Genomic DNA, 56,879 nt, shown 5'->3' with positions numbered 1-56,879 from the left:
GTTGGCTTCCGCGGCGATGTGGCTGACGGTGCACATGACCTATTCCCGGCGGGTGCGCTGGGATGGCGAGGCGCTGCAGCCGAGCGAGTACAAGGAAGTCCCCGAGGGGCACACGGGCGGCTCGCTCAACATGGTTCCGGCCTACGTCGGCTACCTCGCTGCCAACTCGCTGACCGGGCACACCCGGGGCTGGATCATGGGGCAGGGCCACAGCGTCGCGGGAATCGAGGCGGTGAACTTGCTGGCAGGCAACACTCTTCCCGTCCAGGCGAGCCGCTACGAGCTCAGCGACGATGGTTTGAGCCGCTTCGTCTCCGACTTCTATTCGTATGCCATCGGGCCGGACGGCCGCCCGGCATCGCCTCTCGGCAGCCACGTCAATGCCAATACGGCCGGGGGTATTTCCGAGGGCGGCTATCTCGGCTTCGCGGAGCTCCAGTACGTGCATATGCCGTTGCCTGGCGAGCGGCTCGTGGCGTTCCTGAGCGACGGTGCCTTCGAGGAGCAGCGCGGCAGCGACTGGGCGCCGCGCTGGTGGCGCGCGGAGGATAGCGGCCATGTGGCGCCGATCATGATCCTCAACGGCCGGCGCATCGAGCAGCGCAGCACCATGCAACAGCAGGGGGGCGTGCGCTGGCTCAAGGAGCACCTGCGCCTGAACGGCTTCGACCCGATGGGGATCGACGGGACGGACCCCGCGGCTTTCGCCTGGGCCATTTTCACCATGGAAGACCGGCTCGACGCGTGCGCTGAAGCCCTGCGCCAGGGGCAGGGCTCCTATCCAGTTCCACTGCACTACACGATTGCCGAGGCTCCGAAGGGCTACGGCTTCCCAGGGGCAGGTTCCAACGATGCACACAACCTTCCGCTGGGTGGCAACCCGCGCACTGACATGCGCGCGCGGGGCCTCTTCGAAGCGGGCGCGCAAGCCCTGTGGGTCCCTCGCCATCAGGTCGATGCGGCCGCTGCTCTCCTGAACCGTCATGCTGATCAGGGTCGTCCGCGCGAACGAGACCATCCGTTCGCCAGTCGGAGTGTTCCATCGCCCGCCCTGCCTGCGCTCTCCGGGCTCCCTCAGGGCGAAGGCCCGGCGTCTCCCATGGAAGGCATCGACCAGGCGTTCACCTCGGTGGTCGCTGCCAATCCGCAACTGCGAGTGCGCGTGGGCAATCCGGACGAGCTGCGCAGCAACAGGATGGGCCGGACGCTGGATCTGCTGAAGCATCGTGTCGTGAGCCCCGAGCAGGGTGTGGCGGAGTCCACCGCCGGGGCAGTCGTGACCGCCCTGAACGAGGAGGCGGTCGTCAGTGCCGCGCTGGCGAACAAGGGTGGCCTCAACCTTGTGGTTTCCTACGAGGCCTTCGCGGCCAAGATGCTGGGGGCCCTGCGACAAGAGATCCTCTTCGCCCGCCATCTGGCGGACGCAGGTCGTCCACCCGCCTGGATCTCCGTCGCGACGGTCGCCACCTCCCATACGTGGGAGAACGGGAAGAACGAACAGTCGCACCAGGACCCCACGTTCGGCGAGACATTGTTGGGCGAGATGAGCGACGTCTCCCGGGTGCTCTTTCCGGCCGACTGGAACAGTGCCCAGGCTGCGCTGCATGCGGCCTACGGAACGCACGGGCAGTTCTGGAGCCTGGTGGTCCCCAAGCGGGCTCTGCCGGTTCGCTTCAGCGCGGACGATGCAGCGCGGCTCACCCGCGACGGCGCGGTCGTCGTGCGGGCCGCGCCGCAGGCACGCGTGCTCTTCATCGCCATCGGTGCCTATCAGCTGGAGGAGGCACTGAAGGCCGCCGACCGTCTGGTGCAGCGCGGCGTCCCGGCAGCAGTCAACTACATCGTCGAGCCCGGGCGCTTCCGGGTTGCGCGGGACGATCGCGAGGACGCGCACATGAGCCCGGTGCTAGGCGAGCTCTTCCCGGCCACCCAGGAGATTCGCATCGTGCTCACGCACACCCGTCCGGAACCGATGGCAGGTCTGCTGCGTCGACTGGATACCGGCCCTCGGACGACACGTGTCCTTGGCTTCCTGAGCCGCGGCGGAACGCTGGATGTCGGCGGGATGCTCTTTGCGAACCGCACGACCTGGGCGCACGCGGTGGCTGCGGCGGCCGACGCCGGCGGTCTGGACCTCGATCGGCTGCTCGATCCGCCGGAACTCCAGGCGGTGCGGGGCAGTGGCGACCCTCATGCGGTTATGAGCCAGTACTAGAAGGAGAAAGAGAATGCGCCTTACTTTTTGCGGTGCTGCGGGCACCGTGACGGGGTCGAAGTACCTCCTGGAGCACGACGGCAAGCGCGTGCTGGTGGATTGCGGTCTGTTCCAGGGGCTGAAGCAGCTGCGCCTGCGCAACTGGGAGCCCTTCCCGCTGCACGCGGACAAGATCGACGCCGTCGTCCTGACCCATGCCCACATCGATCACAGCGGCTACCTGCCCGCTCTGGCCCGACAGGGATTCTGCGGTCCCGTCTTCTGCACGGAGGCGACGCGCGACTTGTGTGGGTTGATGCTCCCGGACTCTGGACATCTGCAGGAGGAGGATGCGTTCTACGCGAACCGCCACGGGTTTTCCAAGCACCAGCCGGCACTGCCGCTCTACACCGAGCAGGATGCGCGCAAGACGCTGAAGCTGTTCCGGCCGCAGGCTCTCAACGAAGAGTTCGAGCCGGTTCCGGGGGTGCACGTTCGATTCTCCCTTGCAGGGCACATCCTGGGCGCGGCCAGCGTCCACGTGCGCTGGGACGGCGGTTCGCTGCTGTTCTCGGGCGATCTCGGTCGAAACGAGGACATCCTGATGCGCCCGCCGGAGGCACCCGCGGCAGCCGACTACGTCGTCATGGAGTCGACCTACGGAGATCGACTCCATGAACAGGAGGATCCCGCCACAGCGTTCGCGGAGGTGATCAATCGAACGGCAGCGCGCGGCGGAGTCGTCGTGGTGCCCGCATTTGCCGTCGGCCGCGCACAGTCGCTGATGTACGTCATTGCCACCCTCAAGCAGCAGGGACGCATTCCCGACCTCCCGGTCTTCCTGAACAGCCCCATGGCGGCGGACACCACCGAGATCTATCACAAGCACCGTGCACAGCACCGGCTGACTCCAGATCAGTGCCGCATGATGTGCACCTCGGCAAAGGTGATTAACTCGGTGGAGGAGTCCCGCAAGCTGAATGAGCTTCGTTTCCCCGCCGTGATCATCTCCGCCAGCGGCATGGCCACGGGCGGCCGGGTGGTGCACCATCTCAAGGCTATGGCGCCTGACCATCGCAACACCATCGTGCTGGCCGGCTACCAAGCTGCCGGAACGCGCGGCGCGGCGCTCGCGGGCGCGGCCAAGCAGATCAAGATCCATGGAGAGTACGTGCCCGTCCGCGCCCAGGTCGTGAGCCTCGGGTCCCTGTCCGCCCATGCAGACCGAGAGGAGTTGTTGTCGTGGATCGGCCAGTTGCCCAAGGCACCCAAGCAGGTGTTTCTCACCCACGGTGAGCCAGTGGCGGCCGACAGCCTGCGCCTGGCCATCGAGGAGCGGCACCGGTGGCCCTGCGCGGTGCCCGAGCAGATGCAGGCCGTGGAGCTCGGATGAACGCACTCGCAGCCATGTTCCAAGGCGCCGCCGGACTCATTGCACGACGCGCGGGAATTCACACGTACCAGGCGCCGGTGGTCTATATGCGGTCCGACTGCGAGGTGTGCCGCTCCGAAGGGTTCGAGGCCCAGGCGCGGGTGGAAATCAGCTGCAACGGCCGGACCGTGATTGCCACCCTGCATCACGTTCTGGCGGACTGGCTGGGTGATGGGGAAGCGGCGCTGTCCGAGGCGGCTTGGCTCGCTCTAGCGCTAAAGGGCGGCGAGATGCTCGCCATTCGTCATCCTCCCGTGCTCGAATCCGAGCGCCACATCCGCAGCAAGGTCTACGGTACGCCGCTGGATTACGGAAAGCTGCGAACCATCATGCAGGACGTCGCAAGTGCGCGCCTGTCCGACCTCCACCTTGCGTCCTTCGTGACAGCTTGCGCCGGGGGCAGGATGTCGGGGGAAGAAACCGTCGCATTGACTCGGTCGATGATCGACGTCGGAGAGCGGCTCTCCTGGCCGTTCTCGCCCATCGTGGACAAGCACTGCGTCGGAGGTTTGCCCGGCAACCGAACCACCCCGTTGGTGGTCTCCATCGTCACCGCGTGTGGACTGTCAATGCCGAAGACCTCCTCGCGGGCGATCACCTCGCCGGCGGGCACGGCCGACACCATGGAAACCCTGGCGCCGGTGAATCTCGACCTGCAGACCATGCGTCGCGTGGTCGAGAAGGTCGGAGGGTGCATCGTCTGGGGAGGCGCCGTGCAGCTCAGCCCGGCGGACGATGTGCTGATCCGAGTCCAGCGTCCTCTCGATCTGGACGGCACCTCGCAGTTGGTCGCGTCCGTCCTGTCCAAGAAGGCGGCGGCGGGGTCCGCAAGGGTGCTGATCGACATTCCGGTGGGGCCCACGGCGAAGGTCCGGTCTCGGGAGGCGGCTGAAGAACTCGGGGCCTTGCTGCAGCATGTGGGCGGGGCGATCGGTTTGCAGTTGCGCATCCTGCAGACGGACGGCAGTCAGCCGGTCGGGCGCGGGATCGGCCCCGCACTCGAGGCGCGCGACGTGGTAGCCGTGTTGCAGCGCGACGCTCGCGCCCCCGTGGACCTGCGCGAGCGCGGGCTGTTGCTGGCGGGGCACCTGCTCGAACTGGGTGGCAAGGCGGCGGAGGGCGCGGGGTATGCCCTGGCGCAGCAGGCACTGGACAGTGGGCGCGCCTGGTCGCAGTTCGTGGCGATCTGCGAAGCGCAAGGCGGCATGCGCGAGCCGCCAGCCGCGCCCCACGTCTTGGCGTTGGTCGCAGACGCAACAGGTACCGTCACGGACTTGGACAACCGCAAGTTGGCGATGGTCGCCAAGTTGTGTGGTGCGCCCGCCTCGCCAGCGGCGGGCATCACGGTGGAGGTGAAGCTTGGACAGCGGGTCGAGCGCGGGCAGCCGCTGCTGCACATGCATGCCGCAACCATGGGCGAGATGGAATACGCGCGGACGTATGCCGTGGACCAGCCGCTGTTCACGATCGGAGAGACCCCATGAGCATCCTGCTGGTGCCGGCGCCTGGAGCCGAACAGGCCGCGGCCGATCTCGCTGCGCACCTGGCCGCGCCGATCGGGCGTGTCGAGGCGCGCCGCTTCCCGGATGGCGAGTCGTACCTGCGCCTGCATGATGATCTGGCGGGTCGGGACGTAGTCGTCGTCGCATCGCTGCGTGATCCCGATCCGCAGGCGCTTCGCCTGTGGTACCTGGCGCAGACCGCCCGGGATCTTGGCGCCCGGCAGGTCGGACTGGTCGCTCCCTATCTTCCGTACATGCGGCAGGACAAGCGCTTCCAGCCCGGCGAGGCGGTGACTTCGGGCACGTTCGCGCGGTTCCTGTCGCAGGCGTTCGACTGGCTCGTGACGGTGGATCCTCACCTGCATCGCCTGGCTTCGCTTTCGGAGGTCTACGCGATTCCGGCCGAGAACGTCGCCAGCGCGCCGGCCATCGCGCGCTGGGTGGCAACCAACGTGCCGGAGCCTGTCATCGTCGGACCGGACTCGGAAAGCGAGCAATGGGCGAGCGACGTTGCCGGGAGGGTGGGCTGTCCTTTCATCGTTCTGAGCAAGCGCAGGCTCGGAGATCGCAGCGTAGAGATCAGCGTGCCCGAAGCCCGGGCGTACTCGGGCCGGGCGCCCGTGCTGATCGACGACATCATCTCCAGTGCGCGCACGATGGCAGTGGCGGTGCGGAACGTGCGGTCCGTGTTCGGGCGCGCGCCTGTCTGCATCGGCGTGCACGCGGTCTTTGCGCCGGATGCCATGCGGGCACTGCGTGAGGCCGGTGCCGCCGCGGTGGTCACCTGCAACACGTTGCCGCACGAAAGCAATGGCATCGACGTGATGGGCGAAGTTGCCGAGGCTGTCCGGGCACGGGTAGTCAGCGCGCTTGGATAGCCGCGGCCGCCAGTCCGGCCGCGGAGATGAAAAGAAACCCCCCGGCCACGCGAACGCCGACCCCGCGGCCGGCGATGCTCCACGCGATGGCCGCCTTGGAGACCATGTTGGCCGACGCCGCGAGCAGGATGGCCACGGCGGTCGTCCAGGCCGACAGCTCGCCTTGCGCAAGCATCTGTACGCTGGACACGAGAATCGCATCCACGTCCGCCAGTCCCGAAACGAACGCCACCCCGTAGATGCCGGCCGTCCCGAGGGCATCGCGTGCCGCGCGGACCAGCACGGCGACCACCGCCAGGACCAGTCCGAAGCCGAGCGCCACCGGAAGGTCGAACAGGCGATCCCTCGCCGGCACGCTGGCGGTGCCGGCGGCGGGCCGCCGGCGCCATTGCCAGGCAGCGAAGAGGAACCCGGCGGCGGCGAGCAGCACCAGGAACACCCCCATCCCGCCTGCCAGGGATGGCTGGAGGACCGTAGCCACGATTGCCATTCGCAGGAACATGACCCCACAGGCCGCGACGATCGCCGCCGCAGCGGCGGCCCGCAAGTCTGGTTGTGCACGCGCCGTCCTGGCCAGTGCGAGGGTCGCCGCGGTGGACGACGCGAGGCCGCCGAGCAGCCCGGTCCAGAGGAGCCCCTGTTGCTCCCCCTTGAGGCGCGCTGCCACATGTCCAAGCAACGACAGGCCGGCGATCAGGATCACCGCCATCCAGAGCTTGAACGGGTTGAGCGCCCGGTAAGGGCCGTAGCCGGCGTCCGGCAGCAGCGGCAACACCACTGCGGTGAGGACACCCAGTTGCAGGAGCGCGTTCAGCTCCGCGGGCTGGATCAGGCGCAGCCACCGGTGCAAGAGTGGCTTGAGGTCCAGCAGCAGCGCGACGATGACGGCGGTGCCCACCGCCAGGATCGCGTGGCCGGTTGCTGCCAGGGCTCCGAGCCCATAGGTGGCCAGGCCGGCAACGGCGCTCGTGATGCTGAGGGTCCCCGTGGCTTGCGATGCGCGGCGGAATGCAACGGCGAAGAGCAGGACCACGCCCAGGGCGCCTGCGGCCAGCAGCAGCCCGGAGGGCGCGGGAACGAGTGCGAGCAATCCTCCTGCGAGGCCGATGAGCGCAAAGGTTCGCAGGCCCGCAACGCGTCCGCCCTCCGGCAGTTCCCGGTCCCGCCACCCCCGTTCGAGCCCCACGAGCAGGCCGACGGCCAGCGCACTGCCCAGCGCCTGGGCCCCTTGCGCGAGGTTCATGCCGTCCACGTCCACCCTTCCCTTGCGAAAAGGGCAATTCTCGCTTTGCGGACGCGCAGTGCGCTTGAGTTGCCGCAAGTGGGAGACCGCGGCCCGGCCTAGCATCATCACGCCATGCACATCTGGTCACGCCTGCTGAAGATCAACCTGGCGCTCTGGGGCCACTTGGCGTGGCTGCTGCTGGTCCGCCTGGGGCTGCTCAAGCCGCAGGTCCCTGCGCCGCAGCGGCTCGCGCGCTTGCTGGAGGGCCTCGGTACCACCTTCGTCAAGCTGGGCCAGGGCTTGAGCCTGCACCGGGAACTCCTGTCGGATGCGTATGCCCTGCAGCTGGAGCGGCTGCAGGACCATGTGGAGCCTTTCGACCCAGCCTTGTCGCGGCAGGAGGTGGAGCGGTCCTTCGGCGCGCTCCTGGAACAGGTTTTTGCTGCCTTCGAATCGGAGCCTTTTGCCGCCGGGTCGATGGCGCAGGTGCATCGGGCGCGCATGCCCGACGGCCGACCTGTGATCGTGAAAGTCCGCCGACCCGGAATCCGGCGGATGGTGGAGGAGGACATCCGCGTGCTGCGCTGGTTCCTGCACTCCATGCTCTGGCTGTTGCCCAAGGCCCGTCGGCTCCGGCCGTTCGAACTGGTCGACGAACTCTCGCGCAACCTGCATAAGGAGATCGACTTCCGCGAGGAAGCCCTGAACATCGAGCGCTTCGGCGAGATCTTCCGCGATTCGGAAGCGATCTACGTGCCCGCAGTAGTCGATGGCATGTACACCGACTGGGTGATCGTGCAGGAGATGAGCATGGGGCGCCGCATCGACGATGCGCAGTTCCGCGCAGACGGGCCGCGGCTCGCCACCTGCCTGGTGGAGGCCTACCTCAAGCAGTTTTTCGAAGTGGGTGTCTTCCATGGCGACCCGCACCCCGGCAACCTGTTCGTGCTGCCGGACGGGCGCATCTGCCTGCACGACTTTGGGCTCATCGGCTTCCTGGACCGTGGCACGCGTCTGAACCTGGTGGCCTTCATGCTTGCCTTCGCACAACAGGACGCGGACTGGCTGCTCGATGCCTTCCTGGACCTCGGAATGATGGCCGGCGAGATCGATCGCGGCGAACTGCGCCTCGGCCTGTCGGACGTGATCCAGGATTACGCGCGCAGGCCGCTGCGCGATTGGTCGTTCGGGGAAGCCTTCCTGCGCGTCAGCCGGCTCGGGCACGGGCGCAACATCCGTGTGCCCCACCACCTGCTGGTGCTCATGCGCGCGGTGTTTCTGATGGAGAGCACCGTGCGCAAGCTGGATCCCGAGTTCAACCTGCTGGAAGGCCTCTTTGCCCGGGCAGGGGCGGTGCTGCAGCAGGCCGAGCAGGGCTCGGCCGTGCCGGAGCTCGATCGCTTGCGTTTCGAAGGACTCCTGTTCGCCAGGCAGGCGCCGCGCAGCCTGGGGCGGCTGGTGCACGAAGCCCGTGCCGCGCTCCAGACCTGGGAATTCCGGGGCTCGCAGCCACCGGCTCGCCACGGCCTGGAAACGCTCGCCCGCCGGCTCGGCAGCGCCATCATCGCCGTCGGCCTGTTTGCCGCCTCCACGTGGCTGCTGATCGCGCGCGTGGGGCCTGAAGCCTTCGGAGTCCCCCTTCTTCCCGCTGCCGGCTTCGCCCTGGGAGCATGGATGGTCCATCTCTGCCTGGCAAAGGAGCGTGCATGACAACCGATGACGACATCGTCGTGCGGCTCGAGAAGGTCAGTCGCGTCTACCGCCATGGCGGCATCGAGGTGCATGCCCTGGACCAGGTGGACCTGGAAATCCGCAGGGGCGAGTTCGCCGCGCTGGTGGGACCCTCCGGATCGGGCAAGACCACGCTCCTGAACATCATTGGCGGGCTCGACCGGCCGACCAGCGGCCGCGTGTGGATCGGCGACGTCGAGCTCACCGGGTTGTCCGCTGCCAAGTTGGCCGACGTGCGCCTGCGCCGCATCGGATTCGTCTTCCAGGAATACAACCTCATTCCCGTGCTGTCGGCGCTGGAGAACGTCGAATACGTGATGCTGCTGCAGGGCGTCCCGCAAGACGAGCGTCAACGCCGCGCGTTGGCGCTCCTGCGTGACCTGGGCCTCGAGGGCATGGAGCACCGTCGACCGGCCGAGCTCTCCGGCGGCCAGCAGCAGCGCGTAGCGGTGGCCCGGGCCATCGTCTCGGAGCCCCTGATCGTGCTGCCCGACGAGCCGACCGCCAACCTCGATTCGGCGGCGGGCGGCGCGCTGCTGGACCTGATGCGAACGCTCAACGAGCGGAAGGGGATCACTTTCGTCTTCTCGACGCACGATCCCATGGTCATGCAGCGGGCCCGACGGATCATCCGCATGCGGGACGGCCGCATCGTCGCGCAGGAAACGCCGTGACCTTCCTGCGGCTGGCCGCCCGCAACATCCTGCGCAATGCCCGGCGCAGTGCGATCACCGTAGCCGCCATTGCCGTGGGTATGGCGGCCCTCCTTTTCCTCTGGTCGTTCATTGACGGTGTGAACGAGCAGATGATCGACAATTCCACGCGGCTGCTGTCAGGCCACCTGCAGGTGCATCGCAGTGGCTATCACGACGAGCAGACGCTGGACCTGGTGCTGTCCGAGCCGTCCAGGGTGGGCGACGCGCTGCGCGCATCGTCCGAGGTCGCGGCGGTCAGCACGAGGCTCGAAGGCGGTGCGCTGGCAAGCGTGGGCGACAAGTCGCGTGCCGTGCTCGTGATCGGCATCGACGCGCAGGCTGAGCGCGCTGTGACGACGCTGTCCGAGACGGTGGCGCAGGGGGCATTCCTCGGTTCGGCGGATGACGGGGCTGTTGTCCTCGGAGCCCGCATCGCGGAGGCGCTTGGGGCCACTGTAGGATCCGAGGTCGTTCTGGTGACGCAGGCTGCGGACGGCTCAGTTGGGGCGGGGCGCTATCGCGTGAAGGGAATCTTCCGCACGCGCATGGACATGCTGGACGGCGCTTACGTGCTGCTCTCCCTGCCGGCTGCCCAGGAGCTCTACGCGACGGGAGACGGCGTCACCACGATCGTCGCCCGCCTGCGCGAGCGGGGGCAGGTGGATGCCCTCCAGGCGCGCCAGCAAGCCAGCCTGGGAGCGGAATACGAAGTGCTTGGATGGGCCAGGCTGCTGCCCGCGGTCGTGCAGTCGGTCGCCTTCCACGAGGTCATGGGCTACATCCTGCTGCTGGTCCTCTTCACCGTGGTTGCCGTTGGCATCACGAACACGGTGCTCATGGCCGTGCTGGAGCGTACCCGCGAGTTTGGCGTGATGATGGCGCTGGGCACCACCCGCGCGCAGGTCACGCGGTTGGTGTTCTACGAGGCACTGATCCTGGGGCTGGTCGGGCTGGCGGTGGGCGCGCTTGTCGGCGGCGCGATCGTCCTCTACTACGCCCGCACCGGCATGAACTTCGGGCGCTATGTGCAGGCGATGCAAACCATGCAGGGGCTGACTTCCTTGATCTACCCGCTGCCGCGGCTGGATCGGGCGCTGCTGGTGTCCCTGCTCGTGCTCCTGATCGCCGTCGTTGCCTCGGTGTACCCCGCATGGCGCGCGGCCCGGCTGGCTCCCGTGGCGGCCATTCGAGGCCTGCCGCCGGAACGCAGCGGGCGCCGCCGGCAAGTGCGCGCGGCCAGCCGGTGGAGCAGCCGGCTGCCGCTGCTGGCGCGGATCGCGGGGCGGGGTTTGGGACGCAATCCGCATCGCACGGCCTTGACGGTCGCGGCCAGCGCGATCGGCGTGGCCGCTTTCGTTTTCGTCACCGGCATCGCGGACGGCTACCTGAGGCAGATGGTGGAGAACTCCACCGGCTACGTCACCGGACATCTGCAGCTACAGCATCCCCGCTTTCGCGTCGAGATGGACGTGGCGAACTCCCTATCCGGCACGAACGCGTTGCTCTCCACGCTGCGCAATGCTCCGGAAGTGCTCGCGGCGGCGCCGCGCGTGCAGACGATGGCGCTTGCGACCAGTGCCGGCCAGTCTCAGAACTTCACGCTTGTGGGCATCGACCCGGCCGCCGAGCGCGAGGTGACCTTCATGCACCGCGCCATCAAGACCGGAAGCATGCTGCGATCCGACCGGGAAATCGTCCTCGGCTACCGGCTGGCAGAAAAGCTCGGCCTGCGCCTGGGCGACAAGGTCGTGATCATGGCGCAGGCGGCGGATGGTTCCGTGGGGTCCGCCGCGTACCGGCTGGCCGGTCTGTTCGACACGGGAAGCGACTCCTTCGATGCGCTGCTTGGCTATGTGTCGCTGCCTGCCGCGCAGTCCTTGTTGGGCATGCCCGCAAGGCTGTCAACGATCGCGGTGCGACTTCGCGATCCGGACGACCTGGCTGCGGCCCAGGCGCGTCTCGCGTCACTGCTGCCACCCGGCCCTGTACTCGTGAGCTGGCGGGAACTGCTCCCCGAAGTGGACCAAATGATCGCCTACCTGCGCGTGGTGCTGCGGCTGATCACCGGGATCGTCCTCGGCGTGGTGGCCATTGGCGTGATGAACACCATGCTCATGTCGGTCATGGAGCGCACGCGCGAGCTGGGCATCATGATGGCCTTAGGCACCCGGCCGCGCGCCATCGTCGCGCTTGTCATGTGCGAAGCGCTGGTGCTGGCGCTGGCCGGCATCCTGGCGGGGTGGACCATCGGCATTCCGGTCGTGCAGTACCTGGCGATCGCGGGACTGGACGTCTCCTTCTACGCGAAAGGGCTGCAAAGCATTCCCGGGTTGACCGGCGTGATCTATCCCGCCTTCGTTCCCCTGAACCTGATCAGCCCTTCGCTCGTGCTGCTGGGGCTCAGCGTGGCCGCTGCCCTGTACCCCGCCTGGCGCGCAGCGCGGCTGCAGCCCACCGCGGCGATTCGCCATGCTTGATCGGATCGCCCTTTGGCTGTGCCTGGCAGGCGGCGCTGCGGCATGGGCGCAAGGCGCGGACGCCCCTGCAACACAGGGGCAACAAGGGGCGGTAGAGTTTTCCGGCTCCTTGCGCAACATGCTGACTTCCTCGGAAACCAGCGTCGGCCCGGTCCGTGACTACACGCTGGATGCGAGCCGCCTGCGGCTGGAGTGGAGAGGGCAGGTGAACCGCGCGCTGCGAGTCGACTTCCAGTACGACAACGAGGTGCTTGCCGGCGATTACCTGAGCACGCCGCAGTACCGGCTCGAAGAGGCCCTGCCACGCCGGACCTATTGGCATCTGGAGGACGTGTATGCGTCGGGAGGAAACTATGTCGCGCAACACCGGATCCGGCGCGCGAACCTGACCTTCTCGCGCGGGGAGACGGACCTGCGCGCCGGCCGGCAGCGTATCGCCTGGGGAAACGGCCGCTTCTGGAGTCCCCTGGATGTGCTGAACCCGTTTTCGCCCGTGACCCTGGATCCCGGCGAGCGCGAGGGAGTGGATGCGCTTCTCCTGGAGCAGAAGCGCTCCGCGGTCTCGCGCTGGTCGCTGGCATATGCCCCGACACGCACAAGCTCGGCCCACGTGCTCGCCCAATGGCACGGCAACGCGAGCGGGGCCGACTACTCACTGGTCGGCGGCCGTTTTGACGGCGGCGGCCTGCTCGGCGCCGACATCTCCACGGAAGTCCGTGGAGCGGGTGTTCGCGCGGAATGGGCGATGGGGCGCCCGCAGGGAAGCGCCACGCATCAGCGGCTCATGCTGGGTTGGGACTATGCCTTCGCGAACACGCTGACCCTGACGGCTGAGTTCTACTACGACGGTTCGGGCAGCCGCTCCGCAGCCACCTACGATGTTGCCGGCTTGGCCGCGGGCCGCCGGCAGACGCTGGCGACGCGCTACCTTGGGCTGTACGCCGGTTACGAGTTGACCCCGCTCTGGAAGTCAGCGAACTGGCTCGTGTTGAACGTCGACGACAGCAGCATCTACCTGTCGCCTCGCCTGACCTACTCCTTGCGCGAGAACCTGGACTTGGCGATTGGCGCTCAGCTGCATGCCGGCGGGGCGCGCTCCGAGTTCGGCAGCCGCAAGCACCTATGGTTCGCCTATGCGCAATGGTTTTTCTGATCGCGTGATTTCTGGCGATTGGATGACAAATCTGTTATCCGAGGAGCCGGGGTAGTGGCGAGTTGACATGGATCATTCGAGGAGAAGGTTGGCGTCCTAGTCTTTGCCCGACACGGGAGGACGCGATGACTGCATCTAGCACTCGATCTTTCGGCAGGATGGTCCGGTACGGGCTCGTCTTTGCGGCGCTTGCTGTTGCGGCTGTTGCCGCGGGTGCGCAGGAACGCATGGAACGCGAGGGGGTCGTGCTTTATTGGGGACTGGTTCCGTCCGCGCTGGTGTCACAACCGCACGCGCAAGAGGATCTCCACGGCGGCCGCCCGCCGGGTGGCGGAAGGTTGAACCACCTCGTGATCGCCCTGTTCGATGCGCGGTCCGGTGCGCGCATCGACAATGCGGTGGTGCGCGCCCAGCTGAGCGAGCCGGGGATCGTCGACGCGCCGGCCAAGTACCTTGTGCCCATGCCGGTGAACGGGCAAGCCTCCTTCGGCCAGGTCTTCGGGACGGTCTATGGCGGTCCCTACCGGTTCCGCGTCTACGTGCAACTTCAACAGCGGCCGCAGGAAATCCAATTCGACTTCCAGGCGCAGTCGCAGCTCGTCCCAGCAGGGCCGGCGCGATGAGCGCCTTCATGCATCCCGGCCACCGGGCGAAAGATCCGCATGCCGAGTCTGCCTTGCGGATCATGGCGCGGCTGCTGCGGGGCATGGAGCGCACGCCGGCAGTACGACTGTGGAACGATGCGGTCCACAGCGCGCACCCTGAACCCCCGTTCGTGCTCGTCGTGCGGGACCCCGCTCTGTTGCGTCGCCTGGTGATGGACCGCAACCCGCTGCAGTTGGCAGACGCCTACTTCCGTGGTTTGCTGGATGTGGAAGGAGACCTGTATCGCGCGTTGGCGCTGAGGAATCATCTCGAGTCGATCTCCCTCACATGGCGTGACAAGCTTGCCTTGCTACGGGAAGCGCTGCGCCTGCCGGCAGGTTCCCGGCACGTGAAGCCGAGCACTTCGGTGGCTTCCCGCATCGCCCGGCGCTTTTCGCACCGGCACTCGAAAGAAAGTGACCGGGACGCCATCTCCTTCCACTACGACGTCTCGAACGATTTCTATGGCCTGTGGCTGGACGAAGAGCGCGTCTACTCCTGCGCCTACTTCAAACGCGGGAACGACAGCCTTGATACGGCGCAGCGCAACAAGCTCGATCACATCTGCCGGAAGCTGCGCCTGCGTCCGGGCGAGCGGTTCCTCGACATCGGCTGCGGCTGGGGCGCGCTGGTTTGTTGGGCAGCGCGCGAATACGGGGTGCGGGCGCACGGGATCACGCTAAGTGCACGCCAGCTGGAATACGCCAGGGAACGCATTCGCGCGGAGGGTCTGCAGGGGCAGGTGACCGTGGAACTGCTGGACTATCGGGACCTGCCGGGTCACGCCACCTTCGACAAGGTGGCGAGCGTCGGGATGTTCGAGCACGTGGGGCTGAAGAACCTGCCGGCGTACTACGAAACCGTTCGCCGCGTCCTCGTTCCGAGCGGCCTGTTCCTCAACCACGGGATCACGCACGATGAGGAAGGTTGGAGCAAGACCGTCGCCACCGAGTTCATCAACCGCTATGTCTTTCCGGATGGCGAGCTGGACTTGGTGAGCAACATCCAACGGGGCATGGAGCGGGGCGGCTTCGAGATCCATGACGTGGAGGGGCTGCGTCCGCACTACGCACTCACCCTGCGTCACTGGGTCCAGCGGCTGGAGCAACGCAGTGACGAGGCGATCGCAATGGTCGGAGAGGCAACCTTCCGCGTTTGGAGGCTCTACATGGCCGCATGTGCCGTAGAGTTCGAGGCAGGAGGGACGGGCATCTACCAGATACTCGCATCAAAGCGCGAGGGTGGGGCCTGGCCCGTCCCGTTGACGCGTGCAGACATCTACCGGTCGCGCGCCTGGAACCAAAGGGGCTAGATACATGTGCTTTTCGGCGACTGCGAGCTTCACGGCTGGCGGTCTTCTCCTCGTTGCCGGGGTCGCGGCCCAGAAGCTGGCCCGCGCTCCCGCCGAAAGGTTCTACGCGGCGATTCCCTTGTTGTTCGCCATCCAGCAACTCACCGAAGGCGTCGTCTGGATTTCGTTCGGTGAAGCCACCTCGGGGATCAATGGCTGGGCCACGCAGCTCTACTCGTTCTTCTCGCACGTGCTTTGGCCGGTGTACGTTCCGGTAGCGGCGTGGCTGCTCGAGACGGATCCCCCGCGCAGGCGCCTGCTTGCGGCCGTTTGCGCCGCGGGGCTGGCGATCGGCGCCTACCTCCTGTACAGCATGGTCGCCTATCCCATCGTGGCGCGGCCGACCGGAGGGCACGTTGAATACGACTCGCCTCACTTCTACGTCGCGCTTTCGATGACGCTGTACCTGCTTGCAACGACTGTGAGCCTGCTGCTGTCCACGCACCCGCGGGTGCGCTTTTTCGGGGCCTTGGCGCTCGGCTCGGCTGTCGTGGCGTACGCCTTGTTCGCGCGCTGGTTCATCTCGGTGTGGTGCTTCTTCGCCGCGGTCCTGAGCATTTCTGTCCTGCTGCAATTGATGCCGCGCCGTTCCGCAGCGGGGGTCTTCCGTGTGCCATGAGCCGGCCGCCGGCGACCACGCGAAGTACCGCCCCGCGCTGAGGGTATTTTCGACAACGGCGGCCCCCTTTCTTTAATGGAGAGCACCATGTACAAGCGGATCCTCGTTCCCTTCGACGGCAGCGACACCTCCCGGAAAGCCCTGGATAGCGCGATCCAGCTCGCGCGAGAGTCGGGCGGGCGGCTACGAATCATCCATTCGCTGGATGAACTCCGCTTCGTGACGCCCTACGACTACACGGTGGAAGTCCTGGAGACTGCGCGCGCCGGTGCCAACGCAGACCTGGCCCGGGCACTGGAACTCGCCAGGGCTGCGGATGTGCCCGCCGAAACGGCCCTGCTGGAAGGCCTGGACCTGCGCCTGGGCGATGTTGTTGCCGACGATGCGCGGGCCTGGTCCGCCGACCTGGTGGTCGTTGGAACCCACGGACGCCGAGGCGTGGGCCGTGTGCTCCTGGGCAGTGGCGCCGAACAGATAATCCGGCTGGCGCCGGTGCCGGTCCTCGCGGTGCGCTCGACCCCGATGCAGCCTGCGACCTGATCAGCGCCCGCATCCAGGCGCACGGATGCATCGGCGAGCGCTGCATGATGGCCGAGGCGGTCGCCCGCGTCAGGGGACACCTTATTGGAAGCTCGTGCCGTCCCAGTGGAAGACGCGGGGTTGCGGCTCACCGGGCCGCGAGATGCGCAGCTCGATGGGGCCTCGCTGCGCACCGGGCACGCTGAACGAAAGTTCCCCTTCGCGATGGTGGCCGCCCGATGGCGCGGTCCACTGGACTGGCCGGAGTTCGGTGCCGTCCACGACGAGCACCGCAGCCTCGCGCAGATCATCCTGCAGGTCGCCAGTATGGGTGTCCATCACGACGGTGAAGGTCCAGTTGGTCCCCGCTGGCACGCGCGGCGTGACGGTGATCTTTACCCCTGCGGCTTCCGAGGTCTGCGCTTGGGGCGCAGCTTGCGCGACGGCTCCTTGTACCCAGGTCGCCGCGGCGACAACGATAGCTGCTGCGGCGATGGCGCGACAGAGATGCACTGTACGAGGGAAGGCTCGGTCTTGGCACTTGGTCCTGACGGAAACTTGATCCAGGCCAGCATAGAACGCTGCACGGATGCCCGCTTGCGTCAGATCAAGCGGGGCGCGATGGCCTTCCTGGTGGGGGCTGGCAGCCGCCCCCACCCGATCCACCTAGAGTTCCATAGCCTCGAGCACGAGGCCAACGCAATGATGGGGCAGTATGCGGCGACCTGAGGCGCCGCGGCCGCGTCTCACCTGAGTCCGTCGATGCGTGCGCGCTTGAGCAGCAATGCGTTTGCCGCCACGATCAGCGAGCTGCCCGACATGGCCAAGGCTGCCATCTCCGGGCTGATGGTGACCGGATAGAACACGCCCGCGGCAAACGGAAAAGCGACCACGTTGTAGCCCACCGCCCACCACAGGTTCTGGTGCATCTTTCGGAGGGTGGAGCGCGACAGACCCACGGCCGCCACGACCCCGAACGGATCGCTTCTCATCAGCACGACGTCGGCGCTTTCCATCGCGACATCGGTGCCGGCACCGATGGCGAAGCCCACGTCGGCCTGGGTCAGCGCGGGCGCATCGTTGATGCCGTCGCCCACCATGCCGACCTTCTTGCCTTGGGCCTGCAGCGCCTTGACCTGCTCCGCCTTCTGCCCCGGGAGGACTTCAGCCAGGATGGTGGTGACGCCCAGCTCGCCACCGATGCGCTCGGCGGTGGCGCGGTTGTCGCCGGTGAGCATTGCCACTTCCACGCCGCGCTCGCGCAGTGCCTTGACCGCTGCCGCCGACGTCGGCCGCGGCGCATCGGCGATGGCGATCAGCCCCCACAGCCTGCCGCCGCGTGCCACGTGCACCACGGTGCGACCGCCCCCGGCAAGCCGCTCGGCCTCGCCCTCCAGGCCAGCCAGGTTGACGCCTTCAGAGTCCATCAGCCGGCGGTTGCCGATCAGGGCTCGCACGCCGGCGGAAGTCGCGCGCGCTCCCATGCCGTCGATGTTGGTGAAGGCTTCGGCCGGCATGGCCGTGAGCTGTCCCTGCTTGGCCTTCTCGAGGATGGCGTGGGCGAGCGGGTGCTCCGAGTGCTGTTCCATGCCCGCAGCCAATGCGACCACTTCATCCTCGCCGTGCCCGGGCGCGGCGATCACCTCGATCACCTCGGGTTTGCCGAGCGTCAACGTGCCGGTCTTGTCGAAGATCACCACATCGAGCCGCGTCGCGTTCTCCAGGGCCGAGGCGTTCTTGATGAGGATGCCGTTGTTCGCGCCGCGCCCGGTTCCGATCATGATGGCCATCGGAGTCGCGAGCCCGAGTGCATCCGGGCAGGCAATCACGAACACAGTGATCGTCAATGTGACCGCCAGGAGCAGCGTCTGGCCGATCACCCAATACCAGGCGACGAAGGTGGCGACACCGATGGCGATGGCCACCAGCACCAGCCACTGCGAGGCCCGGTCGGCGAGCAGTTGCGCCGGCGCCTTGGAGTTCTGGGCCTCCTGCACCAGCTTGACGATCTGGGCCAGCGCGGTATCGGCGCCGACCTTGGTGGCGTTAAAACGGAACGCACCGCTCTTGTTGATGGTGGCGCCAGCCACTAGGGAGCCGGGAGCCTTCTTCACGGGCATGGACTCGCCGGTGAGCATCGACTCGTCGACTTGCGTCTCTCCCTCCGTCACCACCCCGTCGACGGGGATGCGGTCGCCGGGCCGCACGATGACGACTTCTCCCGCGCGAACCTCGGCCGTCGGAATCTGCACCTCCTGACCATCGCGCAGTACGCGCGCCATCGGCGGTGCGAGGTCCAGTAGCGCGCGGATCGCATCGTTCGCGCCCGCGCGGGCACGCATTTCGAGCCAGTGACCCAGGAGGATGAAGACGAGCAGCACCGACACGGCCTCGTAGAACTGCACCGTCCCGCCGAAGAAGAATGTCGAGGCCACGCTGAAGGCATAGCCGGTGCCGACGGAAAGCACCACCAGCACGGCCATGTTGAGGATGCCGTTCCTCAATGCCCGCCAGGCCGCGACGAAGAACGGCCACGAGGGCCACACCACGGCCCCGCTGGCCAGGATGAACAACCATTGATCCATCCGCAGCCCGAAAGGCACGGGTGGGGTGGGCAGCGGCAGGCCCATGGGCATCCACAGGAACAGCGGGATCGTGAACGCAAGGCAGACGATGAACCGGTTGCGCATGTCGCGCACCATGCCCGCCATGTCCATGCCGGCGCCATGCCCCATGTCGTGCGCCATCTCGTCCATCGCCCCCGGCTGCGCCGCGTGCTTCGCATGCGCTGCGTGCGGATCGGGTTGAGCAACCGGGCACAGATGGTCAGGCTGCATCTCACCGCGACAGTGGTAGCCGCAATCGCGGACCGCGTCACGCAGCATAGACTCTGTGATCGCGCCGGCGTCGTAGTGCACCGTCACGCTGGCGGAGGCGGGGTTGGCGTGCGCATGGTGCACTCCCGGCAGTGCACCTACGCGCTTCTCGACTCCCAGGTGGTCGAGCTCCTCGAAGAGGCCCTTGACCTCGAACGTAGCGCTCTTCATCTCGCTCTTCATCTCAACTCCCGAAGCGACGTGCCAGCACGTTGTAGACGGGCGCGTAGACCAGTCCAATGAGCCCTCCGTAGAGGAAGCTCTTGACCAGCCCTACCAAGAGCCCCTGAGGAGTAAGCCACTCGAAACCGGGAAGCGTGATCGCAAGGAACTCTCGCATGTGCCCGCTGGACGGGTTCGTGAGCCCGTAGGCGATGCAAAGGAGGTAGAGCAGGGCGGTCGTCAATGCGAGCGACCAGGTGACGGTCTTGATGTTCATGCACAAATCCTTCAGCTTTAGTGGCGGTGGCCATTGCGGGATTCTGCTTCGTCACGCCGACTCTTGCGTTCGTTGCCAGGATCCCGAGGGGGCCTGCCGCCGTGTCCGCCGTGTCCGCCGTGTCCCCCGTGTCCGAAGAGGTGCATCGCCGCCATGGCGATCACCACGAGTAGAAACACCCAGTTTTCTGAAAGCCAGTCCATCGTCGTTCTCCTTTTGAAGAATTCGCGTATTCGTTCTCAGCCGGCTGCAAGCGCCATGGCGATGGCGCCGGCCGCCAAGCAGTAGCAAATCATCGGCGCCAGCGTATGGCGGACGATCGCTCCCTCCTGCCGCAGCAGGCCCACCACGGCCGCGGCCGCGACGACGTTGAGCACCGAGATCATGTTGCCTGCGTTGGCGCCCAGCATCTGCGCGGCCAGCACCGGCACCTCGGGCAGGCCCGCCCGCTGCGCCGCGCTCGCCTGCAGCTCGGCGAACATCATGTTGCTGAAGGTTGCGCTGCCCGCGAGGAAGGCGCCGAAGGCGCCGACGAAGGGAGCCACCAGCGGCCAGCCCGGGCCCACCGCATCGGCCGCCGCCCGCGCGAGCGTCAGCGGCATGCTGGCAAGCTCCGCCTCGTTCACGCCGCTGTGGATGAAGATGCGCACCATCGGCACTGCGGCACCAAGCGCGAGCGCACTGCCAGCCACCACGGGCGCCGAGGCGCGCAACGCTGCGCCGGCGCGCGCGAGGCTCACCCGCTGCAGCGGCAGGGTGAACAGCGCAACCAGGAGAAACAGCGTTCCGGAAAGGTACAGCGGCGCCACCGCAAAGCCGATGCCCGTGCCCAGGATGTCCGGCCAGCGGATCGTCGGCGACTGCAGCCATGCCTTCCAGGGAAAAGCGTCGACGCGCGTGAAGACCAGCATTGCAGCGAGCAGGAGGTACGGTGTCCAGGCACGCGCCAGCGACAGGGAAGCGGCACTGCCGGGCGGGCTGCCGGGCGGGGCGCCGGCGACGGCAAGCGTCCGGGTCGGCAACAGCCTGCGCCTGCGTGCCAATGGAACGACGACTGCGAGTCCAGCCAGGGCCCCCAGCAGGGAAGGAAACTCCGGGCCCAGGAGTGCCGCGACGGCGAGTGCTGGCAAGGTGAAACTCAGCCCGGCGACGAGCGCGAAGCGCCACAGCGCCATGCCGGCACGCCAGCTGCGCGCCGGGTGGAAGAACCGGGTCAGCAGGAGCACCATGGCCAGGGGGACCGACGTGCCTACCAGCACATCGATCGCGACTGCCTGCACCGCGATGGCCTGCAGGAAATCGGCGGAAGCGCGCGTCGCGCCGAGGCCCTGCGCCAGCCCGACCAGCACCGGCGTGCCGACGGCCCCGAATGACACCGGACTGCTGCCGGCAATCAGCGCCAGGACCACGGCGCCCATGGGCGCTACGCCGAGTGTGACGAGCAGGGGCGCGGTGATGGCCGCCGGCGTGCCGAAGCCAGCCGCCCCCTCCAGGAAAGCCCCGAAGAGCCATGCGATGAGGATGACCTGAACGCGCAGGTCGGGCGAGATACGCACGAAGCCCTGACGCATCGTGGCCAAGGCGCCGCTTTCGGTCAGCACCTTGAGCAGGACGATCGCGCCGGCCACGATCCAGAGGATGGACAACGCGATGCCGATCCCCTCGAGGGCGGCGGCGAGCACGTGGCGCGGCGGCACGCGCCAGACGAACAGGCTGACTGCCGCCGTCATGACCAGGCTGAGCGCCATTGCCTGGGCGGCCGGCAGGCGCAGTACCACCAGCAAGACGAGCGCCGCAGCGAGGGGCGCAAGCGCAGCGAGGAGCAGACCGCTCATCTGGCGCCTGGCCTCAAGCTCATGGCGCCAGCCCCAGGGATGTACGTTGCCTTCGCCAGCAAGTGGTGCACGAACATCAAACCGCTGACCGGCCGGGCAAGCTGGAAGCAATCCGCTGCTCGGTTTGCGCCACATGGCCGACGGCGGTCACGAAGCTGTCCGGATTGAGGGAAATGGAGTCGATACCCTGCTCAACCAGAAAGCCCGCGAACTCGGGGTAGTTGCTCGGCGCCTGGCCGCAGATGCCGACCTTGATACCGGCGCCCTGCGCCCTGGCGATGGCCTCGGCGACAAAGCGCTTGACGGCTTCGTTCCTCTCGTCGAAGAGCTTGGCGAGATCCGCCGAATCGCGGTCCGCGCCGAGCACGAGTTGCGTGAGGTCGTTGGAGCCGATCGAAAAGCCATCGAAGCGTCTGGCGAACTCCTCGGCCAGGATGACGTTCGAAGGCACCTCGCACATCACGTAGACCTGCAAGCCATCGGCGCCGCGCGTGAGGCCGTTGTCGGCCATGACGGCCAGCACGCGATCGGCCTCGTCCGGCGTGCGGCAGAAGGGCACCATCACGAGCAAGTTGGAAAAGCCCATCTCCTTGCGAACCTTGGCCAGCGCGCGGCACTCCAGGGCGAAGCCCGGCTTGTAGCGCTCGTCGTAATAGCGCGAAGCGCCGCGCCAGCCGAGCATCGGGTTCTCCTCCCGCGGCTCGAAGGCCGCGCCGCCCAGGAGCCCCGCGTACTCGTTGGTCTTGAAGTCCGACAGCCGCACGATCACCGGATGCGGATGGAATGGCGCGGCGAGCTTGGCAACGCCCAGCGCCAGCGTGTCCACGAAGTAGTCCGCCGGGTTGGCGTAGCCGCGCGTGAGTTCCTCGATCTGGCGGCGCTGGCCGGCATCTTGCACGCGCTCTGGCTGCAGCAGCGCCATGGGATGCACGCGCACGAAGTTGCTGACGATGAACTCCAGCCGCGCCAGGCCCACGCCCTTGGCCGGCAGCCGCCACCAGCGAAAGGCGGAGGCCGGGCTGGCGATGTTCACCATCATGGCGGTGCGCGTCGGCGGGATGGCGGCGAGGTCGAGCTCCTGCGCCTCGAACGGCAACAGACCCTCGTACACGACACCCTGCTCGCCCTCGGCGCAGGACAGCGTCAGCTCCTGGCCGTCGCGTAGCCGGCGCGTCCCCTGGCCGGTGCCGACGATCGCCGGCACGCCGAGTTCGCGGCTGACGATGGCGGCATGGCTGGTGGTGGCGCCGTGATCGGTGATGATGCCGGCGGCCTTCTTCATGATCGGAACCCAGTCGGGGTCGGTCATCTCGGTGACCAGGATCGCACCGTCCGGAAAGCGCGCGATTTCGTCGGCGCTGCGGATGACGACTGCCTTCCCGGCGGCAATCGCCTCTCCGATTGCCGAGCCGGTGAGGATCGCCCTGCCGCGGGCCTTGAGCCGATAGGACTTGATCGTGCCGGGGCTGCGCGCAGACACGACGGTCTCCGGGCGGGCCTGCACGATGTGAAGCTCACCAGTTTCCCCGTCCTTCGCCCACTCCATGTCCATCGCGCGCCCGTAGTGCGCCTCGATTGCCGCCGCCCAGCGCCCAAGTTCAAGGATCTCTTGGTCGCTGAGCACGAAGGACTGGCGCTCCTTCTGCGTGGTCTGCCGCGTCGCGGTGCGCGCGCTGCCACCGCTCGCGTACACCAGCTTGATTTCCTTCGCGCCGCGCGTCTTCTCGATGATCGGGCGCAGCGTAGAGTCGGAGAGCAGGGGCTTGAAGACGACGTACTTGTCCGGGTCGACGGTACCCTGCACCACGGTCTCGCCAAGGCCCCACGCCGCATTGATCACGGCGGCACGCGGAAAGCCGCTCTCGGTGTCGATGGAGAACATCACGCCGGAGCCGGCGAGGTCCGAGCGCACCATCCGCTGCACGCCGATCGACAGCGCCACCTCCATGTGGTCGAAACCCTTGGCCTCGCGGTAGGCGATGGCGCGGTCGGTGAAGAGCGAGGCATAGCAGCGTCGGCAGGCGTCCATCAGCTCGCGCTCGCCTCGCACGTTGAGGAAGGTCTCCTGCTGCCCAGCAAAGCTGGCATCGGGCAGGTCTTCCGCCGTAGCGCTGGAGCGCACCGCCACGCTCGCCAGCTCCACTCCGACGCGGCGCGAGAGTTCGCGGTACGCATCCCGGATAGCGTCGGCGATATCCGGCGGAAACTGGCCGTCCAGGAACAGGCGGCGCGCCGCCTCACCGATCTCGTGCAGCGTCGCCTTGCCGTCCTTGAGCGCCAGCATCCGCTGTGCGAGCGCGGCTCGGATGCCGTTGGTCTCCACGTATGCCCGGTACGCGCCCGCGGTGGTGGCGAAGCCCCCGGGGACCCGGACGCCACGGGATGCAAGCTGCTGCACCATCTCGCCGAGGGATGCATTCTTGCCGCCGACGCGTGGCACGTCTTCGTTGCGCAGGTTCTCGAACCATGCGACGTACGCGGGGGATGGGGCACTTGCAGGCATGCGGGTTCTCCTTTGCTCGTCGGATTGGGGTGTGGCTAGTCCTGCGCACGCGGGGCTCTCGGGTCCTGTATGGCGTCAAGCGCGGCGCTGTCGATCGCCGCGCGCACGGCGCCGGCCGATGCACGCAGGCGCTCCGACTCGGGGACGGAAAGCGGTACGGCAAGCACGCGCCGCACGCCGGCGCGGCCGACGATCGCCGGCAGGCTCAGGCAGACGCGGTCGATGCCGTAGTGGCCTTCGATGAGCGTCGAGACGGTCAGCACCGAAGCCTCATCGCGCACGACTGCCCCGACAATGCGCGTCAGCGCCGCGGCAATCGCGAAATTGGTGGCGCCCTTGCGGCGGATGATCTCGTAAGCGGCGTTCCGCACGCGTGCGGCGATCGCGTCCATGTCCGCCTCCGTGCACGACATGCCGGTCAGGTCGCAGTACGCATGCAGCGGCACGTTGGCCAGGCTGGCGGTGGACCAGGCGACGAGCTCGCTGTCGCCATGCTCGCCGAGCACGTAGGCGTGAACATTGCGCGGATCCACGCCGTAGTGGGTCGACAGTTCAGAGCGCAGTCGCGCGGTGTCGAGCACGGTGCCGGAGCCGAACACGCGGGCGGGCGGCAAGCCCGACAGCCGTAGTGCCGCGAAGGTTAACGCGTCCACCGGGTTGGTGGCAACCAGCAGCAGGCCGTCCGGGTTGGCGCGGACGACCTCAGGCACGATGCCGCGCAGGATCTCCAGGTTGCGCTGTAGCAGCGCCGGACGCGTCTCGCCCTCCCGCTGTGCTGCGCCGGCCGCGATCACCGTGACAGCCGCGCCGGCGGCGTCGGCCAGTCCACCGGCGCGCACATGCACGGGCACCGAGAACGGCACGGCCTGCGCGATGTCCATGGCCTCGCCCTCGGCCCGCTCGTGATCGGCATCGATCACCACAACCTCGCGCACCAGGCCGGAGGTGGCCAGGGTGTACGCGAAGGTGCTGCCGACGCGGCCGGCGCCCACGACAGCCACTCGGCTTGTCTCCTGCATCTCATGCATCGAGGTCCTCCCCGACCTTCAGGCGCGCCGGCGAGCTCTCTGGCGTCCGCGCCAATAGCAGCGCACAGGGCGCTTCCTCCAGCAGCCGCTTCAAGACCGACGCCCGGCCGCCACCCAGCGCACCGTGCCATCCCAGCGCCAACAGGCTGGTACCTTTGCGCTCGACGTGCTCCAGTAGGGCGGCGGCGGGGTCACCGGGGCGCAGCAGCACCTCGCGCACCGAGCGCGACTCGTCGGCTGTACAGCCGGCGAGCCCCTGCTGGACCATCTCTTGCAACTGCCGGCCGTATTCGTGGTGGGCCGCGTCCGCATACCCTGCCGTGCCGACCGGACCGTTGCCCGCGTGCATCACTTCGACACGCAGTGCGAGGGCGGCGGCGAGCTGCGCGGCCGCTTCGAGCGCGCGGTCAGCCGCAGGCTCGCCGCTGGCCGCCGCCAGCATGACATGCCAGGGCAAGGCCTCGCGATAGCGCACGGGCAGCAGCACGACCGGCACGGGGCAAGCCTCGATGACGGCGCGGGCCACGCCGCCGAGGCGCTCGCCTACCGGCGCCCCTGCCGAGGCCGAGGCGCCGCGGGCGCTCATCACCACGAGCTCCACGTCGTGCGCGCGCACGGCATCGAGGACCGCCGTCTTGGCATCTGCGGCCAGCTGGTGCACGACAACCTGCGCCCGTGCGGCCTGCGGCAGGCGCAGACGCGCGATCGCCTCGTCGCCCGGCAGCACGTGCGCCGTTGCGTGCAGCACGTGCAAGGTGGCGCCCAATTGCCCTGCCAGCCAGAGCGCGCAGCCCACCGCCTTGGCGGCTTCGGGCGAGCCGTCCAGTGGCAGCAACAGGGAGCGGTACTGCTTCATGTCCGCTCCACCCGCAGCGGATGCCTGCCGCCGCGCCAGGCCAGCGACATCTCGACCGCCTCCCATCCCGCCGGCAGCCGCGCGCCGGCGCGAGCGTGCGGCTGCGGCCCGTCGGCGGAGAAGCGCACCCCGAGGAAGCCGAAGACCAGCGCCTGCCAGGTGCCGCCCATCGCCGCCGGGTGCACCCCGAGCATGCTGTTGTCCATGCCGTTCTGCAGGTCCAGCCACAGGCTCTGCTTTAAGTAGCGCTCGGCGTCCTGGCGCAGCTCCAGGCGTGCCGCGATGGCCGCATGCACGGCGGGCGAAAGGCTGCTGCCGTGGTCGGTGCGCGGCTCGTAGTAGCGGTAGTTCGCTGCCACCACCGCTTCGGAGAATGCTTCGGGGAACAAGAAGGGCAGCATCAGCACGTCGGCCTGCTTGATCAGCTGCATTCGATTGATCCGATCCCAGTCGAACAGCCGGCTGAGCGGGGCCTTGAAGCGCTCCTCGTCAGCGAGCGAATAGGCATCGAGCGCGAAGAAGCCCGCGAATTGCTCGATCACGCCGTCGGCCCCCGGCCCCGGGCAATGCAGTTCGTGGGCCACGCGCTTCCATTCCTCCGCTTCCGCGCCGGCCCGGTGCAGGTGGTCCGCGACCCAGGCGGCGCGCTCGAGGTTGAAGCGCGCCATCCAGTTCGTGTAGGCGTTGTCGTCGACATCGTGGTGGTATTCGTCCGGACCGACCACGCCGCGGATGTGCAGGTGGCGCTCGCCGCGTTCGACCCGGCTGGCCCAGAAGCGCGCCGTCTCGAACAGGATCTCGGCGCCCGGCCCGGCGAGGAAGGCCTCGTCCCCCGTCGCTTCCCAGTAGCGCCAGACGCCATAGGCGACGTCCGCCGTGACGTGGATCTGCTGGCGTCCGGTGAAGATCGGGATCTCCTTGCCCGTGCTCCTGAGCACGATCCGCGAGGGCGTCACGTCGTCGCCCGTTACGGTGGACTCCCAGGCGAAGCAGGCGCCCCTGTATCCGAGCGCGCGGGCGCGCCGTCGTGCGCCTTCGAGCGTGCGGTGGCGGTAGAGCAGCAGGTTGCGTGCGCGCTCCGGTTCGGTGTGCAGGAAAAACGGCAGCATGAACACCTCCACGTCCCAGAAGATGTGCCCCTCGTAGGCGCGGCCGGTGAAGGTGCGCGCGGGGATGGAGGCCCGCGGGTCGTCGCCAGCCGGCAGGCGCAGGTGGTAGGCGCCGAAGCGCAGCGCCTGCGCGACCGAGGGCCGCCCTGGGACCCGGATGTCGGCCTTCTCCCAGAAGCCGTCCCACGCCTGGGCGTGGCCGGCGAACAGCGCATCGAAGTGGCCCCAGTCCAGCGCGCCCACATGGGCGAGCGCGGCGGCCCGAGGGTCGGGGGCGTCCCGGCTGGTGAAGACGCTCACGAAGCGCCGCAGGCCCTCGGCAGTGCGCAGTGCGCGCGCGGCGATGCAGACCTCCACGCCGGAGGCCCGGGTTGCGTAGCGCACCAGTTCGAGCTCGCCGTCGACGAGATGCTCCAGGTGCTCGATGTGCGGGTGCCGTTCGGCGGCATGCGTGTCCCGCAGCGTGGGCCTCACTTCGACCGCTGCCCAATGGTTCTCGGTCTCAATGAGTGCCTCGTGCAGCAGCAGGTGCGGGTCGGTGAGCGCGGCGCAACGGCGCGTGCGCACGCGGGTGCGCCGCCCGCCCGCGGTCTCGTACAGCGCCTCGACGTGCAGCACGCCTTGCCGCATGTCCAGTGTCCGGCGCAGCTCGCGGCCGTGCGGGCCGCCGAAGTCGAGCGGCTCGCCTTCCAGCGTGAGCGTCAGGCGCAGCGGCGAGGGCAGCGGCACCAGCTCGGCGTGAGGATCGTCGCCGCGGCCCGGCGTGAGGAACTCGAGCTCCGAGTACGGCAGGTCGGCGCGCTTGCGGTCGTAGACGCCGGCGATGAACAAGTCGCAGTGGGCACCGGGCGGCGGCGTGTCCAGCGCACCGCGCAGGCCCATGTAGCCGTTGCCGATGGCGAACAGGCTCTCCATCTGCCGCTCGCGCGCGCGGTCGAAGCCTTCCTGCTCGATATGCCAGGCCAACGTGTCCTGACGTTGGCGCAGGGCGGCCTCCAGGCCATCGGCAGTGAGCGCGGCGAGGTCCTGTACCACCACGTCTGCACCGGCGTGGCGCAAGGCCGCGGCATTATCGCCGCGATCGACGCCGACCACCAGCCCGAAGCCGCCACGCCGGCCGGCCTCCACGCCGGAGATGGCGTCCTCGAACACCAGCGTGCGGCCGGCAGGCACGCCCAGCTGCTCGGCGCAGCGCAGGAACATGTCCGGATCGGGCTTGCCCTTCAGGCCCAGGGCGTCCAGGTCGACGCCGTCGAGACGGGCGTCGAACAAAGCCTCGATGCCGGCGGCTTGCACGATCTCGCGGCCGTGGCGGCTGGAGGTGACCACGCCGGTCCTGACGCCGCGCTCGCGCAGCTCCTGCACCAGGTGCAAGGTGGAGGCGAAGGTCTTCACCCCCTCGTCACCCAGCAGCCGCTTGAAAATCGCATCTTTGCGCTCTGCGAGTGCCGCCTGCTCCTTCTCTCCTGGCTCGATTCCGCGCGACCGCAGGAAGCTGCGCACGCCCTCGATGCGCGGCTTGCCGTCGACCAGGGCGCGGTACTCCGCGCGCGCGTCGAAGGGCTCGAAAGCCCCGCCGCGTTCCTGCAGAAATGCGTCGAACAGCTCCTTCCAGGCCTGCGCGTGCAACTGCGCCGTGCGCGTGATGACGCCGTCCATGTCGAAGATCGCGGCCCCGAAGCCCGTGCTCACCGGGCAACCTTTCCTATGCCCATGGCGGCATCGGTCCTGGTGATGGAGTCCGTACCCTCGACTTCGCAGCGAGTGAGGGCGCGGATGGCATCGACCGTCTCGGGTACCACGATGGCCTGGTTGTCCACCATGTAGGCGTAGAACAACTCGGTGCCCTGCACCTTCAGCATGTCCTCCCACAGGGCCACTTCGTAGAGGTCGCCGCGCGGCCGGCGGACGTCGGCCATCAGCTCCTTCACCGCATTGAGCGAGGGCAGGCCATCTGCGTAGCGGATGAGGGCTATGCGCGTGGAGGCCCGCAGCGCCGCCAGCACCTCCTCCGTCGATGCCGCGCGGGTCATCTCGACCGACCAGTAGTGCAGGTGCGCCAGCGTCTCGGGCACCTTGACCGCCATCGTCACCACGTCCAGGTCCGAGTCCACGGTCTGGGCGTCCGGACCCTGGTGGCTGGGGATCTCGGGCTCGGGGACCAGCGTGTTCATGATCCCGCCCTCGTGGCTCTCCCAGGGATCGGTGGCGCGCCTCAGGAGCGTGCCGCGCGCCTTGCGCAGTAAGCCCGCGCGCTTGAGCGCACCGAGCGTCCGGACCACGGAGGTGGTATTGCAGGAGACGACGCGTGTCGCATCCCGGCCGAGCGCGCTGGCGTAGTTCGCTTCCGCGACGAAGGAATGTCCAGTCACCGCATGCTTCTCTCCGCCCTGGACGATGAACTTCAAGCCGAGCTGGCGGTAGATGTCCACGTTCTTCGCCGCAATGCGCTTGGGCGTGCAGTCGACCACGACATCGGCCCGGGTGAGAAGCTGTTCAAGCGTGCCGGTAACCTGAAGTCCCGCCGAGCGCATGGTCTGGTCTGCCTCCGGCGTTGCGGCGAACAGTGAGAATCCGCGCTCCAATGCCACTCGGGGTCGCCAGTCCGCCACGACGTCGGCGACACCAACGACATGCATGTCGATCTGCTGCGCCACGGCGTCGGCCACGCGTTTTCCGATCACGCCATAGCCGTTCACTGCAACCCGGATGCCTTTACCCATTTCAATCTCCATTCAACAACTGAAGAGATCCTGTTCATTGCGACCGTGCACTGCTGCGCCAACTTGTGCGGCCGCATGAACCGTTCGTGGCTCCCTGCAGAGGACAGCCGGGCGCATTGAATTCACTCGACTACGTGGTGGAAGCTGCTCATAGTGGGAGCGACCATCCGACCCTACGATGCAATCGGTTCCGGCAATTGAGGCAAATCAACCGGCCCAGAGCGCCGTCTGAACCTGACCATTTTGTAATGTGCTGGTAGGCTCCACAACTACTGTTCCCGCTCATCGCTCTCCGATCGGTTCTTGAGCGTCATCCCGCCGTCCTGGACAATCGGTCCAACCACGAGCAGTTGCAATGCGTATGGCGCAAGGGCCGCATGGGCCAGCAGTGCCAGTCCGGCGCCGAGTGCCATCGCACCCACACCAGACGCCAAGTCGGCAGCTTCAGCCCTGCCGCGATTCGGGTTCGCCTTGGACTCTCCGAGATTGCTGATCATCGCCGGCCTCTTGGTGGTGGCCGTGGCCATGCCCATGGCCACGGTGCATGAACACGTGCATCAACGGGCACGTAGCAACGACTAGGTACGGCAGCAACGCGTTGCCATGGTCCTGGTGCGGCAGGTACAGGTAAATGCTCGCCAGTACGGCCAGCACCGTTACGGCAACCCCGAAAGGGGAGCGCCAGAACGACCGGGCGGTCTGCGGCCCGCTTGTGGTGTGTGCTCCGTGTGCCATGTCAGTCCTTCAAGAGGCTGTGAATCTCAGCCGCAGCATCCACCCGCGCTCGCTTTGACGCGTTGATGTACGTCATCCGAGTCGCTGCGCCGGCTGGCGCAGCAGCAGCCACCGCCGCGGCGCGCGGGGGTCGACGTGGTCACCGCCCGGGCTGAGTATCCAGCCGCCTCTATGGCCGAGCGGTATGCCTCGATGTCTTCACCTTCTGGCGCGTGCAGCCGCACGCGGCGAGTACCTACATCGATTTCCACGCGCGCGTCCTCCTCCGACCCCACGCCGACAAGGCGCGCGCGATCCGGTTTGCGCACCCACCGCAGGTCATCCCAGGGACTTCGAATTCAATCACAGGAGCCTCCTATGAAACGGTATGAAGGCAGTTTCAACCTTCCCACCATAGGAGAGTTAAGCGTTGGGACCGGGGTAGCCAAAATACGAAGGACCTGCGGTGCTGCACGGGAAAGTCACTTCATCATCGGACACATCACCATGCCATCCATTCCGCCCATGGAGCCCATGGACGCGATGGCGACCTGTCCCTGCTCGTTTTTCTTCATGCGGTCGAACATGGCCTCGTGAGCCTTCAGGAACTCCTGCTTGGACAGCAGGCCATCTCCGTTTGTGTCCATCGCGCGCATGTGGTCGGCCATGCCCATGGCCGCACCCGGGCGTCCTTGCATGCCTCCTTGCATGCCTCCTTGCATCCCGCCGCCCGGCATCCCGCTACGCATTGCGGGCATGTCGCCTGAAGCGGATCGGCCGGGGCCAGTATCAGCCATGGCGCCGCAACCGGCGAGCGTGGCAGCAAGAGCAGCCGTGATAAGTACTCTCATGTTGAACTCCTTGTTTCGAGGCAATGCCTCAGCGGTTTCCCAGTTCCTGGACCAGCGCCTTCATTTCGGCGATCTCCTTTCGTTGGGATTCGATGATTTGGTCGGCCAGAACGCGCACCCGCGGGTCGCTGATGGTGGCCCGCTCACTGGTGAGAATGGCGATCGAGTGGTGGGGGATCATGGCCTTCATCCAGTCGACTTCGCCAACGGTCGCTTGGGTCCGGGCCAGGGTCACCCCAACTAGGAACAGCAGTGCTGCTGCGCCGAGGACGGCATAGTTGGCGCGCGTGTTCGGGTACATGCGCCACATGAAGAGCATCATGACGGCGGTCATGATGCCTCCCATGAGAAGCGCCATGAACACCCTGTTCAGCTGAAGTACACGTGATCCAGCTGATAGGTGCTCACGTACATGGCACCGAAGCCCAGCAGAGTCGATGTGGCGACCATGGTCACGAACCGACCATAGCTGGCCTTGTGCATGGAATGGGCGCCCGCGGTGCTGGCGTGGTGGGCGGAAGCCGGCGCGGCACGCCGCTCATGACGCCGCCGTTCGTGCTGATAAGTGGCTTCAGTGCTCATGGTGGCCTTTTTGCGAAGGGGCTTCAAGCCGTGGCGGCCATCTTGCGGCACTCGTCCGCACACCGCTTGCACGCCTGCGCACACTGCTGGCAGTGCTCCATCTGATGCCTGGCGCATTCCTGGCCGCACATTTCACAGATCTCCGCGCAAGCCCGGCAGACCATTTCCGAGGACTCGCTGGCGCGCGACATTACGGCTGCGGCGAGCTCGCAGATCTGCGCGCAGTCGATATCGAGCGCGATGCAGCGCGCCATCATCTTAACGTCCTGCTCCTGCAGGCACGCCGCGGCGCAGTGGTTACAGGCTTCGGCACATTCATAACAGGCCTTGATACAGCTCTTGAATTGCTGGTGTGGCATGTGAAGACTCCTTGTGGTTCATCGATGGTTGCCGCCTGGATCCCTGGGCGGCTCAGGGTGTGGCCCTACGCATGCGCGAGGACCAGCCGGGGAAACGATCATGGAGGCTGGGCGGCCGAGGACATATGCCAGCGCACCTGGCCGGCAAACGGCGCCGAAAGATCAGGCCTTTGGTGGCTTGTGGGGAACGGAAGCAGCCCAGCTCGGTCGCTGCCCGGGAGTTGAAGCCGCACCAATCGCCTGGGCGCTCAGGCTGATGGGCAAAGCGCTGGACGCCGCAGCCATGGGTTGGACGCACGTCTTCGCGCACTTGCACGCTGAGTGCGTCTGCGCCTTGTCCGGATTCGTGGCCTGATCGCCGCCTCGATGGCTCACGCTCTCAACACGCGGGGCAGCCGTGGCGGTGCCATGCTGTCGATCAAACTCCTGGGCCACGCGATGGGACGATATCCCATGTGCGACCGCATCTTGCTGGTGATGGCGGCATACGGAGACAGCGGCAGCAGCGCCTGCCTGCACCGGAACGGCGACAGCGAGCAATATCGTCAGCAAGAGCCGCAAGATGGACACAGACACAATTTACGGCTGCGCGATGCGGCGCGCCGTAGGACTGCGTTGACGCTGTGCACCGGCTCGTAAAAAACAAGGGAGGAGCCAGGCGGCTCCTCTTCGCGCGGTGATGAGGCGAACCAGCCGCTCAGTTTGCGGTTTCGATCTGGGTGATTGTCAGCTTGCCGCCCTGGTCAGCAGCGCGGAAGCGCACTTTGTCGCCGGGCTTCACCTGCTCGAGCATGGCCGCGTCAGCCACCGCGAATGCCATGGTCATGGGGGGCATATCCAGGCTCTTGATCTCGCCGTGTCTGAGCGTGATCTTGCCGGCTGCCTTGTCGACCTTGCGCACCTCGCCCTCTGGAAAATCCGTGGCCTGGGCCGCAGCTGCTGCGGTGCTCGGGTGATGGGCGCTGTGGTCGTCCGCCGCCTGCGGCACCGCTTGCTGTGCCCACACGCTGTTCGCACCGAGAACCAAGGCTGCGGTGATGAGATATCGCTTCATGATCTGCTCCTTTGTAGCGTTGATAAACCTTGCTCGAGCCGTCCTTGGCCAGTAGCAGGACGTCTTACTGGTGTTCCCGCCCTGAGGTTGCGGCTAGCGGTGCCCGAGGATTGAGTGGTGGCAGCAGATCGTCTGCTTCGAATGTGGCAGTCCGGCTCATCATGGCTTAGTCCTGGCCTACTCGTTGATCATTGATCAGACGAGGAAACGCAGCCAAGCTGCGCGAGCGAATGAAGCGCAATCTCCGCTTCCTCATCAGGCGTGAGCACGCTCACCTGCACCTCGCTGCCGAGCGCGCTGATGGTCTGCGCGTTGGCTGCGTTCGCCACGGCATCGATCTCGACGCCGAGATGTCGCAGGCGCGAACAAACTTCGGTGCGAATGGCGGGGGCATTGGCGCCTATGCCGCCGGTGAACACGATACGGTCGATGCCGTCCAGAGCGGCTGCCAAGCCGCCGATGTGCCTGCGCACGTGGTAGCAGAAGTACGCCACGGCCTGCGCGGCCTCGGACGACTGGTCACGGATTTCCAGCAGGTGCTTCATGTCACCGGAAGTGCCGGCGAGAGCTTTCAGCCCGGACTCCGCATACAGCAGGTGTTCCAGGCGTGCTGCATCGAGGGATTGATTCTGCTGGAGGAACAGAAGGGCGCCCGGATCGAGGTCGCCGCAGCGGGTGGTCATGGGAATCCCGCTGAGCGGGGTGACGCCCATGCTGCATTCGATGCTGCGACCAGACGAGATCGCGCACAGCGAGGAGCCGCCTCCCAGATGAGCAGCGACTACGCGCTCAGCGCCGACAGGCGCTCCGGCAGCATCGAGCTGCCGCAGAACCGAGGCATACGAAAGTCCATGGAAGCCATAGCGTCGCAGACCGAGCGCGCGCAGGCTGGACGGCAGCGCGAGGAGGCGCGCCTCTGGCGGCATGGTGCGGTGAAAGCTGGTGTCGAAGCAGGCGAAGTGCCGTGTCTCGCCAAAGCGTTCGCGGGCGGCCTGGATCGCTGACAGGTTGAGTTGCTGGTGAAGTGGGGCGAGGCGACCCCAATGCGCCAGCCGATCCATGAGGTCATCGTCCACCTCCGCGACGTCGGCAGCAATGTCGCCGCCGTGCACCACCCGATGGCCAACTGCGGCGAGCCGAAGCTGCGGCCTCGCCGCAGACAGCGCCTTCATCAATTGTTCCAGCGCCCCTTCGAAGTCGGCCGGCCCGAGGCTGCGGGAGGCAGCTGCCGAACGTTCGGAGATGCGTAGTCGTGCGTTGTTGCCGGCCAGTCCCGAGACGGTCGCGCTCCAGGTCCGCTGCATCTGCATGTCGAACAAGGCGAGCTTGACGCTGGTGGAGCCCGCGTTGAGGGCAAGCAGGTTCATCATTCTTCTCTTTCGCGGTCATCTTCCCCTGCATCCGCTGAGTCCGCTTGACATAACTCAAGTGGCCCACACGTGCTGGGCACTACCCTGCAAGTATCGGGACGTGAAAGGCAAAGAGAATGGAAACCGTTGAGCTTTCGGTGGATGGCATGACCTGCGGCTCGTGCGTGCAGGCTGCCAGGCGAGCGTTGTCGCGCATTCCGGGCGTGGAGTCCGTGGACGTGCGGCTCCAGGAGGGCGCCGCCACCGTGCGTGGTGAAGGCGTCGCGACCCAGGCACAGGCGCTCGTCGGGGCGCTTGCCGACGCCGGCTATGCGGCACGTGTTGCTCCCGCCACTGGTGCAACCCCGCCGCGGGCCACTGCAGGAGGGTGCGGCAGCGGGCGCTCCAGCAGTGGCTGCTGCTGCGGCCGTTGAAGCGCAAGGGCATGGAGGCCGTTGCCGCGGCAGGAGTGGCTCGTGGGGGCGCGCTGCGGCATTTCCTTGTGCTGCTGCTTGCGGCCGCCGCTGTGTCCATGTCCTACGGGGTGACATTGCCCCTGCTGCCGGCCTTGCTCGGTCGGCTCCAGGTGGTGGCCACGGCAGCGCATACCGGCTGGTTGACCGGGGCGTACACGCTGGCGCTTTTCGCTTGTTCGCCGCTCTGGGGCGCGTTGTCGGATCGGGCCGACCGCCGGTGGGTGGTGGCCGCGGGGCTGGCCGGCGCCGCCTTGTCTCTCGCGGCTTTCGACGCGGCCTCTTCCTTGCAGGCCCTGTACGCGTCCCGCATCCTCGCGGGAGCGGTTTCGGCGGCGGTTCTTCCCACTGTTCTTGCATACGTCGTCGAGACCACGGCCCCTGCAGGCCGGCAGCGGCGTTTCGCCTGGATTTCTTCCGCGACCGCTCTCGGTTTCCTCCTCGGTCCAGTGGCAGCCTCCCTGGCGAGCGACGTCCCGCTCCTGACGGGCGTCAGCTGGGTCGCAATCCTCTGCGCTGTCGCAGGCGCCCTCGCGTTTGGCCTGCCGCCCCCTGTCAGCGGCATGGCGCATCCGCACGCAGCCTCGAGTCCCTCGCCGCAGGCCGATGGGTGGATCTGGAGATCCTTGCTCCTGACGGGGCTGGTCGTGTTCGGCATCACCGTGGCCGAAGTTGGCCTCACCCTGCTGCTGCGAAATGTGGCCATCTACTTCGCCATCTGCAGCGCAGTCATGGTCCTTGTCCAGCTGGCGGCCTATCCCGTGCTGGAGCGCAAGGTCGGGGAGCATCGGCTCGTGACCGGTGCGCTGGCGGCCATGGCAACCGGTCTGTCGTTGCTCGCGTGGCCCGCATCCTGGACGCCCGCTGTTGCCTTCGTCCTCGCAGCCGCGGCCATTGGCATCCTCATTCCGGCCCTGGCCGTTCGTATTTCCATGGCTGCAGGGGCCAACCAGGGGTGGGCGATGGGCCGACAAGCGGCCGCGGCGAATCTTGGGCAGGCGATCGGCGCCGGTGTCACCGGCACGTTGTTCGCCGCGGGTGCCGGCGTGCCGTTCCTCCTGGCTGCGGCGCTGCTTGCTGCGGGAGTTCTGATTGCAGTCCATCAGGGGCAAAGACGGGCAGGGCCTCTCGCCTGATTTCGCTGCGGCATCGGGGCTCCCGCCGGTCCATCATGCAGCGTGCCTGCCATGCGCACCGGAGCCGGCTCCAAGCTCCTCCAGGATCGGGCAGTCCGGCCGATGATCCCCACGGCAACAGTGGATCAGGTGCTGCAGCGTCTGCCGCATCTCACCCAGTTCCGCCATCCGCTCTTCAAGCTTGGCGACGTGTTGCGAGGCGAAGCGCCGTGCAGTCCCTGTTGTTCACCCGTGAATCGGTAGCTTGCACGCTGCCCTGCGGGACAGACCGACCACCTCGAAGGCGGCTGGTACCCTCGGGTCATACCTTGTTCGACTTGTTCGTGGCCGGATCTCCTCAGTCGGACGAGCCTACTCGGAAGCCGAAGCGATTTACGGATGACCTTGCGTCCGCTTAACCTGCGGCAGCCCAAGCCTTCTGCGGCATGATCGTCCGTGACGGAGGGGCCTAGAGGTACGGCTTAGTGGGAATTTTCCAGGTTTTCACATCAACGCCTCTGAACCACGACCCGTCCACACCGGCCTCCAGCATTCGACGTTGACGCTCGTACTTCTCGCGCCACCACGAAGGTGAGCCCAAGACCGTTCGGCGCGGTCGGCGCCGCCTCAGGTAACGCATCTTCATAAGTGTCAACGCCGATTTAAGTCTGACCCACTTTGAAGGAATTCGCCGGAGCAAATCTGACCCACCCTGGCACGTTTACTTCAGCCTCTCGGATGCTTAGGGCGAGCCCGGCGTATCCGAGAGGAGCCCCCCTCACCGAGCCTCTGCCGGCGCTGTCCTCCCAGTCCGTAGCGGCCAGCCTCCTGGTCACGCAGGGGTACCGGCGCACCGTGTTTCGCGAGCAGCCCAGCTGCCTTGCGATCTCTCCCCTCGCCCCGACGGGCCATCACCTGTCTCCACTGCTTGCTCCTGGGTCAACTTCGACGGCCAAAAGGCCGCCATCGGTCGCCCAGGTGGGTCACTTTTACTGCGGCGCAGTGGTCATTCTTACGTCGGAGCTAACACATAAGGCCTCATTATGCTACGAGGCCCCTGGCATCCGGCCCTCCCTACCCAGAACCTGCGTAGTGATGGTGAACTCGTCCTCCTTCTGCGGCAGCGGATCTTCGCACCGACAAGGGCGGCGAATCACCAGACGCGTGGTTGACGCACTCCTGCGCTTCGAGGCTTCGCTGCCGGCGTGCTTGCGGCTGCGGAGGGCACTTCGCGCGCGAGCCGGCGCCACCGGCCAATTGTGTTCTTCGGAAGCGTTGTGGCGGTGGAGCGCGACGGCGGCGAAGCAGTGGTTCGACTGCGAAAATGAGTGGCTTTCGATCCGCCCGAGGTAGCTAATTGAGAGCTTCACCGTTCGCTCAGCCGCTGACGAAAACGCGTAGGTCATTGCGCGCTTGTCTGCGAGGGGGTAGGGCGGCGAAGTACTTCTAGCCCGAACAGTACGTTGACGATGTGCTGCACCGGGGGTGTACGCCCGCGAAGTGACTCGGGTACGAAGGCAATTGTTTCGGCGTTCCTCCTCCGCACTGCGAAGCCATGCGACGACGAAGTGCCTCGCTGGTGGAGGCGTCCTGGCACGCGAAGGCTTCGCTGGCGCCCTGCATCGTCGGTGTAGGACCAGTGTCTATGGTGATTTCGGTCGCGCAACCCGTGCGAGCTTGCGCAACATCGAAGACGCAGGGAATAGCGAAGCCGATCTTCAGATCGTCGTTAATGCCACGATGACGATGATTTTCGACACCGGTCACTCCGCGCTCGGGGAATTTGAGTCCGCGCCATCGGACAGCGATGCGTCGCTGGCGGAACGGGGCGCCAGCGGGGTGTGTTCCGATCCCGGAGGGTGCACCGAATGCAGCCAGCGTCACGTGTGTCAATTGCGCGGAGCTCCTGCGGCTCCGGCTCGCTCTCTGCGCGCCGCTCCACACCGCCGTTGCGAACAACCTGTGCCCGACCAGCATTGAAGCGATTTATACCGACGAGCTTTAATTTTAGCTCTGCACTACAATCAGTGCATCAAGGTCAGCAAGGTTTTCTACGACGCCTTCATCGCCGAGTTCGGGGACAGCTACGTCACCGCCGAGGTGTACGAGGAGAAAGGTGCAGCCTGTGGACCGGGAGACCTTGAACGTTCCCCCAAACAGCTCCAGTTGGTTCGGCAGCCCGAGAGGGGCAGGGTCAAGGAGCCGGAAGTCTCTACTTCTGAACGGTCCTGAATCGGGGGCAGGGTCAGGGTGAATTGGACTCCAGACCGTCACGTGGCTGATCTCAGGGGGCAGCGCACAACCTGACCGAATTGCTTTGCACTTACAAGGTGCTCTCGCGGGAAGGGCAGACCGATCACCATCGGCCATCTCACGCGACCGGTCCGGAGGAGATGCTGAACATCAGCAACGTACGCCACGGACGCGGGCTATGCAGGGTCCGGTCAGTGGCGCCTTGATCGTCCGCTCAGTCGGCAGTGCAGGTCGCGAGCGATGCGTCTTGCCGCGTCAGCGAGCGACGCTGCGCACGAGTTTCCAACTCCCAGTCCAGCTCGCAGCCGGTGCACTGCTGGCTGTCCGGATGCACGGTCAGGCGCGTCAGCCGGATCTGCTCTCCGCAGGTACCAGTGATGAAAGAGCGTCATCACCGCGCGCGTGGGTTTCGTCGCGGTCCGGCGGATCTTCGTGGGGAGCATTGCGGACGCAGCATCCTCCGGGCCATCGAGGCGAGCGTGGGGGGCTATGTACCGGCTCCACGGCGCGCCGCCGGCAAGCCAGCCGGAAGCGAACGCCATCAGGATGAGGATGAACAGCATTTTGGGACGAGAGCCGATGTGAAGACAGCTTAGCCGGTGGAAGCGCGTTGATTCAGCAGCGCCCTCGGTTCGTGGCAGTTTATTTGGCGAGTGGCTGGCCTCCGTAGCTCCTGGCTTCCCGGATGATGTGGCGCGCCACGAACTGCGGTGTGTCTTCGAACATGTGGATGAAGCCGTGCAGCTCGCGCAGAATGTCGTTGGGCAGGTGCCGTGAGGTCTTTGTCTCACCGTAAACGTAGATCGGCACGTTCGCTGTTCTTACGCCGCACCTCCTTGATAAAACCGCGCAGGCTCGTCACCGCGGGGCCGAGTTCCGGATCCTGTGTGAACTCCTCATCGTCGATTGACAGGATGAACGCGCTCGCGCGACTTTGCTGCTGTGCGAACTGAGCCAAGTCGCCGTAGCTGGTCGTGCCGAGCACCTCCACCCCCTCGGCCTCAATGGCCTGTGCTAACGCGCGAATACCCAGTCCCGAGCGGTTCTCGGATCGGTAGTCTTCGTCGATGATGACAACCGGAAAGCGGAACTTCATTGGTCTGGCGAGCGCTCGGTGCGCTGCACTTCTACTGCGGGCGGCCCCCCACAATGGTGACGCTCACGGTCTTCATTTCTTCACCATCTCGCTCGCGAGATACCTCCAAATGAACTCCTGAGCTATGTGGTGCCTGCACCAGAGCTTTGACTACGAGCGGCGTGGCCGCGGAATCGAGAAGGGTCATCGATCCGTCGAGTTGAACCAGGGCATAACCGCTTTCCACACAGTGCCCCATGAGTGCGCAGGCTACGCTGTGTTCCCGGCCGCGTTGCACCAGATCGCCTTTCGGGTACTTCCTGACGCAGGCAACGTCCAGTACGAAGCCGGTCGTTATCTCTGGACTTTGATCAGGGTCTGTCATGCTTCAGCTGGACCCCATTACGGCGCCGCAGTGGCTTCATCATGGGGTTCACGAGGCGCTGGGGTGAACCGGAGAACAATCCGTATCGTTTGGCGTTTGACTTAACGATCGCTTCGCACAGCCGGCACTGAGTCAACCCAACCTCCCCCTAGCTAGACCCGCGGATTACCGTTCTGTTATCCGTTGCGCGCTAGCATCGCTTAGCCGGTTCGCGTGGCGGATCAATGGAGGAGCACAAAGTGAAGATTCTGGTCATCGAGGACGAGCCAAAAGCAGCCGAATACCTGCGGCAGGGGCTGGCAGAAAGCGGGTATCTCGTTGAGGTTGCTGCCAATGGCGTAGATGGGTTGCACGCGGCGGCCAGTGGTGACCATGATTTGGTTGTCCTAGACGTGATGCTCCCGGGCATAGATGGGTTCGCCGTTTTGTCAGCGCTGCGCACTGGCAAACAGGTCCCCGTCCTCATGCTGACCGCCAGAGACCGGATCGACGACAAGGTCCGCGGCTTCGAACTAGGGGCGGACGACTACCTCGTGAAGCCCTTTCAGTTTCCTGAGCTTCTCGCACGTGTTCGGGCACTGCTCAAACGCAATCAAGCGGTTCCCGGCGATCCCGTTGTTCGTGTGGGCGAGCTCGAAATCGACCCCGTCCGGCACCGCGCCACCCGAGGAGGGCAGCGGATAGACCTTTCAGCAAAGGAGTTTGCGCTGCTTTCGCTTCTCGCTCAGAAGACGGGCCAGGTGCTTTCGAGAACACAGATCGCATCGCTTGTGTGGGATATTCACTTTGACTCGGACACTAACGTCGTCGAGGTCGCGGTTCGCAGGCTGAGGGCAAAAATTGATGATCCTTTCCCAGAAAAGTTGATCCACACAGTTCGCGGCGTTGGCTATGTGTTGGAGCGACGCGTTTGAGGTGGGCGGAGCTGCCCCGTGCTTCGCTCGCCACCCGTATCGCGGTGGCGAGCGCCCTGTTTGGGCTACTCATCACGGGTGTCGGAATGGTTGTGGGGTACTGGGCTCTCGGAAGGCAGCTCGATGCACGGTCTGCTGTTGAACTTGCAGGAAAGCGAGACTTGGTTGTCCACCTGCTGTCTGAGACTGGTTCCGCAGCGGATCTTCCAGTCAGCAAGCATCGCTTCAACGACGTCCTGATCGGGCACGACGACCTCCACCTTGCGCTGGTAGACGATGCGACAGGAGCGCTCCTTGCAACATTTTCGCCTGCAGCTTCAGAGTCGATTTCGGTGCTCGACGCCGCGACCACGAACGACGGGTATCACGCTTGGCGCAGTGGTTCCGGGCAGGCGCTCGAGTCACTGCGCGGAACCTTCCAACTTGTCGATGGTAGTCGCGTCCGATACTACATCTCACTCGATCGGCGGCACGATACACGGCTTCTCGCCGGCTTTCTTCGAGCGAGCCTGCTGGGCGCGCCTTTGCTGCTCGCGGTTGTCGCGCTTGGCGCCTGGATCATCGCCAGGACGGCGCTAGCACCACTGCGGCGGTTCCAACGCATGGCCGCATCGATAGGAGCTAGGTCGCTTAACCGACGTGTTTCTGAATCAGGGCTTCCGGGAGAGCTGAGTGAGCTGGCTCGAGAATTTAATGGAATGCTGGAGCGCATCGACGGCGGCTACCGTCGGCTCCAGGAGTTTTCTGCGGACCTCGCACATGAATTGCGCACGCCCATCGCTACCCTTCTGGGACGAAACCAAGTGGCATTGTCGCGGGAGCGATCACCGGCGCAGCTCAGGGAAGTTTTGGAGGGGGATATCGAAGAACTAGAGCGGCTGTCTAGGCTGATTTCGGACATGCTGCTCATTGCGCAAGCGGAGCAGGGGGAGGGCGTGCTGCAATGCCAGGATGTGGACTTGCATCATGAAGCTATCCATATTGCAGAATATCTTTCCGTGGTCGCAGAAGAAAAGGGCGTGAAGGTAGATGTACACGGGCACGGCGCCGTTCACGCGGACTTAATGCTCGTGCAGCGCGCGATCACCAACTTGCTCTCGAACGCGGTGCGGCACGCCGACCCCGGAACTACTGTTCATGTTGTAGTGGAAGGGGGCCCGCGCAGCAGCAATTTGAGAGTTTCCAACGTCGGTGGCCACATAGCGATTGATCACCTGGAGCGCATTTTCGATCGCTTTTACCGCATCGATTCGTCGCGCGCACGACTGACCGGGGGCACCGGACTTGGCCTCGCAATCGTGCGTTCCATCATGGAGGCGCACGGCGGCAATGTACGCGCGCGCAGCGACTCCAGCACGCGTACAACAACGTTTGAGCTGACGTTTCCCGCAAGAGGTGACACGCGCGCACAGCAGGTTGGTGGAACTGCTACAGGCGAAGTCTGATGACCGCTGCCGCAGGAACTGTCCACAGCAGCGGGTGAGCGGTGGTGAGGAGCCGCTACTCCTGGGCAGGCCCGGGTTCATCGGCTCTTTTCAGCTGGCTTCGCTTTTTCACACGCTCAGTGCGTTTGCCTCAGCCTCTTTCCTTGCGTATTGGTAACGCTCATGTCAGTCCGCGGACGCCGCCGCGAGCCTACATTGGCCTCCGTGTTGCAGCGAATGCATCACGCCCGTGCAGGAGTCTGCACGGGCCCATTGCCAACATCAGAGGAGTTAAACATGTCCATCCGCAAATCTGCCGTCGTGATCGCTTTCGCCGCGCTGGCATCGCCCATTGCATTCGCCAACAGTGGCGCCACCTGGGTTGGTGGTGAAGTCGGGTTTGAAACGCACCCGCTCCAAAGCAACCGAACGCGTGCACAAGTGCAAGCCGAACTGAAGGAATTTCGTGCCAATCCGATAACGGTCGATGGCGGCCGTGTGGTGGGTGGAGACGCAGGCTATGTGCCACACCAGCACGAGTACGTTCGTCGAGACGGGCGGCGCGTCCATAACGATGCCTTCAATGCCACTGCACCGAGCACGATGGGTGCTTCGCCCGCGCTGAGTGAGTCCGAGCGGCGAGCGATGCGCGAGCAGTACATCAACTAAGCGTCAGACAGGACTGCCGCAGCTACAACCAGATTACAAAATCGTAATCTGGTTGTAGTCCTTCTGAACGCACCGTCCACGTAAACTGCCCAGCAGTAAATTCATCAGTAGCCCCGACAGCTACTCGGTCCACCTCGCATAAACAAATCAGCCATGGTGCGCCTTCGCCTCTTGCTAGCTTGCTTACTGATTGCTGCCATCCCCTCGCTGGGGCTGGCCGGGCCAGCGGAAGCTGCAGTTTCAGTCATTTCAGGCGGTGGCGCGCCGGGCTCCTTCGAAATCGACGGGCATAAACACGCTCATCACGACCATGGCGCCGCTGCTACGGGCGGCGAGGAGCCGCAGTCGATCGGGCTGACTGCTCATCTGACCGGTGCTGCCCACGAGTGTGGCGCGTGTGTCGCCTGCGGTCACGCTGTGGGGCTTAGCTTGACGGAAGCTCTGACTTTGGCGGGAGCACAGTTGACTCTGCCCGCAGCCGAGCCAGTCGTCCGCATCAACGGGGTTCCCGTGCAAGTTCCGGACAAGCCCCCTCGCGACTGAACTGCTGCCACCGCAGCGCGCTGGTTCCCGCCTCGGCCACGAGTCGAGTGCTCCGGCGGGCATATCTGTGTTCGATTCTTTGCGAGACCTTATGACTGTTCCATTCCTCATGCGCAGCCAAGTCGCAGCGTTAGCCGCTGCGGCGAGCTTGGCTGCACTTGCACAACCCGCACCTTCACAACCCGCACCTTCTCCTCACCACGCGACCAGCGAATCTGCGGCCGCGGGCACCAGCTCCTCGGGCGCGCTGACGTACCGGTCCGCTCTGGAGGGCTACCAGCCTTTCACGGACGAGAAGATCGTGAACTGGAAGGAGGCCAATGACACCGTCGGCCAGATCGGCGGCTGGCGCGCCTATGCAAAGGAGGCGCAGCAAGCAGATGGTCAACAAAGCCAGGGCGCTGCGCCGCGCCAGGACGGACCTCAGTCACCTGCACAGCCGGAAGGCAGCCGGGGCGCTTCCGGCGCTGCGAACCCGCACGCCGGCCACGGCAAGCAATAAAAGACGAGAAGACGAACTGACGATGAAAACAAGAATCTTCCGACTCACAGCCGTAGCTGCGGCAGCTTTTGTCCTGGCGGGCTGCGCATCCCTGAACATTGAACAGGCTGTCCAGGAGACGAACCAAGCAGTTCCGACCTTTACGCAAGGCAAGCTCGAGCTCAGTCGCACCGGCGAACAGCGCCAGTCGCGCCAACGCCTGAGCGAGCAGCTGCTGGCAACACCTTTAGGTATGGACGAAGCGGTTCAGCTTGCCTTGGCAAACAGTCCAGCGATGCAAGCATTGATTGCTCAAAGCTGGGCAGATTTAGCCGCGGCGAACCAGTTCGGCCGGATTGCTAACCCGATCTTTACCTTCGAACGCGTGCGCCTTGGGAGCGAGCTGGAGATCGGGCGGATGCTGTCGTTTGGCCTGTTGGACCTGATTACCCTTCCTCAGCGCCAGGTGATTTCCCGTAGCCAGACGGCCCAGGCCAAGACGCAGCTCAGTGCCGCTGTTGTCGAGCAGGTAAGCCAAGTTCGGCAGGGATGGGTTCGGGCGGTTGCCACTCGGCAGCAGCTGGCGTACGCTGAGCAGGTCAGCAAGTCAGCGGAGGCAGGAGCCGAGTTGGCCCGGCGCCTGCAGCAAGTGGGGAACTTCACCCGGCTGCAGCGGGCGAGGCAACAGGCGTTCTATGCGGATGCGATTGCTCAGCTGGCTGCAGCCAGTCATGCGGCTACAGCAGCGCGCGAGGAACTCGTGCGTCTGCTCGGGCTAGACGCCGCCCAAGCCGAGCGGCTCAAGCTTCCTGAGCGCCTGCCGGACCTACCCAAGCAGCCGCAAGCTACGGCAGATGTCACTGCTGCGGCCACGCAGCAGCGCCTGGACGTGCAGCTGGCCCGCCAACAACTGGAGGTGGCCGGGAGGGCGCAAGGATTGAATCTGGTCAACAGCCTTTTCGATACGGAGGCTGGAGTACGTCGCGACACCGTCTTCGACGGCGATGAGCGTGCCAATGCGAATGGCTTTGAGTTAGAGATCCGCCTTCCGCTTTTTGACTTGGGCGGTGCACAGCGCGCTGCGATGAACGCGCAGTCCTTGGCGGCTGCCAACCGCTACGAATCTGTGGTGCGCTCTGCTTCGTCGCAGCTGCGAGAGTCCTACTCGGCCTATCGCACTGCCTACGACCTGGCCCGCCACTATCGCGACGAGATCGTGCCGCTGCGCAAGACGATCTCTGACGAAAACGTACTTCGCTACAACGGCATGCTCATCGGCGTGTTTGAGCTGCTGGCAGATACGCGCGAGCAGGTGGCCAGCGTCATGCAGGCGATTAATGCGCAGCAGCAGTTCTGGTTGGCGGACGCTGCACTTGCATCCTCTCTCATCGGCAAACCCATCGCAGTGGGAGGCACAGCTGTCTCGGCCGGCGCACCCGCCGGAGGCGCGGAAGCCGGCCATTGAGCCACTCTGAACGTACACGAGCAAGGACAGAACAGATCATGACAAGCAGACGTAATTTCCTGAGCGGCGCCGGCGCCATTACGGGTGCTGTAGCCGCCGCTTCGGTCAGCAAGGTGGCCATGGCCGCACTACCCGAGCCGGTCATCCAGACCCGGGCGGACACCATGCCGCCGCTGACACCGAACACCGGCCGCACGTATAACCCTGTCGTGACTCTCAACGGCTGGACGCTTCCTTGGCGCATGAACAATGGCGTGAAGGAGTTTCACCTGGTGGCGGAGCCGGTGGTGCGCGAGATGGCTCCGGGTTTCAAGGCGCACCTGTGGGGCTACAACGGGCAGTCGCCTGGGCCCACCATTGAGGTGGTCGAGGGCGATCGGGTGCGCATCTTCGTGACAAACAAGCTGCCCGAGCACACCAGCGTTCACTGGCACGGCCAGCGTCTGCCCAACGGAATGGACGGGGTGGCGGGCTTGAACCAGCCAGCAATCCCTTCAGGCAAGACGTTCGTATATGAGTTTATGGCCCGGCGGCCTGGAACTTTCATGTACCACCCCCACGCCGACGAGATGGTGCAGATGGCAATGGGGATGATGGGCTTCTGGATCACACACCCGAAGGACCGTCATCCGCTAATCGATCCTGTCGATCGGGACTTCGTCTTTCTGCTGAACGCGTATGACATTGACCCCGGGGCGTACACGCCCAAGATCATGACGATGCTGGACTTCAATTTGTGGACGTTCAATAGCCGCATTTTTCCCGGCATCGATTCGATGAACGTGCGAAAGAACGATAACGTCCGCATCCGCTTCGGAAATCTGACGATGACGAACCATCCCATACACCTGCATGGGCATGAGTTCCTGGTAACGGGCACTGATGGTGGGCCCACGCCGAAGAGCACGCGCTGGCACGAGGTGACCACTGATGTGGCGGTGGGCCAGATGCGGCAGATTGAGTTCCTTGCCGATGAGGAAGGTGACTGGGCCTTCCATTGCCACAAGAGTCACCACACTATGAATGCCATGGGCCACGATGTACCAACCATGATCGGTGTGGATCACCGGAAGGTCGCCAAGCAGATCACGAACGTGGTACCCGACTACATGGTGATGGGCGAGAGAGGCATGGCCGACATGACCGAGATGGAGATGCCGCTGCCGGACAACACCGTCCCGATGATGACGGGCGAGGGTCCGTTCGGCTCCGTCGAGATGGGCGGAATGTTCACTGTCGTGAAAGTTCGCGCCAACCAGAAGCCGGGCGACTACGGCAATCCTGGCTGGTTCAAGCACCCGCAGGGCACCGTAGCTTACGAGTTCACCGGACAGCTGCCGGCCGCTCCCCGCGCAGCTGATGCCGGGGCTGGCTCCATGCGTGCTCAGGCCAAGCCGGCGCAGGATGTGGAAGTCAAGGTGCGCAAACCTTCGGCGGGACACGCCGGGCATTAACGCTATTTCACCCGCTCAACAACCCACGAAAGGATCTGGAGATGAACAAGCTCAACGCCGCCATAGCGGCTGCACTGATCGGCGCGTCCCTTGGCGCCTATGCGCATGAAGGTGAGACCCACGGCAAGAAGGACGCGGCTGCTGCCGTGAAGAAGGAGCAGAAGGCCTGGGGCATTGCCGGGGACGCCAAGGCAGCGAACCGCACCATTGAGATTGCCATGACCGATAACATGCGCTTCAGCCCGGAACGCATTGAAGTCAAACAGGGCGAGACGATCAAGTTTGTCGTCAAGAACGCCGGGAAGGTGATGCACGAGATGGTGATCGGGACTAAGAAAGAGCTGGACGAGCACGCTGCCATGATGGCCAAGCACCCTGGGATGGAGCACGACGAGCCCTACATGACTCACGTGGCGCCCGGAAAGACAGGCGAGCTGGTCTGGACCTTCAATCGTCCCGGTGACTTCGACTTCGCGTGTTTGATCGCTGGTCACTACCAGGCTGGGATGGTGGGCAAGATCAACGTTATGGGCCAGGCCGCAAAGAGCAGCAGCCATGGTACGGGCCACAAGCACTAATGCGTCTGGCGGGTCCAGGGGGTTGGCCCTGAGCGGCTGGGTTTTCGCTCCTAGTTGCAGCACCCGCGGCGGTGCTTGCAGGCGCCGGTGGCGGGGTCGAAGTTTGGAAAGATCCAAGCTGCGGCTGCTGCACGGCGTGGGTCAAGCACCTGGAAGCGAACGGCTTCCAGACCACGATTCACGAAGTGGGCAACAACACCGCTCGCGCGCGCTTGGGAGTGGCCCAGAAGTTCGGCTCGTGCCACGCGACCTTGGTCGGCGGCTATGCCGTTGAAGGCCATGTGCCAGCTCGCGAAATCGCCCGTCTGCTGAAGGAGCGGCCGCAAAGACTCGGCCTGGCGGTGCCGGGAATGCCCGTCGGATCTCCGGGCATGGATAGCGCTCTGTATAAAGGGCGCAAGGATCCTTACAGCGTGATGCTGCTGTCCACGGACGGCAACGCCACGGTTTACCACTCATACGGAGGAAACAGGTCATGAAAGCAGTCAAGTACGTTCTGGTCACCGGCGCAATTGCGGTCACGGGTGCGCTGTCCCTGGGCGCGCACGCCCAGTCGCAGCCGCACTCCGGTGCGCACCACGGCTCGTCGCCGTCGCCGGCGGCATCGGCAGCTCCAGCGGCGGCGGAAATGACCGAGGGCGAGGTGCGCAAAGTAGACAAGGAGAACAAGAAGATCACGCTGAAGCATGGCGCCATAAAGAACCTTGACATGCCGCCCATGACTATGGTGTTCAACGTCGTTGATGCGTCCCTGCTGGACAAGGTCCAGGCTGGTGACAAGGTGCGCTTCACAGCATCGAACGAGGCTGGCAAGTTCACGCTCGTGGATCTGCAGCCGGTGAAGTAGTGCGCGGTCGGGTGTGACACACCCCCTCTTTGATCTGCCGAACGCCTCCGAGCACACGCTGAACCTCCTGATGGCATGGATAGCCGGAGGAGGGGCGCTTGGGCTCGGCGTTTTATACATGATCTTGCGCGACAAGCGCCGGGGAGTGGGCAAGCTCAGGTCGAAGCGCTGGAGCGCGCGGAAAGGACGAAGGCGGCCCGTAAAAAGGGACTAGCCGTTGCAGCTACGCCCGCTGCGGAACCGTGCCGGTGCAGGCACGCCGCCTCGTGGGGTTCGACCAATTCACCGCCGCCGGGCGACTGGTTGGTGCGTTCATCAGTCGTTGAATCTATACCTGCAACAAGTTCACAGCTGGGGGCTGTACCCCGCTGTGGACAACTTGTTCTGGATACGCGTGCCGAAAAAAACGATCGGCACGCCGCCTGCCCGCTGGACATCGATGGCTTCGCGCGGCGCGCGCGCAGGATAGCCCAGTTCAGGTCGGCGATCTGTGCACACCCCGCCGTTTAGCGCCTTTTGGATCAGTGCACCTGCCGACTCAGCATCACTTTCTGTGCCCGTGCGGCGTTCCGGTTTCTCCCATGGGCGTGTGCTGGGGGCTCTCCTGCCCAGCGCCGAGAGCAGGGTTAGCTGTGCTTGGTTGGGCACCCATCACGGTGCTCCCACGGGACGTGCGATCGTATGCGGCCTCACCAGTTCGTGCGGAGGAGGCGGGCTGAGCTGCTTGAGGGTGGCCATGTGGTGTGCCCGTTTCGCCCATGGGCGTGTGGTGGGGGCTCTCCTGCCCAACTCCGAGGGCGGGGCTGGCGCTGCCTCTTTGGGCGCCCATCACGGTGCTTTGCCCGCCCGATGCGGGGGAGGCGGACTGCGCAGCTTGAGGGTGACCATGCGGGGTTCCCGTTTCTCCTTGCGGTGTGTGCTGCGTGCTCTCTTGTCCAGCGCCCAGTGCTGGGTTTGCAGCGGGCCGTGCCGGTACACCTTGTGCACTGACAGTTCCCACCACAGCAAGCGCCGAGGCCACGGCGAGAAGGCGTTTCGTCAAAAGCGTTGATTTCATGTTTGGCTTCCTTGTGGTCAGGTAATCCGGCGCAGGTCTGCTGCGATCCGGAAGCGTCAAGGCTATGGAATCTTCAGAGCGTTCGGCGTCAGCACCAAACAGCGGGCTGGGTCGGCAAGCGACTGCGCGCAGAGTAGGCCGCTGCCACTGCAAATATCACGTGCGTGGCGTCATTGCCATTGCAGCCAAATTACGGAATTGACAGCGAACGAAGCAGTTTTCCACGGCAGTCTCGGCGTCGGGCTGTCTGTAGGGACACCCGCATTGGGCGTTGTCTTAGCCGTGCAGAGTAGGCGCCACGCCTATTACCATGCCACCTGCGTCATTGGCATTGCATCAAGATTACAAAATTGACAGCAAACGAGCTCGGAGTTTTTCTCGGCAGTCTCAGTGTCGTTCTGTATATTGGGACACGCGCTGCGGACGTTCTCCCCGCGTCGGGCCCGGACCTGCTGTGAGCCTGGGTCGCGCCGCTCGGGCAGTCGAACTGCTCGTGCGGAGGCAGCGTGACGAATTCTGAGCCGGTCTGAGATCCTCGGGAATGGGTTCACGCTCTGGCCGGTTGGCTCGGGTCGCGACCCTGGTGCCTGCGCGTAGCGAGAACCGAATCGGTGGTGTCCTACGTCCCACTCTATGTCAGCACCATAAATTAGGCTCGTTCCTCTCCTGCCCCACGTCGGTGGCACTGCAGCACTTCACTCTTGCAAGTCAGCTCACGTTGGCGGAGAACTCACCACGCGATCTTTGAGGGGCCGCGTGAAAAGAAGAAGACCACTTCGATGTGTCGTCACTCGGCCGGGACCGGTGCGATTGCGCCGGGGGAGGAGAACTCCGTTGCCGTAAGGCGTCTGAAACCTGTTTATCCATTGGAGCAATTTCATGCCACACCAGAACTTCACCAGCTGCATCGCTGCTTGCTATGACTGCGCGGAAGCTTGCAACCACTGCGCGGCCGCCTGTCTGCAAGAGCAGGATGTCAAGATGATGGCGCGCTGCATTGCGCTTGACATCGACTGTGCGCAGATTTGTGAACTCGCCGCCGCCGTGATGAGTCGTGCAAGCGAAAGCTCGAAGACCGTCTGCAATGCTTGTGCTGAAATTTGTCAGCTCTGCGGTGATGAGTGCGCCAAGCACAGCATGGATCACTGTCAAGCGTGTGCACAAGCATGCCGCCGGTGCGCCGAAGAGTGCCGGAAGATGGCCGCCACGGCCTAGCAGCAACCCCGCAGGCGGTCGGCTGCAGCTGCGCCGTTTATTGGCGCGCACCGCCTGCGGCTTCTCGGCTGGCCCCAGCAAAGGGATCGATCATGGACCAACAAGACAACAAACCCATCGTCATCCTGACCGGCGCGACCGGGTTCATTGGCGGCGCCTTGGTGCAGAAACTTGCGCCCGCTTTCACTGTCGTGGCGTTCGACCGTCCAGGGCCGCCAGACCCTCCAGCTCCGGCTCATGCGGTCGACTTTGACCTAGCTTCCGACGAAGCCGTGCAATCTGCGGTCGCTCAGGTTTCGCAGCGCTTCGGGCGCCGCATCGCAGCGGTCGTACACCTTGCCGCGTACTACGACATCTCCGGAGAGCCCAACCCGTTGTATGACAAGGTCAACGTGGAGGGGACCCGCAGACTGCTTGAGCAGCTGCAGGCGCTAGAGGTTGAGCAGTTTATCTATGCCAGCACGATGCTCGTACATAAGGCGAGCGACCGTCCCGAGGTTCCGATCAACGAGTCTTCAGCGATTGAGCCAGCTTGGGCATATCCAGAGTCGAAGGCAAGGGCCGAAGAGGTGGCTCGGGAGCGGCACGGCCAGGTGCCGCTGGTGCTGCTGCGCATCGCGGGCGTCTATGACGATGTCGGGCACTCGCCATTCATCGCAGAGCAGATTGCACGCATCTACGAGCACCGGCTCATCTCTCACTTTTATCCTGGCATGCTGTGCGCTGGGCAGTCATTTCTTCATGTCGACGACCTCGCTGCAGCCGTCGTCCGCCTGATCGAGCGCCGCAGGTCCTTGCCGGCCGAGACCGCGTTGCTGGTTGGTGAGCCCGAGGCCCTCGGCTATGCAGAGATACAGGACATCGTTGGCGAGGCCCTCCACGGCGAGGGTTGGCGCACGCTGCGGATCCCGCAGCCGCTCGCCCGGGCCGGTAGCTGGCTGCAGAACGAGGTCGTTGGCAGCGACAGTGCGATCAAGCCCTGGATGGTCGACGAAGCCAACGACCACTACGTGCTCGATATTTCGAGAGCACGGCAGCTGCTCGGCTGGGAGCCGGAGCGCTCTCTCAGGGAGACGCTGCCGAAGATGGTTGCAGCGCTCAGGGCAGACCCGTCGGGCTGGTACAAGGCAAACAAGCTGAACCCGTCGTTGGTCGCATGGTATGGGCAGCGCCGCAAGCCTGATTCGACGGAGAGCGATGGCCACGGGACAGGGCGTGGACACGGACATGAGCAGAGTGAAGCAGAGCCCACGGGTTGCGAAGGGCATGAGCATCACCGGCCCGGTGCCGACACTGGGAGTGGCCAGCATTCCGGGCACGATCACATGCAGATGATGAGCGACGATGCTGCCCGTACCCGTTGGGCGCACTTTGCCAACATCGGACTGGGCTTATGGCTGGCTGCCAGTCCCTTCGTCTACGACACAGCGAACGTCAGCGCCTCTGCGCAGATACTTGCGATCACCGCCGAGCGGCAGCTGCCCGACCCTGAATGGCGTGCCCAAGCGCTCGCGGTGAGCGACGTTCTCAGTGGCCTTTTGATCGCTGTCTTCGGCGCGCTTTCTCTGTCCAGGCGACATGCCTGGTTTGCGCAGTGGGCCGTCGCTTTCATTGGTATCTGGCTGCTGTTCGCGCCCCTGTTTTTCTGGAGCCCGAGTGCCGCGCAATACCAGAACGACCTGCTCGTCGGCTCGCTGGTGATCGCCTTCTCCGTTCTGGTGCCGATGATGCCTGGCATGAGCATGGAAGGCATGATGGACCCGAAGGCGGTTCCCCCAGGTTGGAGCTACTGTCCCTCGACCGGCGCGCAGCGGCTTCCCATTGCCGTGATGGGGCTCATCGGGCTGCTCATCTCGCGCATGCTTACTGCTTATCAGCTGGGCCACATCGACCAGGCGTGGGAGCCGTTTTTCGCAGGCAGCCTGCAGGACCCGCGCAATGGCACCGAAGAGATCATCACGTCCGAAGTCTCGCGTGCCTGGCCCATCCCGGATGCAGGCCTGGGAGCGGTGAGCTACATGTTGGAGATCTTGATGGCCGTCATGGGAACGCGTAATCGCTGGCGCACCATGCCCTGGATGGTCACCTTCTTCGGCATCTTGGTGATCCCGCTGGGTGTGATCAGCGTGTACTTCATCATCATCCAGCCCATTGTGATTGGCACCTGGAGCACGCCAGCCCTGATCGCCGGGCTCGCCATGCTCGTCATGATCCCGTTCGCGATCGACGAGGTCATTGCGATGGGGCAGTACCTGTACTGGGCGCGCTGCCGCGGAAAGCCTTTGCTCAGGATCTTCTTCAAAGGAGGCGCCGTGGAGGGCGGGCGGGAGGACAACGAGGATTGGCTGGGTCAGCCCGGTGCCGCCTGGCGCGACTTGGTGCGCGGGGTCACGCTTCCGTGGACACTGGCGGTTGTGGTCGTGCTTGGCGCCGTGCTGATGTTCACTCGGGTGCTGTTCGGCAACGAAGGTGCGATGGCCAACAGCGACCATGTCGTGGGAGCGCTCGTCATCACAGTGTCCATCATCGCAACAGCTGAGGTTGCTCGGGCGCTTCGGTTTGTGAACGTCTTGCTGGGCGGCTGGCTGCTCTTGTCACCCTGGCTGATGGACGGTGCTTCCGGCAGCGGAACGCTGGCCAGTGTCGTGTTGGGTCTTGCCGTCATCGGTCTTAGTCTTCCACGAGGGCGACGCAGCCAGGAGCACTATGCCAGCTGGGACCGGTTCGTGATCTGACGGGGAGTAGAGCCGTGTCCTCGCCCGGATATCTCCCCTTGCAAGGGCAAACAGCCTTGGTGACCGGAGCGAGCTCGGGCATTGGTGCGGCCGTGGCGCTCGCCCTAGGCGCAGCTGGAGCTTCGGTCGGCGTCAACTTTCGCTCGCATCCAAACGAGGCACGAGCCGTCGTCAACAGGATCCGTGAGCAGGGCGGACGGGCAGTAGCGCTGCGCGCCGACGTCTCGCTGGAGGCAGAGGTACAGGTCATGTTCGCTGCCATGGAGGACACCTTCGGCCGTCTCGACGTTCTAGTCGCTAACTCAGGAATTCAGCAGGATGCATCTTTCGCCGACATGTCGCTGGCCCAGTGGCAACGGGTCCTCGATGTCAACTTGACCGGACAGTTTTTGTGCGCGCGCGAGGCCGTGCGTCGCTTTCTCGCGCAGCCTCCCTCGCAGCTGTCTCGCGCCCGGGGCAAGATCATCTGCATGTCTTCTGTGCACGAGCTCATTCCCTGGGCCGGGCACGTCAACTATGCGGCGTCGAAGGGCGGAGTGATGTTGATGATGCGCAGCTTGGCCCAGGAGGTCGCGTGCCACAGCATCCGCGTGAACGGCATCGCCCCCGGTGCCATCCGAACGCCTATCAACCGTAGTGCGTGGAGTACCGAGGAGGCACACGAGCGGCTTGTACGACTGATCCCCTACGGCCGAGTTGGAGAGCCGGAAGATGTCGGGAAGGCGGCCGTGTGGCTCGCCTCCGACGACTCGGACTACGTGGTGGGGACCACGCTGTTCGTGGACGGCGGTATGACGCTTTACCCCGCATTCAAGGACAACGGCTGACCATGAGCCTAAACATCGAAGACTATGCGCTCATTGGGGATTGCGAGAGCGCCGCCCTCGTCGGAAAGAACGGATCCATCGACTGGCTGTGCTGGCCACGTTTCGATTCGGCAGCGTGTTTCGCAGCGCTGCTCGGTGGTCCAGAGCACGGTTGTTGGCTGCTGGCCCCGGCCGATCCGCGGGCCCGCTCTCGTCGACGCTACGAGGACGGCTCGGTCGTGCTTCAGACCCATTGGGAGACGGCACATGGCAGGGTGCTCGTCACGGACTTCATGCCGGTTCGCGACTCGTCGCCGCACCTCATCCGAACCGTGCGCGGTTTGGCTGGGGATGTTCCGATGACGATGGACCTGGCGTTTCGCTTCGACTATGGGAGCGTCGTGCCCTGGGTTACGCGTCTGGACCACGGGGATGGCATCCGCGCAGTTGCCGGACCTGACATGGTCGTGCTGCGCTCACCAGTCGCGCTACGTGGGGAAGACTCCCGCACGCGCGCGGAGTTTACGGTGCATGCGGGAGACCAGTTCTCTTTTGCGCTGTCATACGTCCCCTCGCACCAGGAGGAGCCCCGCGCAGCTGACGCCGCCCAGGCGCTTTCCGATACCCGGCAGTTCTGGCGCGACTGGTCGGCACGATGCACCCACACGGGAGACTGGCACGAGGCTGTACTACGCTCACACATCACCCTGAAGGCGCTGACCTATGCGCCAACCGGCGGCATTGTTGCGGCCGCGACAACCTCGCTGCCCGAGCGGCACGGCGGGACCCGCAATTGGGACTACCGCTATTGCTGGCTGCGAGATGCAACGTTCACGCTGCTATCTTTGATGGATTCTGGCTACAGGGAGGAAGCGTTTGCCTGGCGGCAGTGGCTGCTGCGTGCGGTTGCGGGAAACCCTGCGAAGGCGCAGATCATGTATGGCCTTGCCGGCGAGCGGCGCTTGACCGAGTGGGAAGTGCCGTGGCTGCCAGGGTACCAAGGTGCGCGGCCGGTGCGTGTCGGAAACGCAGCCCATAGCCAGCTACAGGTGGACGTGTTCGGCGAAGTGCTGGATGCCCTCTACCAGGCCAGATGCGCACATCTTGGCGGCGATCCGCAGGTTGGCTGGGATTTGGAGCAAGCTCTGGTGCGACACCTCACGACCGTTTGGGACCAGCCGGACGAGGGGATCTGGGAGATCCGCGGCGAAAGGCGTCACTTCACCTTCTCCAAAGTGATGGCTTGGGTGGCTCTCGATCGCGCGGTACGCAGCGCACAGCAATTCGGGCTTCCCGGACCCGTGAGTGAGTGGACTTCCTTGCGCGATCGTATCCACAGGGACGTTTGTGAAAAGGCGTTCGACGTCCGCCTGGGCAGCTTTACCCAGTCCTATGGCTCGTCGCATCTGGATGCGAGCCTGCTGCTGTTGCCCGCAGTGGGCTTCCTGCCGGCATCGGACCCCCGCATACAGGGAACGGTCTCAGCCATTGAACACCGGCTGCTGCGAGACGGCCTCGTGCTGCGCTACGATTCCGCCGAGGCGAGCGATGGACTACCGCCGGGCGAAGGCGCCTTTCTGGCGTGCAGCTTCTGGTTGGTCGACAACCTCGTTCTGCAGGGTAGACAAGCACAAGCGCGCGAGCTGTTCGAACATCTGCTATCGCTGCGCAATGACGTTGGGCTTCTGGCCGAGGAGTACGACCCGATAGCCAAGCGCCAGCTGGGCAACTTTCCGCAAGCGTTCAGCCATCTGGCACTCGCAGACAGCGCTCGCAACCTGGGGCAGGCACCTGGGCCCGCCGAGCGTCGGCAGAAGGGCGCGGGTTTGGAGCGCAGCAGATGATGAGGGGCTGCAGGGCAGCTGGCCAGGCCGGTCAGGCGTGTACCCGACCAGGCCGATCCCCTCCGCCGTCCGGTCCACCGATGCGCGCGCCAGCGTGCTGCAGCGCTCTTAGCTGCGGTGCAGTGAAGCCAGCCAGGCGCGCCACATCATCCCAGCTCCGCAGTGGACGAACCTGCACGAGCTGCTGGATCATGTCGGAATCAAGCCCCAGTGCGCTCGACAGTACCTGTTCGCTCGCGGTATTCAGATCCACGCCCGCGGCGCGTGATTGAGGTGCTTCGTTGGTCATACGGCGGCATTATGGGCGAGCTACCCCCTAGCCAAACTACCGCCTGAATGCCATGCTGCTTGAGGGCGAAAGCCTGGTTCCTGATACCCGTTCTCGCACCCGAAAACACGCGATTCCGGCCCTCTTTCCTCTGAGCCAGGTCGGCGCCGAGCAACTGGGTCCGCGGCGGAACTTCGGCCGTCAACTATCGGCGAGTTACCCCTAGCGGGCACGCCCTGTTCCGCGGCACTCTGCAACACGTAGAAGTGGGTGCAGAGATGTCGGATAGACCAAGATTGCTGAGCGGGCTCTACGCCCGGCGAAAAGAACTGCTGGAGGAAATCAGCCAGGCGGAGGCGCTGCTGCGGCGGCACTACCAGACGCTGCGCAGCCTCGACCACCTGATACGGGTGGAAGACCCGGATGCAGACCTCCCCGCGGTCCGGAACCGGAAACTCTCGGAGCGGCCGAAGATGGAAACGACGCTGGCGCGGGGCGAGGTGTCGCGCCTATGCCTGGACGCCCTCCGCCAGTCCCCGGGCTCCGTGCGCAGTTCCCGCGACGTAATGGAATACATCG

Annotated in this window: 52 protein-coding genes and 1 pseudogene (1 of these 53 running past the window's edge); 29 read left to right on the top strand and 24 right to left on the bottom strand. The window is 65.4% G+C overall.

All coding sequences use genetic code 11. From position 1 onward, the window contains the following. The 4 genes in view from WG922_RS09585 to WG922_RS09570 are tightly spaced (at most 13 nt apart) and all read left to right on the top strand, a layout consistent with a single transcriptional unit that may run on beyond the window. Positions 1-2,215, top strand: the 3' portion of a protein-coding gene (locus WG922_RS09585; protein ID WP_340282317.1) for a xylulose 5-phosphate 3-epimerase. It extends 218 nt beyond the left edge of the window; only the last 2,215 of its 2,433 coding nucleotides appear in the window; its start codon lies off the left edge, out of view; it ends in the stop codon at positions 2,213-2,215. Between the two features lie 13 nt (positions 2,216-2,228). Next, entirely contained in the window at positions 2,229-3,587 is a 1,359-nt protein-coding gene (locus WG922_RS09580) for an MBL fold metallo-hydrolase (protein WP_340282315.1), read from the top strand. Beyond that, positions 3,584-5,110, top strand: coding sequence for a thymidine phosphorylase family protein (locus WG922_RS09575; protein WP_340282314.1), 1,527 nt, complete (start codon positions 3,584-3,586; stop codon positions 5,108-5,110). The genes WG922_RS09580 and WG922_RS09575 overlap by 4 nt, the downstream gene beginning before the upstream one ends. Then, entirely contained in the window at positions 5,107-6,006 is a 900-nt protein-coding gene (locus tag WG922_RS09570) for a ribose-phosphate pyrophosphokinase (protein WP_340282312.1), read from the top strand. Before WG922_RS09575 ends, WG922_RS09570 begins: the two co-directional genes overlap by 4 nt. Here the strand turns inward: WG922_RS09570 and WG922_RS09565 are convergent. Beyond that, positions 5,990-7,369, bottom strand: a complete 1,380-nt coding sequence (locus tag WG922_RS09565) for an MgtC/SapB family protein (protein WP_340282311.1) — start codon at positions 7,367-7,369, stop codon at positions 5,990-5,992. The genes WG922_RS09570 and WG922_RS09565 overlap by 17 nt on opposite strands. On the opposite strand from WG922_RS09565, the gene WG922_RS09560 reads away from it, so the two are divergent. The 8 genes from WG922_RS09560 (at position 7,364) to WG922_RS09525 (ending at position 16,442) form a co-directional block, all read left to right on the top strand. Beyond that, the gene (locus tag WG922_RS09560; RefSeq protein WP_340282310.1) at positions 7,364-8,941 is read left to right on the top strand and encodes an ABC1 kinase family protein; all 1,578 of its coding nucleotides are present in this window, start codon (positions 7,364-7,366) and stop codon (positions 8,939-8,941) included. The two genes, WG922_RS09565 and WG922_RS09560, sit on opposite strands and share 6 nt — an antisense overlap. Further along, a complete protein-coding gene (locus tag WG922_RS09555) occupies positions 8,938-9,636 on the top strand; it encodes an ABC transporter ATP-binding protein (protein WP_340282309.1) in 699 nt (232 codons plus the stop codon). The genes WG922_RS09560 and WG922_RS09555 overlap by 4 nt, the downstream gene beginning before the upstream one ends. Further along, positions 9,633-12,134 carry an ABC transporter permease gene (locus WG922_RS09550; protein ID WP_340282308.1) on the top strand — a complete coding sequence of 834 codons (2,502 nt, stop codon included), beginning with the start codon at positions 9,633-9,635 and terminating at the stop codon, positions 12,132-12,134. Before WG922_RS09555 ends, WG922_RS09550 begins: the two co-directional genes overlap by 4 nt. After that, a complete protein-coding gene (locus WG922_RS09545; RefSeq protein WP_340282307.1) occupies positions 12,127-13,287 on the top strand; it encodes a hypothetical protein in 1,161 nt (386 codons plus the stop codon). Before WG922_RS09550 ends, WG922_RS09545 begins: the two co-directional genes overlap by 8 nt. 125 nt (positions 13,288-13,412) lie before the next feature. Beyond that, positions 13,413-13,910, top strand: a complete 498-nt coding sequence (locus WG922_RS09540) for a hypothetical protein (protein ID WP_340282305.1) — start codon at positions 13,413-13,415, stop codon at positions 13,908-13,910. Next, complete coding sequence (locus WG922_RS09535; RefSeq protein WP_340282304.1) at positions 13,907-15,244, top strand: cyclopropane-fatty-acyl-phospholipid synthase family protein; 1,338 nt, start codon at positions 13,907-13,909, stop codon at positions 15,242-15,244. The genes WG922_RS09540 and WG922_RS09535 overlap by 4 nt, the downstream gene beginning before the upstream one ends. Before the next feature lie 4 nt (positions 15,245-15,248). Beyond that, entirely contained in the window at positions 15,249-15,902 is a 654-nt protein-coding gene (locus WG922_RS09530) for a DUF6629 family protein (protein ID WP_340282630.1), read from the top strand. Between the two features lie 87 nt (positions 15,903-15,989). Then, the gene (locus WG922_RS09525) at positions 15,990-16,442 is read left to right on the top strand and encodes a universal stress protein (protein ID WP_340282303.1); all 453 of its coding nucleotides are present in this window, start codon (positions 15,990-15,992) and stop codon (positions 16,440-16,442) included. An 81-nt stretch (positions 16,443-16,523) separates the two neighbouring features. Here the strand turns inward: WG922_RS09525 and WG922_RS09520 are convergent, their stop codons facing one another. The 17 genes from WG922_RS09520 to WG922_RS09440 form a co-directional block, all read right to left on the bottom strand. Next, the gene (locus WG922_RS09520) at positions 16,524-17,087 is read right to left on the bottom strand and encodes a hypothetical protein (protein WP_340282302.1); all 564 of its coding nucleotides are present in this window, start codon (positions 17,085-17,087) and stop codon (positions 16,524-16,526) included. 80 nt (positions 17,088-17,167) lie between these two features. Then, positions 17,168-19,468: a heavy metal translocating P-type ATPase gene (locus tag WG922_RS09515; RefSeq protein ID WP_340282301.1), complete on the bottom strand. Its 2,301-nt coding sequence runs from the start codon at positions 19,466-19,468 to the stop codon at positions 17,168-17,170. Between the two features lie 13 nt (positions 19,469-19,481). Further along, positions 19,482-19,736, bottom strand: a complete 255-nt coding sequence (locus tag WG922_RS09510) for a DUF5676 family membrane protein (protein WP_340282300.1) — start codon at positions 19,734-19,736, stop codon at positions 19,482-19,484. Positions 19,737-19,753: 17 nt separating this feature from the next. Continuing rightward, positions 19,754-19,939 (bottom strand): DUF2933 domain-containing protein, encoded by a 186-nt coding sequence (locus tag WG922_RS09505; protein WP_340282299.1) that lies wholly within the window; start codon positions 19,937-19,939, stop codon positions 19,754-19,756. A gap of 36 nt (positions 19,940-19,975) precedes the next feature. After that, on the bottom strand, positions 19,976-21,571 hold the full coding sequence (locus WG922_RS09500; RefSeq protein ID WP_340282298.1) for an L-lactate permease: 1,596 nt from the start codon (positions 21,569-21,571) through the stop codon (positions 19,976-19,978). A 76-nt stretch (positions 21,572-21,647) separates the two neighbouring features. After that, positions 21,648-24,074 carry a phosphoenolpyruvate synthase gene (gene ppsA / locus WG922_RS09495; protein WP_340282297.1) on the bottom strand — a complete coding sequence of 809 codons (2,427 nt, stop codon included), beginning with the start codon at positions 24,072-24,074 and terminating at the stop codon, positions 21,648-21,650. A 35-nt stretch (positions 24,075-24,109) separates the two neighbouring features. Further along, the gene (locus tag WG922_RS09490; protein ID WP_340282296.1) at positions 24,110-25,102 is read right to left on the bottom strand and encodes an L-lactate dehydrogenase; all 993 of its coding nucleotides are present in this window, start codon (positions 25,100-25,102) and stop codon (positions 24,110-24,112) included. Beyond that, positions 25,095-25,958, bottom strand: a complete 864-nt coding sequence (locus WG922_RS09485) for a universal stress protein (RefSeq protein WP_340282295.1) — start codon at positions 25,956-25,958, stop codon at positions 25,095-25,097. The genes WG922_RS09490 and WG922_RS09485 overlap by 8 nt, the downstream gene beginning before the upstream one ends. Continuing rightward, positions 25,955-28,759: a beta-phosphoglucomutase family hydrolase gene (locus WG922_RS09480; RefSeq protein WP_340282294.1), complete on the bottom strand. Its 2,805-nt coding sequence runs from the start codon at positions 28,757-28,759 to the stop codon at positions 25,955-25,957. The genes WG922_RS09485 and WG922_RS09480 overlap by 4 nt, the downstream gene beginning before the upstream one ends. Continuing rightward, positions 28,756-29,802 (bottom strand): type II glyceraldehyde-3-phosphate dehydrogenase, encoded by a 1,047-nt coding sequence (locus WG922_RS09475; RefSeq protein WP_445322811.1) that lies wholly within the window; start codon positions 29,800-29,802, stop codon positions 28,756-28,758. The genes WG922_RS09480 and WG922_RS09475 overlap by 4 nt, the downstream gene beginning before the upstream one ends. 257 nt (positions 29,803-30,059) lie before the next feature. Beyond that, on the bottom strand, positions 30,060-30,287 hold the full coding sequence (locus WG922_RS09470) for a hypothetical protein (RefSeq protein ID WP_340282643.1): 228 nt from the start codon (positions 30,285-30,287) through the stop codon (positions 30,060-30,062). Further along, positions 30,235-30,525, bottom strand: coding sequence for a DUF2933 domain-containing protein (locus tag WG922_RS09465; protein ID WP_340282293.1), 291 nt, complete (start codon positions 30,523-30,525; stop codon positions 30,235-30,237). The genes WG922_RS09470 and WG922_RS09465 overlap by 53 nt, the downstream gene beginning before the upstream one ends. Positions 30,526-30,760: 235 nt before the next feature. Continuing rightward, positions 30,761-30,847 (bottom strand): heavy metal-associated domain-containing protein, encoded by an 87-nt coding sequence (locus WG922_RS09460; protein WP_340282628.1) that lies wholly within the window; start codon positions 30,845-30,847, stop codon positions 30,761-30,763. Between the two features lie 139 nt (positions 30,848-30,986). Next, positions 30,987-31,202 carry an EF-hand domain-containing protein gene (locus WG922_RS09455; protein WP_340282292.1) on the bottom strand — a complete coding sequence of 72 codons (216 nt, stop codon included), beginning with the start codon at positions 31,200-31,202 and terminating at the stop codon, positions 30,987-30,989. Positions 31,203-31,383: 181 nt separating this feature from the next. After that, entirely contained in the window at positions 31,384-31,689 is a 306-nt protein-coding gene (locus WG922_RS09450) for a DUF305 domain-containing protein (RefSeq protein ID WP_340282291.1), read from the bottom strand. Between the two features lie 35 nt (positions 31,690-31,724). Then, positions 31,725-31,937 carry a hypothetical protein gene (locus WG922_RS09445; RefSeq protein ID WP_340282290.1) on the bottom strand — a complete coding sequence of 71 codons (213 nt, stop codon included), beginning with the start codon at positions 31,935-31,937 and terminating at the stop codon, positions 31,725-31,727. 23 nt (positions 31,938-31,960) lie between these two features. Beyond that, positions 31,961-32,296, bottom strand: a complete 336-nt coding sequence (locus WG922_RS09440; protein WP_340282288.1) for a four-helix bundle copper-binding protein — start codon at positions 32,294-32,296, stop codon at positions 31,961-31,963. A 408-nt stretch (positions 32,297-32,704) separates the two neighbouring features. On the opposite strand from WG922_RS09440, the gene WG922_RS09435 reads away from it, so the two are divergent. Further along, positions 32,705-32,935: a hypothetical protein gene (locus WG922_RS09435; protein WP_340282287.1), complete on the top strand. Its 231-nt coding sequence runs from the start codon at positions 32,705-32,707 to the stop codon at positions 32,933-32,935. Between the two features lie 58 nt (positions 32,936-32,993). On the opposite strand, the gene WG922_RS09430 is transcribed toward WG922_RS09435, so the two are convergent. Together WG922_RS09430 and WG922_RS09425 are read right to left on the bottom strand one after the other, a co-directional pair. Next, positions 32,994-33,350, bottom strand: a complete 357-nt coding sequence (locus WG922_RS09430) for a copper-binding protein (protein ID WP_340282286.1) — start codon at positions 33,348-33,350, stop codon at positions 32,994-32,996. Between the two features lie 188 nt (positions 33,351-33,538). Further along, entirely contained in the window at positions 33,539-34,717 is a 1,179-nt protein-coding gene (locus tag WG922_RS09425) for an acetate/propionate family kinase (protein WP_340282285.1), read from the bottom strand. A 119-nt stretch (positions 34,718-34,836) separates the two neighbouring features. Between WG922_RS09425 and WG922_RS09420 the strand changes: the two genes are divergently transcribed. Both WG922_RS09420 and WG922_RS09415 read left to right on the top strand, forming a co-directional pair. Then, positions 34,837-35,133, top strand: coding sequence for a heavy-metal-associated domain-containing protein (locus WG922_RS09420; RefSeq protein ID WP_340282284.1), 297 nt, complete (start codon positions 34,837-34,839; stop codon positions 35,131-35,133). A gap of 11 nt (positions 35,134-35,144) precedes the next feature. Next, complete coding sequence (locus WG922_RS09415; RefSeq protein WP_340282283.1) at positions 35,145-36,308, top strand: MFS transporter; 1,164 nt, start codon at positions 35,145-35,147, stop codon at positions 36,306-36,308. Between the two features lie 2,886 nt (positions 36,309-39,194). Here the strand turns inward: WG922_RS09415 and WG922_RS09410 are convergent. Together WG922_RS09410 and WG922_RS09405 are read right to left on the bottom strand one after the other, a co-directional pair. Beyond that, positions 39,195-39,636 (bottom strand): annotated as a pseudogene (locus WG922_RS09410) (Orn/Lys/Arg decarboxylase N-terminal domain-containing protein); the annotation flags it as partial. A 31-nt stretch (positions 39,637-39,667) separates the two neighbouring features. After that, positions 39,668-40,000 carry a hypothetical protein gene (locus WG922_RS09405; RefSeq protein WP_340282282.1) on the bottom strand — a complete coding sequence of 111 codons (333 nt, stop codon included), beginning with the start codon at positions 39,998-40,000 and terminating at the stop codon, positions 39,668-39,670. A 239-nt stretch (positions 40,001-40,239) separates the two neighbouring features. Here WG922_RS09405 and WG922_RS09400 point away from each other — a divergent pair, with 239 nt between their 5' ends. The 3 genes from WG922_RS09400 (at position 40,240) to WG922_RS09390 (ending at position 43,007) form a co-directional block, all read left to right on the top strand. After that, positions 40,240-40,914, top strand: a complete 675-nt coding sequence (locus WG922_RS09400; RefSeq protein WP_201685626.1) for a heavy metal response regulator transcription factor — start codon at positions 40,240-40,242, stop codon at positions 40,912-40,914. Next, entirely contained in the window at positions 40,911-42,359 is a 1,449-nt protein-coding gene (locus tag WG922_RS09395; protein WP_340282281.1) for a heavy metal sensor histidine kinase, read from the top strand. Before WG922_RS09400 ends, WG922_RS09395 begins: the two co-directional genes overlap by 4 nt. 276 nt (positions 42,360-42,635) lie before the next feature. After that, complete coding sequence (locus WG922_RS09390; protein WP_340282280.1) at positions 42,636-43,007, top strand: DUF4148 domain-containing protein; 372 nt, start codon at positions 42,636-42,638, stop codon at positions 43,005-43,007. A gap of 249 nt (positions 43,008-43,256) precedes the next feature. Here the strand turns inward: WG922_RS09390 and WG922_RS09385 are convergent, their stop codons facing one another. Beyond that, positions 43,257-43,421, bottom strand: coding sequence for a hypothetical protein (locus WG922_RS09385; RefSeq protein ID WP_340282279.1), 165 nt, complete (start codon positions 43,419-43,421; stop codon positions 43,257-43,259). Positions 43,422-43,659: 238 nt separating this feature from the next. Between WG922_RS09385 and WG922_RS09380 the strand changes: the two genes are divergently transcribed. The 10 genes from WG922_RS09380 to WG922_RS09335 all read left to right on the top strand — a co-directional run bounded on the left by WG922_RS09380 (position 43,660) and on the right by WG922_RS09335 (position 56,032). Next, the gene (locus WG922_RS09380) at positions 43,660-44,052 is read left to right on the top strand and encodes a hypothetical protein (RefSeq protein ID WP_340282278.1); all 393 of its coding nucleotides are present in this window, start codon (positions 43,660-43,662) and stop codon (positions 44,050-44,052) included. A 22-nt stretch (positions 44,053-44,074) separates the two neighbouring features. Next, complete coding sequence (locus WG922_RS09375; protein WP_340282277.1) at positions 44,075-45,496, top strand: TolC family protein; 1,422 nt, start codon at positions 44,075-44,077, stop codon at positions 45,494-45,496. Between the two features lie 38 nt (positions 45,497-45,534). Then, complete coding sequence (locus WG922_RS09370; RefSeq protein ID WP_340282276.1) at positions 45,535-46,950, top strand: multicopper oxidase family protein; 1,416 nt, start codon at positions 45,535-45,537, stop codon at positions 46,948-46,950. Positions 46,951-46,991: 41 nt separating this feature from the next. Then, entirely contained in the window at positions 46,992-47,528 is a 537-nt protein-coding gene (locus WG922_RS09365; protein ID WP_340282275.1) for a cupredoxin domain-containing protein, read from the top strand. 71 nt (positions 47,529-47,599) lie between these two features. Further along, entirely contained in the window at positions 47,600-48,007 is a 408-nt protein-coding gene (locus WG922_RS09360; protein ID WP_340282274.1) for a DUF411 domain-containing protein, read from the top strand. Further along, the gene (locus WG922_RS09355) at positions 48,004-48,375 is read left to right on the top strand and encodes a copper-binding protein (RefSeq protein ID WP_340282273.1); all 372 of its coding nucleotides are present in this window, start codon (positions 48,004-48,006) and stop codon (positions 48,373-48,375) included. Before WG922_RS09360 ends, WG922_RS09355 begins: the two co-directional genes overlap by 4 nt. 1,936 nt (positions 48,376-50,311) lie before the next feature. Then, a complete protein-coding gene (locus WG922_RS09350; RefSeq protein WP_340282272.1) occupies positions 50,312-50,647 on the top strand; it encodes a four-helix bundle copper-binding protein in 336 nt (111 codons plus the stop codon). 92 nt (positions 50,648-50,739) lie between these two features. Then, the gene (locus WG922_RS09345; protein ID WP_340282271.1) at positions 50,740-53,382 is read left to right on the top strand and encodes an NAD-dependent epimerase/dehydratase family protein; all 2,643 of its coding nucleotides are present in this window, start codon (positions 50,740-50,742) and stop codon (positions 53,380-53,382) included. Between the two features lie 14 nt (positions 53,383-53,396). Next, a complete protein-coding gene (locus WG922_RS09340) occupies positions 53,397-54,209 on the top strand; it encodes an SDR family oxidoreductase (protein WP_340282269.1) in 813 nt (270 codons plus the stop codon). A gap of 2 nt (positions 54,210-54,211) precedes the next feature. Continuing rightward, the gene (locus tag WG922_RS09335) at positions 54,212-56,032 is read left to right on the top strand and encodes a glycoside hydrolase family 15 protein (protein WP_340282268.1); all 1,821 of its coding nucleotides are present in this window, start codon (positions 54,212-54,214) and stop codon (positions 56,030-56,032) included. 31 nt (positions 56,033-56,063) lie between these two features. Here WG922_RS09335 and WG922_RS09330 read toward each other — a convergent pair whose 3' ends face one another. Beyond that, positions 56,064-56,321: a type II secretion system protein GspK gene (locus tag WG922_RS09330; protein ID WP_340282267.1), complete on the bottom strand. Its 258-nt coding sequence runs from the start codon at positions 56,319-56,321 to the stop codon at positions 56,064-56,066. Positions 56,322-56,596: 275 nt separating this feature from the next. Between WG922_RS09330 and WG922_RS09325 the strand changes: the two genes are divergently transcribed. Further along, positions 56,597-56,879: hypothetical protein (locus WG922_RS09325; protein WP_340282266.1), on the top strand; the 283-nt coding region annotated here is incomplete at its 3' end.

Source organism: Ramlibacter sp. AN1015 (assembly GCF_037726105.1).
GTDB lineage: Bacteria > Pseudomonadota > Gammaproteobacteria > Burkholderiales > Burkholderiaceae_C > Ramlibacter.
This window is presented reverse-complemented; position numbering and strand designations above follow the sequence as displayed.

Excerpts from the sequence above, each read along its gene's own strand:
- WG922_RS09560 (WP_340282310.1), top strand. The coding sequence starts at position 7,364 with ATGCACATCTGGTCACGCCTGCTGAAGATCAACCTGGCGCTCTGGGGC.
- WG922_RS09455 (WP_340282292.1), bottom strand. The coding sequence starts at position 31,202 with ATGCAAGGACGCCCGGGTGCGGCCATGGGCATGGCCGACCACATGCGC.
- WG922_RS09435 (WP_340282287.1), top strand. The coding sequence starts at position 32,705 with ATGCTGTCGATCAAACTCCTGGGCCACGCGATGGGACGATATCCCATG.
- ppsA (WP_340282297.1), bottom strand. The coding sequence starts at position 24,074 with ATGCCTGCAAGTGCCCCATCCCCCGCGTACGTCGCATGGTTCGAGAAC.
- WG922_RS09345 (WP_340282271.1), top strand. The coding sequence starts at position 50,740 with ATGGACCAACAAGACAACAAACCCATCGTCATCCTGACCGGCGCGACC.
- WG922_RS09430 (WP_340282286.1), bottom strand. The coding sequence starts at position 33,350 with ATGAAGCGATATCTCATCACCGCAGCCTTGGTTCTCGGTGCGAACAGC.
- WG922_RS09500 (WP_340282298.1), bottom strand. The coding sequence starts at position 21,571 with ATGAGCGGTCTGCTCCTCGCTGCGCTTGCGCCCCTCGCTGCGGCGCTC.
- WG922_RS09405 (WP_340282282.1), bottom strand. The coding sequence starts at position 40,000 with ATGACAGACCCTGATCAAAGTCCAGAGATAACGACCGGCTTCGTACTG.
- WG922_RS09475 (WP_445322811.1), bottom strand. The coding sequence starts at position 29,802 with ATGGAGATTGAAATGGGTAAAGGCATCCGGGTTGCAGTGAACGGCTAT.
- WG922_RS09335 (WP_340282268.1), top strand. The coding sequence starts at position 54,212 with ATGAGCCTAAACATCGAAGACTATGCGCTCATTGGGGATTGCGAGAGC.
- WG922_RS09485 (WP_340282295.1), bottom strand. The coding sequence starts at position 25,958 with ATGAAGCAGTACCGCTCCCTGTTGCTGCCACTGGACGGCTCGCCCGAA.
- WG922_RS09470 (WP_340282643.1), bottom strand. The coding sequence starts at position 30,287 with ATGATCAGCAATCTCGGAGAGTCCAAGGCGAACCCGAATCGCGGCAGG.
- WG922_RS09365 (WP_340282275.1), top strand. The coding sequence starts at position 46,992 with ATGAACAAGCTCAACGCCGCCATAGCGGCTGCACTGATCGGCGCGTCC.
- WG922_RS09445 (WP_340282290.1), bottom strand. The coding sequence starts at position 31,937 with ATGAGCACTGAAGCCACTTATCAGCACGAACGGCGGCGTCATGAGCGG.
- WG922_RS09420 (WP_340282284.1), top strand. The coding sequence starts at position 34,837 with ATGGAAACCGTTGAGCTTTCGGTGGATGGCATGACCTGCGGCTCGTGC.
- WG922_RS09350 (WP_340282272.1), top strand. The coding sequence starts at position 50,312 with ATGCCACACCAGAACTTCACCAGCTGCATCGCTGCTTGCTATGACTGC.
- WG922_RS09580 (WP_340282315.1), top strand. The coding sequence starts at position 2,229 with ATGCGCCTTACTTTTTGCGGTGCTGCGGGCACCGTGACGGGGTCGAAG.
- WG922_RS09370 (WP_340282276.1), top strand. The coding sequence starts at position 45,535 with ATGACAAGCAGACGTAATTTCCTGAGCGGCGCCGGCGCCATTACGGGT.
- WG922_RS09440 (WP_340282288.1), bottom strand. The coding sequence starts at position 32,296 with ATGCCACACCAGCAATTCAAGAGCTGTATCAAGGCCTGTTATGAATGT.
- WG922_RS09375 (WP_340282277.1), top strand. The coding sequence starts at position 44,075 with ATGAAAACAAGAATCTTCCGACTCACAGCCGTAGCTGCGGCAGCTTTT.
- WG922_RS09390 (WP_340282280.1), top strand. The coding sequence starts at position 42,636 with ATGTCCATCCGCAAATCTGCCGTCGTGATCGCTTTCGCCGCGCTGGCA.
- WG922_RS09510 (WP_340282300.1), bottom strand. The coding sequence starts at position 19,736 with ATGAACATCAAGACCGTCACCTGGTCGCTCGCATTGACGACCGCCCTG.
- WG922_RS09515 (WP_340282301.1), bottom strand. The coding sequence starts at position 19,468 with ATGAAGAGCGCTACGTTCGAGGTCAAGGGCCTCTTCGAGGAGCTCGAC.
- WG922_RS09535 (WP_340282304.1), top strand. The coding sequence starts at position 13,907 with ATGAGCGCCTTCATGCATCCCGGCCACCGGGCGAAAGATCCGCATGCC.
- WG922_RS09460 (WP_340282628.1), bottom strand. The coding sequence starts at position 30,847 with ATGACCTGCGGTGGGTGCGCAAACCGGATCGCGCGCGCCTTGTCGGCG.
- WG922_RS09545 (WP_340282307.1), top strand. The coding sequence starts at position 12,127 with ATGCTTGATCGGATCGCCCTTTGGCTGTGCCTGGCAGGCGGCGCTGCG.
- WG922_RS09530 (WP_340282630.1), top strand. The coding sequence starts at position 15,249 with ATGTGCTTTTCGGCGACTGCGAGCTTCACGGCTGGCGGTCTTCTCCTC.
- WG922_RS09425 (WP_340282285.1), bottom strand. The coding sequence starts at position 34,717 with ATGAACCTGCTTGCCCTCAACGCGGGCTCCACCAGCGTCAAGCTCGCC.
- WG922_RS09415 (WP_340282283.1), top strand. The coding sequence starts at position 35,145 with ATGGAGGCCGTTGCCGCGGCAGGAGTGGCTCGTGGGGGCGCGCTGCGG.
- WG922_RS09505 (WP_340282299.1), bottom strand. The coding sequence starts at position 19,939 with ATGGACTGGCTTTCAGAAAACTGGGTGTTTCTACTCGTGGTGATCGCC.
- WG922_RS09490 (WP_340282296.1), bottom strand. The coding sequence starts at position 25,102 with ATGCATGAGATGCAGGAGACAAGCCGAGTGGCTGTCGTGGGCGCCGGC.
- WG922_RS09575 (WP_340282314.1), top strand. The coding sequence starts at position 3,584 with ATGAACGCACTCGCAGCCATGTTCCAAGGCGCCGCCGGACTCATTGCA.
- WG922_RS09450 (WP_340282291.1), bottom strand. The coding sequence starts at position 31,689 with ATGACCGCCGTCATGATGCTCTTCATGTGGCGCATGTACCCGAACACG.
- WG922_RS09540 (WP_340282305.1), top strand. The coding sequence starts at position 13,413 with ATGACTGCATCTAGCACTCGATCTTTCGGCAGGATGGTCCGGTACGGG.
- WG922_RS09570 (WP_340282312.1), top strand. The coding sequence starts at position 5,107 with ATGAGCATCCTGCTGGTGCCGGCGCCTGGAGCCGAACAGGCCGCGGCC.
- WG922_RS09380 (WP_340282278.1), top strand. The coding sequence starts at position 43,660 with ATGCGCAGCCAAGTCGCAGCGTTAGCCGCTGCGGCGAGCTTGGCTGCA.
- WG922_RS09330 (WP_340282267.1), bottom strand. The coding sequence starts at position 56,321 with ATGACCAACGAAGCACCTCAATCACGCGCCGCGGGCGTGGATCTGAAT.
- WG922_RS09355 (WP_340282273.1), top strand. The coding sequence starts at position 48,004 with ATGAAAGCAGTCAAGTACGTTCTGGTCACCGGCGCAATTGCGGTCACG.
- WG922_RS09525 (WP_340282303.1), top strand. The coding sequence starts at position 15,990 with ATGTACAAGCGGATCCTCGTTCCCTTCGACGGCAGCGACACCTCCCGG.
- WG922_RS09555 (WP_340282309.1), top strand. The coding sequence starts at position 8,938 with ATGACAACCGATGACGACATCGTCGTGCGGCTCGAGAAGGTCAGTCGC.
- WG922_RS09465 (WP_340282293.1), bottom strand. The coding sequence starts at position 30,525 with ATGGCACACGGAGCACACACCACAAGCGGGCCGCAGACCGCCCGGTCG.